At 33.2% G+C, this 57,671-nt stretch carries 53 protein-coding genes (2 of these 53 only partly in view); 13 read left to right on the top strand and 40 right to left on the bottom strand.

Annotation, left to right across the window (positions count from 1 at the left end):
* On the top strand, positions 1 to 737 hold the 3' portion of the coding sequence (locus ACM55M_RS12230; RefSeq protein ID WP_416857955.1) for an EamA family transporter. It extends 184 nt beyond the left edge of the window; 737 of the gene's 921 nt are visible here — the last part of the coding sequence; its start codon lies beyond the left edge, outside the window; its stop codon occupies positions 735 to 737.
* An 18-nt stretch (positions 738 to 755) separates the two neighbouring features.
* Positions 756 to 1,880 carry a cysteine desulfurase family protein gene (locus ACM55M_RS12235; protein WP_416857956.1) on the top strand — a complete coding sequence of 375 codons (1,125 nt, stop codon included), beginning with the start codon at positions 756 to 758 and terminating at the stop codon, positions 1,878 to 1,880.
* Between the two features lie 269 nt (positions 1,881 to 2,149).
* Here ACM55M_RS12235 and ACM55M_RS12240 read toward each other — a convergent pair whose 3' ends face one another.
* The 19 genes from ACM55M_RS12240 to ppsA form a co-directional block, all read right to left on the bottom strand.
* Positions 2,150 to 4,366 carry a glycosyltransferase gene (locus ACM55M_RS12240; protein WP_416857957.1) on the bottom strand — a complete coding sequence of 739 codons (2,217 nt, stop codon included), beginning with the start codon at positions 4,364 to 4,366 and terminating at the stop codon, positions 2,150 to 2,152.
* 10 nt (positions 4,367 to 4,376) lie between these two features.
* A complete protein-coding gene (locus ACM55M_RS12245; RefSeq protein WP_416857958.1) occupies positions 4,377 to 5,414 on the bottom strand; it encodes a glycoside hydrolase family 130 protein in 1,038 nt (345 codons plus the stop codon).
* A gap of 45 nt (positions 5,415 to 5,459) precedes the next feature.
* The gene (locus ACM55M_RS12250) at positions 5,460 to 6,437 is read right to left on the bottom strand and encodes an MlaD family protein (protein ID WP_416857959.1); all 978 of its coding nucleotides are present in this window, start codon (positions 6,435 to 6,437) and stop codon (positions 5,460 to 5,462) included.
* A gap of 8 nt (positions 6,438 to 6,445) precedes the next feature.
* On the bottom strand, positions 6,446 to 7,198 hold the full coding sequence (locus ACM55M_RS12255) for an ABC transporter ATP-binding protein (protein ID WP_416857960.1): 753 nt from the start codon (positions 7,196 to 7,198) through the stop codon (positions 6,446 to 6,448).
* 6 nt (positions 7,199 to 7,204) lie between these two features.
* Entirely contained in the window at positions 7,205 to 7,987 is a 783-nt protein-coding gene (locus ACM55M_RS12260; protein ID WP_416850443.1) for an MlaE family ABC transporter permease, read from the bottom strand.
* Between the two features lie 388 nt (positions 7,988 to 8,375).
* Positions 8,376 to 8,669, bottom strand: coding sequence for a chaperone modulator CbpM (locus tag ACM55M_RS12265; RefSeq protein WP_416850444.1), 294 nt, complete (start codon positions 8,667 to 8,669; stop codon positions 8,376 to 8,378).
* Positions 8,666 to 9,568 (bottom strand): DnaJ C-terminal domain-containing protein, encoded by a 903-nt coding sequence (locus tag ACM55M_RS12270; RefSeq protein ID WP_416857961.1) that lies wholly within the window; start codon positions 9,566 to 9,568, stop codon positions 8,666 to 8,668. Before ACM55M_RS12270 ends, ACM55M_RS12265 begins: the two co-directional genes overlap by 4 nt.
* Positions 9,569 to 9,684: 116 nt before the next feature.
* Complete coding sequence (locus tag ACM55M_RS12275; RefSeq protein WP_416857962.1) at positions 9,685 to 9,909, bottom strand: universal stress protein; 225 nt, start codon at positions 9,907 to 9,909, stop codon at positions 9,685 to 9,687.
* A 464-nt stretch (positions 9,910 to 10,373) separates the two neighbouring features.
* Entirely contained in the window at positions 10,374 to 10,952 is a 579-nt protein-coding gene (locus tag ACM55M_RS12280) for a YceI family protein (protein ID WP_416857963.1), read from the bottom strand.
* An 81-nt stretch (positions 10,953 to 11,033) separates the two neighbouring features.
* Positions 11,034 to 12,095 (bottom strand): reverse transcriptase domain-containing protein, encoded by a 1,062-nt coding sequence (locus tag ACM55M_RS12285; RefSeq protein WP_416857964.1) that lies wholly within the window; start codon positions 12,093 to 12,095, stop codon positions 11,034 to 11,036.
* Between the two features lie 186 nt (positions 12,096 to 12,281).
* Complete coding sequence (locus tag ACM55M_RS12290) at positions 12,282 to 12,407, bottom strand: hypothetical protein (protein WP_416850452.1); 126 nt, start codon at positions 12,405 to 12,407, stop codon at positions 12,282 to 12,284.
* A gap of 191 nt (positions 12,408 to 12,598) precedes the next feature.
* Complete coding sequence (locus ACM55M_RS12295) at positions 12,599 to 13,756, bottom strand: phospholipase D-like domain-containing protein (protein ID WP_416857965.1); 1,158 nt, start codon at positions 13,754 to 13,756, stop codon at positions 12,599 to 12,601.
* The gene (locus ACM55M_RS12300; RefSeq protein ID WP_416857966.1) at positions 13,743 to 14,846 is read right to left on the bottom strand and encodes a site-2 protease family protein; all 1,104 of its coding nucleotides are present in this window, start codon (positions 14,844 to 14,846) and stop codon (positions 13,743 to 13,745) included. The genes ACM55M_RS12295 and ACM55M_RS12300 overlap by 14 nt, the downstream gene beginning before the upstream one ends.
* 106 nt (positions 14,847 to 14,952) lie before the next feature.
* Positions 14,953 to 15,942 carry an NAD(P)-dependent oxidoreductase gene (locus ACM55M_RS12305; protein WP_416857967.1) on the bottom strand — a complete coding sequence of 330 codons (990 nt, stop codon included), beginning with the start codon at positions 15,940 to 15,942 and terminating at the stop codon, positions 14,953 to 14,955.
* 238 nt (positions 15,943 to 16,180) lie between these two features.
* Positions 16,181 to 17,335, bottom strand: a complete 1,155-nt coding sequence (locus ACM55M_RS12310) for a dihydrolipoamide acetyltransferase family protein (RefSeq protein ID WP_416857968.1) — start codon at positions 17,333 to 17,335, stop codon at positions 16,181 to 16,183.
* Complete coding sequence (locus ACM55M_RS12315) at positions 17,328 to 17,492, bottom strand: hypothetical protein (protein ID WP_416857969.1); 165 nt, start codon at positions 17,490 to 17,492, stop codon at positions 17,328 to 17,330. Before ACM55M_RS12315 ends, ACM55M_RS12310 begins: the two co-directional genes overlap by 8 nt.
* Before the next feature lie 221 nt (positions 17,493 to 17,713).
* Positions 17,714 to 17,905, bottom strand: a complete 192-nt coding sequence (locus ACM55M_RS12320) for a zinc ribbon domain-containing protein (RefSeq protein WP_416857970.1) — start codon at positions 17,903 to 17,905, stop codon at positions 17,714 to 17,716.
* Positions 17,906 to 18,353: 448 nt separating this feature from the next.
* Positions 18,354 to 19,109 (bottom strand): SDR family oxidoreductase, encoded by a 756-nt coding sequence (locus tag ACM55M_RS12325; RefSeq protein WP_416850458.1) that lies wholly within the window; start codon positions 19,107 to 19,109, stop codon positions 18,354 to 18,356.
* Between the two features lie 10 nt (positions 19,110 to 19,119).
* Positions 19,120 to 21,540, bottom strand: coding sequence for a phosphoenolpyruvate synthase (ppsA, locus tag ACM55M_RS12330; protein WP_416857971.1), 2,421 nt, complete (start codon positions 21,538 to 21,540; stop codon positions 19,120 to 19,122).
* 561 nt (positions 21,541 to 22,101) lie between these two features.
* On the opposite strand from ppsA, the gene ACM55M_RS12335 reads away from it, so the two are divergent.
* The 6 genes from ACM55M_RS12335 to ACM55M_RS12360 all read left to right on the top strand — a co-directional run bounded on the left by ACM55M_RS12335 (position 22,102) and on the right by ACM55M_RS12360 (position 28,972).
* A complete protein-coding gene (locus ACM55M_RS12335; protein ID WP_416857972.1) occupies positions 22,102 to 24,423 on the top strand; it encodes a PAS domain S-box protein in 2,322 nt (773 codons plus the stop codon).
* Positions 24,424 to 24,429: 6 nt separating this feature from the next.
* Positions 24,430 to 25,143: a sensor histidine kinase gene (locus tag ACM55M_RS12340; RefSeq protein ID WP_416857973.1), complete on the top strand. Its 714-nt coding sequence runs from the start codon at positions 24,430 to 24,432 to the stop codon at positions 25,141 to 25,143.
* Positions 25,144 to 25,161: 18 nt separating this feature from the next.
* Positions 25,162 to 25,572 (top strand): response regulator, encoded by a 411-nt coding sequence (locus tag ACM55M_RS12345; RefSeq protein ID WP_416850462.1) that lies wholly within the window; start codon positions 25,162 to 25,164, stop codon positions 25,570 to 25,572.
* Positions 25,573 to 25,594: 22 nt separating this feature from the next.
* A complete protein-coding gene (locus ACM55M_RS12350) occupies positions 25,595 to 26,020 on the top strand; it encodes a response regulator (protein WP_416857974.1) in 426 nt (141 codons plus the stop codon).
* A 5-nt stretch (positions 26,021 to 26,025) separates the two neighbouring features.
* A complete protein-coding gene (locus ACM55M_RS12355) occupies positions 26,026 to 28,380 on the top strand; it encodes a response regulator (RefSeq protein WP_416857975.1) in 2,355 nt (784 codons plus the stop codon).
* A gap of 232 nt (positions 28,381 to 28,612) precedes the next feature.
* The gene (locus ACM55M_RS12360; RefSeq protein ID WP_416857976.1) at positions 28,613 to 28,972 is read left to right on the top strand and encodes a response regulator transcription factor; all 360 of its coding nucleotides are present in this window, start codon (positions 28,613 to 28,615) and stop codon (positions 28,970 to 28,972) included.
* A gap of 104 nt (positions 28,973 to 29,076) precedes the next feature.
* Here the strand turns inward: ACM55M_RS12360 and ACM55M_RS12365 are convergent, their stop codons facing one another.
* Entirely contained in the window at positions 29,077 to 29,523 is a 447-nt protein-coding gene (locus tag ACM55M_RS12365) for an endo-arabinase (RefSeq protein WP_416857977.1), read from the bottom strand.
* Between the two features lie 469 nt (positions 29,524 to 29,992).
* On the opposite strand from ACM55M_RS12365, the gene ACM55M_RS12370 reads away from it, so the two are divergent.
* On the top strand, positions 29,993 to 30,607 hold the full coding sequence (locus ACM55M_RS12370; RefSeq protein WP_416857978.1) for a hypothetical protein: 615 nt from the start codon (positions 29,993 to 29,995) through the stop codon (positions 30,605 to 30,607).
* A gap of 108 nt (positions 30,608 to 30,715) precedes the next feature.
* Here ACM55M_RS12370 and ACM55M_RS12375 read toward each other — a convergent pair whose 3' ends face one another.
* The 10 genes from ACM55M_RS12375 to truA form a co-directional block, all read right to left on the bottom strand.
* Complete coding sequence (locus ACM55M_RS12375) at positions 30,716 to 31,000, bottom strand: hypothetical protein (protein ID WP_416857979.1); 285 nt, start codon at positions 30,998 to 31,000, stop codon at positions 30,716 to 30,718.
* A 13-nt stretch (positions 31,001 to 31,013) separates the two neighbouring features.
* Positions 31,014 to 31,181, bottom strand: a complete 168-nt coding sequence (locus ACM55M_RS12380; protein WP_416857980.1) for a hypothetical protein — start codon at positions 31,179 to 31,181, stop codon at positions 31,014 to 31,016.
* Positions 31,182 to 31,275: 94 nt separating this feature from the next.
* Entirely contained in the window at positions 31,276 to 31,710 is a 435-nt protein-coding gene (locus ACM55M_RS12385) for a DUF1801 domain-containing protein (RefSeq protein WP_416857981.1), read from the bottom strand.
* Between the two features lie 169 nt (positions 31,711 to 31,879).
* Entirely contained in the window at positions 31,880 to 32,617 is a 738-nt protein-coding gene (locus ACM55M_RS12390; RefSeq protein WP_416857982.1) for a hypothetical protein, read from the bottom strand.
* Positions 32,618 to 33,044: 427 nt separating this feature from the next.
* Positions 33,045 to 33,464 carry a cupin domain-containing protein gene (locus ACM55M_RS12395; RefSeq protein WP_416857983.1) on the bottom strand — a complete coding sequence of 140 codons (420 nt, stop codon included), beginning with the start codon at positions 33,462 to 33,464 and terminating at the stop codon, positions 33,045 to 33,047.
* 623 nt (positions 33,465 to 34,087) lie between these two features.
* The gene (locus tag ACM55M_RS12400; RefSeq protein WP_416857984.1) at positions 34,088 to 34,576 is read right to left on the bottom strand and encodes a hypothetical protein; all 489 of its coding nucleotides are present in this window, start codon (positions 34,574 to 34,576) and stop codon (positions 34,088 to 34,090) included.
* 264 nt (positions 34,577 to 34,840) lie between these two features.
* Positions 34,841 to 35,626: a hypothetical protein gene (locus ACM55M_RS12405; protein ID WP_416857985.1), complete on the bottom strand. Its 786-nt coding sequence runs from the start codon at positions 35,624 to 35,626 to the stop codon at positions 34,841 to 34,843.
* Between the two features lie 402 nt (positions 35,627 to 36,028).
* Positions 36,029 to 37,417, bottom strand: a complete 1,389-nt coding sequence (gene lpdA, locus ACM55M_RS12410) for a dihydrolipoyl dehydrogenase (RefSeq protein ID WP_416857986.1) — start codon at positions 37,415 to 37,417, stop codon at positions 36,029 to 36,031.
* Between the two features lie 370 nt (positions 37,418 to 37,787).
* Positions 37,788 to 39,542: an ABC transporter ATP-binding protein gene (locus ACM55M_RS12415; protein ID WP_416857987.1), complete on the bottom strand. Its 1,755-nt coding sequence runs from the start codon at positions 39,540 to 39,542 to the stop codon at positions 37,788 to 37,790.
* 134 nt (positions 39,543 to 39,676) lie between these two features.
* On the bottom strand, positions 39,677 to 40,417 hold the full coding sequence (truA, locus tag ACM55M_RS12420; RefSeq protein ID WP_416857988.1) for a tRNA pseudouridine(38-40) synthase TruA: 741 nt from the start codon (positions 40,415 to 40,417) through the stop codon (positions 39,677 to 39,679).
* 382 nt (positions 40,418 to 40,799) lie between these two features.
* Between truA and ACM55M_RS12425 the strand changes: the two genes are divergently transcribed.
* Positions 40,800 to 41,297, top strand: a complete 498-nt coding sequence (locus ACM55M_RS12425; RefSeq protein ID WP_416857989.1) for a metallophosphoesterase family protein — start codon at positions 40,800 to 40,802, stop codon at positions 41,295 to 41,297.
* A 3-nt stretch (positions 41,298 to 41,300) separates the two neighbouring features.
* Here ACM55M_RS12425 and ACM55M_RS12430 read toward each other — a convergent pair whose 3' ends face one another.
* The 3 genes from ACM55M_RS12430 to ACM55M_RS12440 all read right to left on the bottom strand — a co-directional run bounded on the left by ACM55M_RS12430 (position 41,301) and on the right by ACM55M_RS12440 (position 44,234).
* The gene (locus ACM55M_RS12430) at positions 41,301 to 42,995 is read right to left on the bottom strand and encodes a tetratricopeptide repeat-containing sensor histidine kinase (protein ID WP_416857990.1); all 1,695 of its coding nucleotides are present in this window, start codon (positions 42,993 to 42,995) and stop codon (positions 41,301 to 41,303) included.
* Between the two features lie 23 nt (positions 42,996 to 43,018).
* Complete coding sequence (locus ACM55M_RS12435) at positions 43,019 to 43,678, bottom strand: response regulator (RefSeq protein WP_416857991.1); 660 nt, start codon at positions 43,676 to 43,678, stop codon at positions 43,019 to 43,021.
* Positions 43,679 to 43,820: 142 nt separating this feature from the next.
* Positions 43,821 to 44,234, bottom strand: coding sequence for a DUF4293 domain-containing protein (locus ACM55M_RS12440; RefSeq protein ID WP_416857992.1), 414 nt, complete (start codon positions 44,232 to 44,234; stop codon positions 43,821 to 43,823).
* Between the two features lie 181 nt (positions 44,235 to 44,415).
* Here ACM55M_RS12440 and rho point away from each other — a divergent pair, with 181 nt between their 5' ends.
* Positions 44,416 to 46,212 (top strand): transcription termination factor Rho, encoded by a 1,797-nt coding sequence (gene rho, locus ACM55M_RS12445; RefSeq protein ID WP_416857993.1) that lies wholly within the window; start codon positions 44,416 to 44,418, stop codon positions 46,210 to 46,212.
* Between the two features lie 164 nt (positions 46,213 to 46,376).
* On the opposite strand, the gene ACM55M_RS12450 is transcribed toward rho, so the two are convergent.
* The 3 genes from ACM55M_RS12450 to ACM55M_RS12460 all read right to left on the bottom strand — a co-directional run bounded on the left by ACM55M_RS12450 (position 46,377) and on the right by ACM55M_RS12460 (position 51,348).
* Positions 46,377 to 47,615: an RsmB/NOP family class I SAM-dependent RNA methyltransferase gene (locus ACM55M_RS12450; protein WP_416857994.1), complete on the bottom strand. Its 1,239-nt coding sequence runs from the start codon at positions 47,613 to 47,615 to the stop codon at positions 46,377 to 46,379.
* A 141-nt stretch (positions 47,616 to 47,756) separates the two neighbouring features.
* Complete coding sequence (locus tag ACM55M_RS12455) at positions 47,757 to 49,718, bottom strand: KUP/HAK/KT family potassium transporter (protein ID WP_416857995.1); 1,962 nt, start codon at positions 49,716 to 49,718, stop codon at positions 47,757 to 47,759.
* A 124-nt stretch (positions 49,719 to 49,842) separates the two neighbouring features.
* Positions 49,843 to 51,348 carry a hypothetical protein gene (locus ACM55M_RS12460; protein WP_416857996.1) on the bottom strand — a complete coding sequence of 502 codons (1,506 nt, stop codon included), beginning with the start codon at positions 51,346 to 51,348 and terminating at the stop codon, positions 49,843 to 49,845.
* A 116-nt stretch (positions 51,349 to 51,464) separates the two neighbouring features.
* Here ACM55M_RS12460 and ACM55M_RS12465 point away from each other — a divergent pair, with 116 nt between their 5' ends.
* Positions 51,465 to 52,529: a sialidase family protein gene (locus ACM55M_RS12465; protein WP_416857997.1), complete on the top strand. Its 1,065-nt coding sequence runs from the start codon at positions 51,465 to 51,467 to the stop codon at positions 52,527 to 52,529.
* 68 nt (positions 52,530 to 52,597) lie between these two features.
* Here ACM55M_RS12465 and ACM55M_RS12470 read toward each other — a convergent pair whose 3' ends face one another.
* From ACM55M_RS12470 to ACM55M_RS12485, 4 genes are all read right to left on the bottom strand, one after another.
* Positions 52,598 to 53,056: a sensor of ECF-type sigma factor gene (locus ACM55M_RS12470; protein WP_416857998.1), complete on the bottom strand. Its 459-nt coding sequence runs from the start codon at positions 53,054 to 53,056 to the stop codon at positions 52,598 to 52,600.
* A 41-nt stretch (positions 53,057 to 53,097) separates the two neighbouring features.
* Positions 53,098 to 53,511 carry a hypothetical protein gene (locus tag ACM55M_RS12475; RefSeq protein ID WP_416857999.1) on the bottom strand — a complete coding sequence of 138 codons (414 nt, stop codon included), beginning with the start codon at positions 53,509 to 53,511 and terminating at the stop codon, positions 53,098 to 53,100.
* A gap of 33 nt (positions 53,512 to 53,544) precedes the next feature.
* The gene (locus tag ACM55M_RS12480) at positions 53,545 to 54,087 is read right to left on the bottom strand and encodes an RNA polymerase sigma factor (RefSeq protein ID WP_416858000.1); all 543 of its coding nucleotides are present in this window, start codon (positions 54,085 to 54,087) and stop codon (positions 53,545 to 53,547) included.
* A gap of 62 nt (positions 54,088 to 54,149) precedes the next feature.
* Positions 54,150 to 55,376, bottom strand: a complete 1,227-nt coding sequence (locus ACM55M_RS12485) for an SRPBCC family protein (protein ID WP_416858001.1) — start codon at positions 55,374 to 55,376, stop codon at positions 54,150 to 54,152.
* Between the two features lie 290 nt (positions 55,377 to 55,666).
* Here ACM55M_RS12485 and ACM55M_RS12490 point away from each other — a divergent pair, with 290 nt between their 5' ends.
* Positions 55,667 to 57,671 carry the 5' portion of a dipeptidyl-peptidase 3 family protein gene (locus ACM55M_RS12490; protein WP_416858002.1) on the top strand. The gene runs 32 nt beyond the window's last position, so only the first 2,005 of its 2,037 coding nucleotides appear in the window; its start codon is at positions 55,667 to 55,669; the stop codon falls past the right edge of the window.

Genomic DNA, 57,671 nt, shown 5'->3' on the forward strand with positions numbered 1-57,671 from the left:
ATTGGAATCAGTTTAAAAGTATGACTGTTAAACAGAAACGAAGTGTTATTGTGTTGACGCTGGGAGGCGGGACGTTTTTATCTTCAAACTGGTTTGTTTTTATCTACGTGATGAATCATGTTAGTGTGAAAGCAGCTTCGTTAGCCTATTTAATATGTCCCATTTTAACCACGATATTAGCTTTTTTTATATTGAAAGAAAAGCTGAGCAAATGGCAGTGGTTTGCAGTCATGATAAGTGCTTTTAGTTGTATTTTATTGTCTTTAAATCATTTTGAGGATATTTTCTACAGCCTTATCACAGCAGCAACTTATGCGATGTATTTAGTGAGCCAACGAAAGAATAGTGAATTGGATAAATTCCTGGTTTTGACTATTCAATTGGTTTTTACAGCCCTAATTCTCTTGCCTTTTTATCCCAATTATAGTGGAACTTTGCCTACAGAATCATTGTTTTATAGTTGTTTGATTGTAATTGTAGTCTTTTTTACGATTATTCCTCTATTTTTAAATTTGTATGCGCTAAAAGGAATTAATTCATCAGCAGTAGGGATTATGATCTATATAAATCCAATAATTGGATTTTTATTGGCCATATTCTATTACCACGAACAGGTAACTACTCTTCAATTGTTTTCCTATTTTCTGATTTTGGTTTCGATAGTTGTTTTTAATAAAAAATTAATTTTTTTCAGAAAATTGAAAGCCATACCATCAGAACTGGAAGCTTCAAAATAATTTTTATAATTTCAAAAAATGAAAAAAGTATATCTCGATAATGCTTCTACAACAGCAATTCGTCCGGAAGTTATTCAAGAAATGACCAAAGTTATGACCGAAGATTATGGAAATCCATCGTCAACGCATAGTTTTGGCCGTAATGCCAAAAGTATTTTAGAGCTTTCCAGAAAATCAATTGCAAAACAGTTGAATGGTACCGCGCAAGAAATAATTTTTGCTTCCTGTGGTACTGAAGCCAATAATTGGATTCTTCGTTCTGCCGTTAAAGATTTGAAAGTAGAGCGAATCATTACCAGCAAAATCGAGCATCACGCCGTTTTATATACAATTTTAGTTTTGCAAAGCGAATACGGTATTCAGGTTGATTACGTGGCTGTCAAGCCAAATGGCGAAATTGATATCACTGATTTAGTAGAACTGCTTTCTCAGGAAAAGAAAACGTTGGTAAGCTTGATGCATGTGAATAATGAAACTGGAACTGTTTTAGACTTGGATAGAGTAGGACTTATTTGCCAAGAACACAATGTCTTGTTTCATTCCGATACGGTACAGTCCGTTGGAAAAATAGCAATTGATTTACAAGCACTACCCATTAATTTTATTGTGGCAAGCGCTCATAAATTTCACGGTCCCAAAGGCGTTGGGTTTGCATTTATTCGAAAAAACTCCGGTTTACAACCCTTGTTTTTTGGTGGCGACCAGGAAAAAGGATTACGGGCAGGAACGGAAGCTTTGCATCAAATTGCGGGAATGGCAAAAGCACTGGAGCTTTCCTATACTAATTTAGAAACAGAAAGGAATCATATCTCTGAATTAAAAAATTACTTGATTGCCCAACTCGAAATTGAATTTCCAGCTTTTGTAATCAATGGAAGCGTTGATGGATTTTATAATATATTGAATGTTTTATTGCCTTTTTCAGAAGATAAAACAGCTATGATTTTATTCCATTTAGACATGAAAGGAATTGCAGTTTCCCGCGGAAGCGCCTGCCAAAGCGGAAGTATAAAACCCTCACATGTATTAGCGGAAATGCTTTCGAATGAAGATTTGAAGAAACCAAGTTTACGCATTTCTTTAAGTCATTATAACTCAAAAGAAGATATTCATTTGCTAATCGAAGCATTGAAAAGTATTTAAAAAGCATTTATAAATAGACAAATTACATACGTGCTGAATTTGTTTATTTGGAAGGCTTAATGTTATAATTTACCGTTTTTTTGCGTGAGTGATGGTAGAGGAGCTCTTTTTCTAGAGGCTTTTTTGCCTCTAGAAAAAAGCGGGAACGCACAGCACGACCCGAAGTTTTTACGCAGGGGCACGCCCAAATTAAGATGCTGTTGAATAGAAATAAGTCTTTTATAATTGTTGTTTTCAAAACAGAAATCCTAGAATAAAATTTGTTTATTCTAGGAATATTTTTCCATAATTAATCTCGCTTTAAAATAGCATAAGGTAGACTCCGCACCTTGATTGATGTTGATGTGTTTATCCTCCAATCCATCATAGGAAGCACCATTTTCAGGATTATACATGATTTGTTTCAGATGGTTATTCCCTAAAAACCAGATAAAAGCCAGTTTTAATTGGTCTTTGTACTTTTTATTTTTAGTTACTTCATAGAATAAATCCAAGGCAATAATTGTAGTGGCTACTTCAATAGGCTGCTCTCCGTAGAAAATCCTTTCATTTTCTTTCTTGAACCAACCTCTGTTTGAGATTACTTTTAACTGTCCTTTCATGAAATATTGAGAAAGGAGAAAATCAAATGTGATGGCTGCAATTTTTTTATATTTCAGTTTTCCAGTAACTAAATAACTGTACATCATGGCTTCCGGCAAAACGTTATTCGCATAGGTCATATAATCTTCATACCAGCACCAATTTTCTGCTGAATTAATGTTGTAATGACGCAAAAGTTCATCGGCAAATTTTTCTATATTCTGCTTTATAGGATCTTCTTTATAAGCTGAATAATAATGGTACAGTCCTTTCAAAGCATAGGCTATGGCTCTTGGGGATTTAATGTCGTCAATTCTTTTGATTGCTTTATTCCAACATTTTTCTGCCCGTAAAATCATTTCCGCAGGTACCGATTCTCTATGTGCAATTACGGTTCCTAAACTCCATAAAGCTCTCCCGTTTGCATCTTCAAGATTTACTTCTCCATTTTGTTTTGTTAATTGATGGTCGAAGTCTTTGTAATTATCAAACCAGCCATTGTTTCGTTGAATGCCTTCTATAAAGTTTAAATAGATATTTGCAAGCTTCAAGACATGTTTGTCAGGGAACACTTTGTTATATAGCACCATATTGATTAAAGCTCTGGCATTATCATCCAAAGTATAACCAGATTCAGGATCAGGCTGACTGAATTTTGAAAATTGAAGGATTCCAAAATCGGTGGTGAGTTTCTTAATATGGTCTAATTTTATTGGAGGAAAATTAAACTTTAAATCTTCTTCCCGATTCGTCAATTGGTCAAATAATAGCCGATATTGAATAGCAATATTCTCCCATGTTGTGGCATGTGCCAATGAAAATGCATTTTTGCCCATAGTAACCCGTTGCTCTTTGTTTTCGATAAGATACAAAATTGCTTTTTCGAATTCTTCTGGTTTATCAAATCCATTCAATAATATTCCGTTTCCATTTACAAGAGTTTCTACGGCATGTGGAATAGGCGTGGAAATAACGGCACAACCACAGCTCATTGCATAAGCAAAAGTGCCACTTACGGCCTGATTGGGGTCTTTAGAAGAAAACAAATAGATGTCTGATACCGTTAAATATTCCAGTAATTGCCACAATTGAAGATATTCATTGATAAAAATAACATTGTTTTCCAAACGGAGTTCATGGACAATACCAGTAAGGATATCCCGATATTTTTCCCCTTCGCAACAAATTATTTCAGGATGCGTTTTGCCAATTACTAAATAAATCACTTCAGGATGTTTCTTGACAATTTCCGGCAAAGCGTGTAATACGGTTTCGATGCCTTTGTTTTTACTGATTAAACCAAATGTTGACATTACTATTTTATTGGAGAAATCATATTTTTTTTTCAATTCCTCTTTTTGTTCCCATAATACAGTATGATTGCCATGCGGAATTACGATTGTTTTCATTTTAGGCAATTCGTAATCTCTAGTCAAAATAGCTTCTGAATTTTTGGTAAGCACAATAATTCTATCGGATAAATCAGCTATGGCATGAACAATTTTCTTTCTTTTTTCATCTGGGTTTGGGAGCACAGTATGAAAAACGGTGACAATTGGTTTGTTTAGCGCTAATATAAAAGAGAGAATATAATCGCCATAATCTCCTCTAAAAAGGCCAAATTCATGTTGAATACAAACTAAACCAATGTCATTTCGTTCGTTTATTTTCTCTGCAACGAGCCTATAATGCTCTAATGAATCAACAGGCAATATATAGGTTACTTCAGCATTATAGGAGAAGTTTTGGTCACTATTTTGCAAAGCACAAACCTCGACAGGAAGTGTTTCCCCAAAAACAATTTCCACAGCATTTACAATGTCATTAGAAAAAGTCGCTATGCCGCATTCTCTTGGCGAATAAGAACTTACAATTAGCATTTTTATTACTTTTTCAAATTTCATAGCGCTTTTTTTAAGGTTGCTTTCTTAATTCAAGTAGCAATTCGTTGATATTCATTTTAGCAACGGCAATATGTTTGTCAGCTGCACCATAGTATATATAAAGCTCATTCCCGAACACGGCATGACCGGTTGGGAATACGACATCGTTGTCTTCGCCTTCTATTTCCCATTGTTTGGTAGGAGAGAAGAGCGGATAGGGGAGTCTGGATATCTCCATTTCAGGTTTTTCTAAATGCAACAAGGCAGCCTTAGCATGATAGATTTTGCCCGTTGTTGTTTCGTGTACCCCATGATAAATTAGCAACCATCCATCAGGAGTTTCTATTGGTGGAACTCCAGCTCCAATGTAACTCATTTCGTAAGCATCTTTTGGATCTAAAACAATATGATCGGTTAAGTTCTTCAGATATTTTTCCCAAAAAGATAAAGTTAAATCTTTCCAGTTGTCAAATTTTACAATTTGAATACCCGGCCAAATTCTATGCAAAAGGACAAATCGTCCATTTATTTTCCTTGGAAACAATACCACATCTTTATCGCGTAGTATTCGGGTTTTATCGCTTTCGAGTCCTATTTGTGCAAAAAGATTAAAATATTCATGGTATTTTGGGTTTAGCTTACTCGCATTACACAAATTTACATGACTTTCATATTCTTGATAGTTAATTTGCGGCGTTATTATTCCCTGTTTTTCAAAATGAATCAAATCTTTTGAAGTAGCAAGGGCTCCTATAGCGTTGACACCGTCATAAGCAGTGTAAGTTATGTAATATGTACCTTCAATTTTTACAATTCTTGGGTCTTCAACTCCTTGTTTCTCATAATCAAAGTCCTTCGTAATGACAGGTTTTTCTGCTCTTTCAACTATTTTTATCGGGCCTTCTGTTCTGGCGTATCCAATGGTAGATAAATTTCCTTTCTGTACCGCTCTGTATAAAATATGTACTGTGTTTCCATCTTGATAAATACCAGGATTTAAAACTCCTGTATTTTCAAAAGTCATTTCAGTTGGGCTTAGTATAATACCAAGTTTTTCTATAGTAACCATGAGTTCATTTTTTGTAATTTCTTTATCCGATACGGATAAAATCTCCTATTTTTTCTGCTCTTTCAATTTTGCTTTTTCCTGTTTTTTAAAATAACCCCTAAATAAGAAATTGTGTCTCAAAGCTTTCATGTTTTCATTTAGCAGTGAACTGGCTTGGCTAATATTACTCATTGTAGAATCTATTTTTTGTACTAGTTTTGGATCATTCGAAAGGTAATTTAGGGCACCTTTTCCGTCTTTTATATTTGCAATTGTCGCGTTAAGATTGGTTACCATTTTATTTATATCTGTACTTGATTTATCTAAATTTTGGACTACAGTTTTAATATTATTAGCTACGGCCGTGTCTTTCAAAACACCTATTACATTCTCTTTATTGTCCAATGAAGAAATGAGTCTGTTTAATTTTGTTACGGACTCTGAAGTCCCTTTCCCTGTGATTTTTAAATAATGCACGGTTTCTTTCAGGTCTGTTGCCAAGATGGAATCTTTAATTAATAAACCTATAGTTCCTTTTCCTTCAGTGATTTCCTTTGTGATTTTAAGTAAATCAGCCGTAAGAAGTGCTGCGTTTTTATTGGTTACTCCAAGTGTATTGAGTAGGTCATCTGTGCGAATACGACTTAAGGATTGAATTTTATCTCCCGGTGCTACAGAAGCTTCTGTCCCTTTCCCCGGAATAATATTTATGATCATGTTTCCTACTAAACCATCTGAGCCTATAGTGGCAACAGCATTTTTTCTAATGTGACGAAAAATGGCATTATCAATGAGCATGTCTACTTTTATTGTAGAATCATTAATCATTTCTATTGCACGAACTGTCCCGACATTTATTCCGGAATAACGTACATTATTGCCTAACTGTAAACCACTCACGTTATTGAAAATTGCATTTAAATGATTGGTTTTTCCAAACATTTTTTGTTTGTCGCCAATGAAATAAACGGCAAGTATAAAAATTATTATCCCGATTATTACAAAAATTCCAAGGCGTATTTTTTGTGATGTCGTTTTTTCCATTTTTATTCTTATTTAAAAAAAGCTTGTACTTTAGGATCAGTTGAGATTGATAATTCCTCAAAACTGCCTTCGATATAATTGATACCATCGACCAATAAAATCATCCTGTTCGAAATCATTCGGGCGCAATCCACATCATGTGTGATGATAATTGCCGAAGTGTTGTATTTTTTTTGGATAGACATCATTAACAACAAAATTTCTTTGGCAGTTATAGGGTCTAACCCAGTAGTTGGTTCGTCATAAAGAATAATTTTAGGTTGGAGAATTAAAGTTCGTGCCAAGGCAATTCTTCGTTTCATTCCTCCCGAAAGTTCTTCAGGCATTAAATTAAGAGTATGAGCTAAACCTACGTTTTCCAAAGCCTCCATCACTAATGGTGTGGTGTCTTTTATTTTTCCAAATTTTTTTTTGTGACGGCGCAATGGGAATTCCAGATTTTCCCTAACAGTCATGGAATCATAAAGTGCACTTCCTTGAAAAAGAAAGCCAACTTCTGTTCGAAGTTCATCTAATTCTTCATGGTCTAGTTCACTAATCTCTTTTCCCATCACTACAATAGAGCCGCTGTCATGCTCTTCTAGTCCAATTAAGCATTTTATCATTACTGATTTTCCAGAACCGGATTTACCCATGATAACCAGATTTTCACCCTCGTACAAAACCATATGAAAACCATCCAAAACATGATTATCACCATAGCTTTTTTGTAAGTCTTTGATTTCTATAATAGGGTTTTTATTTTGTATTGTCGTACTCATAATCAGTTATAGATCATAAAAAATATCAGTAACAAAAACAGCAATAAAGTCAATAATAAAGAGTAACATAGAGGTGAAAACCACCGCAGAATTGGCCGCTAAGCCCACACCAGCAGTCCCTTTTTTACAATAATATCCCTTAAAACAGCCCACTAATCCTATGGCAAATCCAAAAAAGAAAGTTTTAATCGTTGCAGGTATTAAATCGCCAAATTCTAACGCATCAAAAACTTGATTGTAATACAATAAAAAAGACACATTTCCTTTGATGTTTTCCACCAAAAAGGAACCAAAAATTGCGATAGCATCTCCAAAAAAAACCAAAACAGGAAGCATAAAAGTGGTTGCTAATATGCGAGTAACCACTAAATATTTAAAAGGATTCGTTCCTGAAACTTCCATAGCATCAATTTGTTCCGTAACCCTCATCGAGCCTAATTCTGCACCAATACCGGAACCGATACGTCCGGCACAAATCAAAGCGGTAATTATAGGCCCAATTTCTCTAATAAGCGAAATACTCACCATAGATGGCATCCAGGAAACGGCACCAAATTCTTGTAAAGTAGGACGTGATTGCAATGTAAAAACCAGACCGATGATGAATCCCGTAACAGCAACAAGAAGCAAGGAACGGTTTCCCATATAATAGCATTGGCGAATAAATTCCCTGAATTCTGAAGGGTGCTTAAAAACTTCTTTAAAAAAACGACCTGCAAAATAGGAGAGTTCACCAATTTCAAGTAAAAAACCTTTGAATATTTCGATTATTTTAGAAAAATTATCCATAAGCGGATGAATTAATTTTTAACAGAAAAATGGCTACCCAAATATACGATTATTTCACTGATTTACAGTGCTTTTAGTTGTTGTTCGTCTGTTTTTTTGATGGTTTTATCGGGAAAAATAAATTTTAAGAAAAGGAAGGTGAAATTAGCCATTTATGGAGTGGTTCTTTCATTTATAAATTGGAATTTTATAAAAGGAAATACAGTGGGGAATTGAAATGGGAGGCAGGCGTGAATAGTACTAAATCCAGAAAAAATTGATTTTAGAAATATTCTTATATAATGAAATAGATGTTGGAAATATAGTATTTATAAAGTATTGAAAATCAAACTTATAGTTGTGATGAAAGTAGAATAGTATTCTAAGTAAGCTCCTTTATTTATACAAATCAACTTTCGTACAACCGCAATCTGTTTTTAATGGTGATTAATTCATTTTGCAAGTCTTCTATTTTTTGTAAAAGATTAAATACAACATCAATTCCTTCGATATTAACGTCTAATTCCTGATGCATCCGAATTATTTTTTCAATTTCGAAGATAGCGTCTGGATGAATATATTGTGTCTCTTCGATTGTTTTAATTTCGAGTAAACCCATCTCGCTGAGATTGTTAAAAAATGCCATTTCAACTTTGTAATGGGTACTTAATGTAGGTAAGGGGATGAGGTTTTCTATGTTCATGTCGTTCTTAACTTAGCAAGTTCCGTAAATAATTCTTTTTCTTTTTCAGTAAGGTTTCTGGGGATTTGTACCTGATAGGTAATGTATAAATCACCAAATTCTCCTTCTTTTTTATAAATAGGAAATCCTTTTCCTTTCAGTTTTATTTTAGTTCCGTTTTGGGTTCCTGGTTTTACCGTAAGCTTTACTTTTCCGTCAAATGTATCTGCGGTGATTTCTCCACCTAATATGGCGGTGTATAAATCTAAATCCACTGTGGAATATAAATTGTGTTTATCCAGTTTAAAATTAGTGTGGTTTTCAACAGTGAAGGTGATATACAAATCTCCTTTTGGTCCACCACCGGCGCCTTCTCCTCCAAGTCCGCTAATTTTTATTTGCTGACCATTCTCCACTCCGGCAGGAATAGTAATTCGGATGTTTTTGCCATTGATAGTTAAGGTTCGTTTGTGGGTGGTGTAAACTTCTTTTAGGTCTAGGTGCAATTCAGTACTGAAATCTTGTCCTTTATATTGGGCACTACGACCGCGACCGCCACCTCCTGATGCACGACCACCAAACATAGATTCAAAAAAATCTGAAAAATCACCACCGCCACTAAATCCTCCAAAACCATCTTGTTGTCCGCCTCTCGAATAGTGTCCTTGCTGTTTTGCTTGCTCATATTGCTCAGCATGTTGCCAGTTTTCACCATACTCATCATATTTTTTACGATTCTCAGCATGGCTCAAAACCTCATTGGCCTCATTTATTTCTTTGAATTTTCTTTCGGCTTCCTTATCGTTTGGATTTAAGTCGGGATGGTATTTTCGGGCCATTTTTCGATACGCCTTTTTAATATCGGCTTCCGTTGCTTTTTTATCCACTTCAAGGATTTTGTAATAGTCTATAAATGCCATTCTGGATTATTTTTATAATTATCATTGTTGTAATTATCAAATCTGTAACTAACAGTTTACAATTGATCTGTGAATTGTTTCTTCCGCATACGTTCTGTTAGGATGAATTTTTTCTATCAGGACCTAATTGGTATTATGAATATCGGTATTTCTGAATGCCGGATTACTTTTTCAGCGACACTGCCCATAATTAAATGTGAAAATCCTGTTCTGCCATGTGTGCCCAAAACAATTATATCTGCATCCCATTGTTTTGCCACATTCAAAATTACTTCATATGGGATTCCTTCTGCTACAAAAGTCCTAACTTTATAATCCTTAAATATGGTGTCAACAAGCATTTGTTGGTTTTTTTTGGTAGTCGTTTATTGAGATATCTGCAAATTCCTTAGGAGTGACAGCGCCTTCGGTTATAAGCATTGTTAAGTCAACAACGCTTAATATTGCAATTTCAGCATTTAGTTGAAGAGCAAGTTGAAAACCATTCATAGCAATTTTTTCTGAAGTGGGATCATTGACAACTGCGATTTTTTTTTTTTTTCATGTTCTCCATATCATTTTGATTAGGTTTTTACTTTAATCTAAATATCCAGAAGCGCAAAAAAACATCCTGTTAATGGATTATTTATACTATCAAATTTAATCAATTTTTTGTTGTTAAATAAGAATTAAGTATTTTATTATGAATGAAGTAGTCCTGAAAAAGTTACCGTTTTTCAGGACTGTTTGTCAGAAGGGAATTGTTTTTCTATAATTATTTTAACCTAAAGTATTGGCAAATTTTTTCACAATTGATTATAAAAAATTATTCCTTGATGAATTCACTATCAGCTTTAATTGTTACTTCATCACTAATCATCGGTGCAGGAAATTTTGGACCAATACCAAAATCAGAACGTTTTAGAATTCCGCTAAACTGAAATCCGGCTGTGATCGCTTTTGATTGCGGATTTACTATAGTTCCTCTATACGACATATTGAGAGTAACCGGCTTGGTAATTCCGTGTAGCGTGAGGTTGCCTATTAGTTTGTATTTACCTTTTTCTTTTCCGAATTTTTTTATGGAGGTACTTTTAAAAATCATTTTTGGATATTTTTCTACTTCAAAGAATTCAGCACTTCGTAAATGATTATCCCGTATTTCCACTTCGGTATTGATGGAGGCTACTTCAGTTGAAAGTTCAAAAGTGCCATCACTAAAATCAGTTTTGTTAGCTGTAGCGGTTATCTCAAATATTTTGAATAATCCGGCAATATCAGAAATGCCATGATGCACTGTGCTAAACGTTAGTTTTGAATGCATTGGATCTGCTTTCCATGTTGTTTGTGCCAATAGAAAAGTAGAAAAAAACAAGGTTACGATAATCACGGTTATTTTTTTCATGCCATATAAATTTTAAAGTTAATTTATTTAAAAAGCTCCCTTTGGAGCTTTTTTTAATTTTCAGGAGAAGTATGATTCCTTTCATATTGGTAATAATTCGTCTTCCATTGTTTTTAAATCTTGTTTCTTTTTTAAGTTAATCAGTATGGATTTGTAGCCTATAAATTCCGCGTCTTTTGGGTTTATTTGCAGTACAAAATTTATTTTTCCTAATAGATGTTCCAGATAATTCTTTTGATCAATCTCTTTGTATTCTCGGTGTTCCTCGAAACCAAATTTATTGATGTAATACATTACCTGTCTCAAATCATTACGTTTATGAAATGCGACTTGCGGTTTTTCATTAACCACAATTCCCGTAACAGTTTGGCGGCCGTTGGGCGTCATGAGTCTGGTTTTGGTTTTATTGATATGAAAATTTAATTTTTCGACGGTTTCAATTACTTTATGGAGTAGTTTTTTCTCGTCAAAGTCTCCGGAAAAACTCAAATCGTCTGCATAACGGGTGTATCTTATTTTGTGTTGGATGCAATAATCAGAAATCACCGCATCGGCTTCTTTGAAAATCAAATTCGAAAGACACGGACTCGTTGGCGCACCTTGTGGCAAACTTCCGTCACGGAGACATAATTTTGAAAGCAGTTTTGAAACCATTTTGGAATACCCCAATTCAAGAAATTCTTTTTCAACGGCATCAAAGCCAATGGATGGAAAGAAATGTTCTAAATCCAGCGTGAAAACTTTGGGTTGGTTTTTATGGAATCTAAGGTTTTCTAGGATAGTTACATTGGGTTTATACGCTTTCGCAAAAGGGCTAACAGGCACTTTATAAAGGATGTTTCTGAGAATCCAAATTTGGATTTCTTTCAAACTTGGAAGTGGCTCAGAAATAAGCCGTTTGCTGCCATTTTTTTTGGAAATCTCAAAATCCCGATAATAACGTTTTGGATAAAGAGCCGCTTTTTTTAAAAATTCTTTTTTGTATCCGACCAGAAGTGATAAATGGGTTGGATTATAAATTACAGGAATATCATGTGCAAATAAAACTTCAGCATAATCCAGACAGCGTTTAATATTCTGTTCTAAATAGCCTTTTTTATGGGCATCATGTGTAAAGGTCTCTTTGTATTGAATAAAATCCATAGGGTTTAAATCGTTAATGGAGTAGGGACTCTTTTGTCCCTAACTCCAATTAAGAATACCGGTTTAAAAGTTCGGAGCTCTGCGGAGAATCTTTTAAACCTGGTGCTTGAAAGAGCATTCAATTACAGAACAGTGACTCACGGCTCCGTCGCTAACCTAGGCTAACAAATTTATTTGAGAAATAATCTAGAAGAATAATTCATCCTGACTAGGAAGAAATAGTGTTTTTCGGTTTAATTTCGGGATTTTACTCTCGAAATCCTTTTGAATCCATTCCTCTTTTTTTTTAGTTTTTATTCGATGTGGTTCCATTTTTTTTAAATTCTAAATTTGTATTTTAAAAATTTATAAAATGCTTGTTTTTAATACTTTAAAGATGTTTAAAGTATACATAAAGTTACAAAAAATATTTAATTAACAGTACTGATACTGCTAATTTTTTTAACAGTATTTTATAGTACTAAAATATTTTTTTTATATTTTGAGTACAATTGCTATAGTATTTATGAATTATAGAAACGTTTATAGGGCGTATAAGTGACAATGAGTTCTATTATTCGGGTAATACCATACGATAGTAGGTTGATGAATTTCGTAAATATATTGGTTTTCATTTTCAGAGATTCCGGAGTTATTCTTTGGCACTGCTCAATAATTTCCTCGAGGTGCGTTTGATACATTTTAGAAAATTTAGCTGAATTTATTTCAACATTCATTTCGAGACTTCCGTACGAACTTAAATTATTCAGGTTAAAAGAACCTATAGTAGTCCAATATCCGTCAATAACCGCTGTTTTTCCGTGTAAAATAGATTTATCCCATTCGTACAATTCAATGTTATAATTAAGCAGTTTGCCATAAAGAAAACAAGTTGCGCGTCTGGTCAATGGAAGATCTGAAATTCCGGATAGAATTAATTTGATTTTCACCTTGTTTTTGGAAGCTTTTTTCAAGGCCTGAATGATTCGTATGCCAGGAAGGAAATAACTTCCTACTATAATTATTTCTTTTTTTGCATTCCGAATGGATTTAATATATGCATCACAAATTTCATTTTTTCTTTTTAACCAGTCATTCTGAATGATGCGTACCAAAGCATCTTCCTGAACATGAAATGGTGATTTTATTTCTTTGTTTTGAAAACGTCTTTTCTTATAATAAATAGCAATGCATTGTTTCTGAAGCGGTTCGGCAATTGTACCATTTAGTTGAACGGCATAGTCAAGCCAAGGCGCTTCCATTGGTGTGCCACAGTATTTATCAGCTATGTTAATCCCGCCAATTATAGCAATTTTTGCATCAGCAACAACTACTTTTCGGTGTAATCTTCGACCAAGATAAAAGGTATATGCTGAAAATAAAGGCGCAAAAAAGCGAATGTTAATCCCGCTTTGTCTCATTTCGGTTATAGTTTCAGAAGGAAATGACAAAGAGCCCAATCCATCCAAAAGGATATAAATTTTAACATGGCGCGAAGCTGCTTCTTTTAATACAGTAATAATTCTTCGTCCAGTTGTATCATCTTCAAAAAGATACATTTGGATGTGGATTTCAAATTGAGAATTACGGATAATAGATTCTAATCGAGAAAAATAATCTTCGCCACTGTAAACAAGCGCAAGGCTTTTAGGAGCAGTAAAGGCATTATTAATTTTCGTCATGGGCTTTATTTATTTTGACTTCATTGATTAAAATGAATTCCATAAGATTTTCTATATCCAAAGTTCCTGCTAGTTTATTATTTTCCATAACCAGTATTAATGTTGATTTATTCTGTTGTATCAGCTCAAAAACGTTTTCTAAAAGAGAATTACTGTCTAGAAAAATCAAATTTCGGTCCATGATATTATAAATGAATTCGTCATCTCCTTTTTTTGATAGTGCCATTATAATTTGGTCACGATTAAGTGTGCCAACAGCAATATCATTTTCAGTGATCAAAAAATTCTTGTTTTGGCTGTCAAGCAGAAGTTCGACTGCTTTTTTTACTTTTTCATTGGCATCAATCTTTTGATAATCTTTCATTAGGACATCATGAACTTTAAAACCTTTCAGTATGAATTTCGATTCGGTATAATCAGCTTCAATTTGAGCTCCTATAATAACAAATATACCTATAAAAATCAAAAAAGGGGAGGTAAAAAATCCCAAAAGAATAAAAACCAATGCTACTATTTGACCAATTCGCGCTGAGATTCTTGTGGCAACATGACGTTGTAATTTAAAAGATAATAGAGCCCGTAGAACTCTGCCGCCATCCATAGGAAAAGCTGGAATTAAATTGAAAACTGCCAGCCAAAAATTGACTAAAAAGAAATTGAGTAAAAAATTATGTGCATTTACGCCGTTGGCTAATTCAGCCATCAATTTTTCGGAAGTATCAGGAATAGTAATGAAAAATCCTGTTATAAATGCCAAGGTGATATTTACCAAAGGGCCAGCTAAAGCAACTATTAATTCTTCCAATGATTTTTCTGGTATTCGCTCTAATCGGGCTAAACCCCCAATGGGCAAAAGCGTGATGTCTTTGGTTACTATATTATAGTTTTTTGCCGCCAAAGCATGTCCCAGTTCGTGTAATAAAACAGTAACAAAAATGCATAAAATAAAGGCAACGGACCATATTATTTGGACCGTATTCTGACCTGCTTTGTAGTTAATGAAAATGATAAACAGAATAAGTAAACAGAAAGTCCAATGGATAAATATTCCGATACCTGCTACTTTTCCGAGTTTAAAGGATCCTTTCATTTTTTGAATTTTTACTACTATCAATCATAGTATGATTAGAAAAAAAATAGGCAAATAATAAAAATAAATAGTTCGTATTAGTTTAGCAATCAGTGCTAAACTGCAATCAGTTTATTTCATTTTCAGAAATACCAGTATATGCCCAGGCGTTTAAATTGGCAATTGTGGTATGGGCAATTCCCTCTAAAACCTCATTAGTTAAAAACCCCTGATGTCCGGTAATCATCACATTTGGAAAGGAGCGAAGTTTTAGAAACAAAGGATCATTTACTGGAGAATCAGTATGATCCTGAAAAAATATAGACTGGTCCTTTTCATAGACGTCTAAACCAACTGCTGCCAGCGTTTTGTTTTCTATAGCTTCTACTAAATCTTCGGTATTTACAATACTTCCATGAGCTGTATTAATAAAAATAATTCCTTTTTTCATTTGTGAAAAAATGTTTTTATTAAACAAATATTTCGTTGTTTCATCTAATTGAGAATGCACGGAAATTATATCTGAATTTTTACAAACCTCTTCCAGTGAAGTATAAGTGATTGGGATTTCATCCATCAGCTCCTTATTTTCTTGCCTGTCAAAGGCCAAAAGGCTACACCCAAAACCATGCATAATTCTCGCAAAAGCAGCGCCAATTTCCCCGGTTCCTATGATGCCAATTGTTTTTCCATGTAAATCAAAACCAACTAAATGATCCAAGCGATAATCACCAATTTGCATTAACGTCTGACCTAAAACAAGTTTCCTATTCAACGCCAATAATAGAGATACAGCAAGTTCGGCAACGGAATAAGGCGAATAAGTGGGGACGTTTGCCACTTTTATTGCTAAGGATTTAGCTCTTGCCAAATTAACATTATCGGAACCTGTGGTACGCAAGGCAATATACTTAACACCATGGATGTATAATTTTTCCAATACTGTTTCAGAAGCATCATCAGAGGTAAAAAGTGAGACAGCATCAAATCCTTTGGCGAAGTTTACCGTGTTTTTACTCAAAGATTTGCCCGTGAAAACCAATTCGTGATTTCCATGGGCTGCTTTTTTTAGGAAAGGTTTATCAAAACTAAATATGCTATATACTAATACTTTCATTTTCATTTTTTTATAATGTAAAATACTAATTTTGTTAAAATGGTGGTTTTTCCATAGTCTTGTTCCGGAATTTTTATTTCTAATTTTTTATTTAGAGCAACGATGAATTATAGCGTACCAAAGGAATCGATATTAAGTGTTTCCCGAATATTTTCATCAGGTTTCAGTTCCGGTAATTCCGTGTCAGGAGTAATACTTTTTAGCTATTGAAAAATAATAGTTCTAATTTCTTCTTCGGTTATAACAATTCTGGATTTTGTAAATGTTTGTTTAAAGAAACTAAAAACCTGCTACCGGTCAATCCGTCTGTAGCACGGTGATCACCAGCCAACGTTACAGAAACACAGGACCTGATACCTATCATTTCGTTTTCGGCAAATGGCTGTTCCGAAATACTACCAAAACCGATAATGGCTACTTGCGGAGGATAAATTACACCAAAAACGGTATCAGCTCCACCATCGACTATACTCGTTAGGGTTATGGTAGAATCACTCAATTCTGAACTTTGTAATCTCAATGCTCGAGCTCTTGGAATAATATCATTTAAGGCATCCATGATTTCATCAATACTTTTTATATTGACATGATGAAGGGCTGGAACGATAATACCACCAGTGCGTAACGATACTACAAAACCAATATTAATATCTTTTTTAAGCTGTAAACCATTATCCCAAATAGCATTTAGATCAGGAAATTCAAGGAGCGATTTTGCTGTTGCTTTTATCAATAACGCAATAGGAAGCAACCGTTGTTTCTGACTGCGTTTACTATTCGCTACCTGCAACCATGCCAGTACATTTGTCATATCAATTCTTTTCTCCAGATAATAATGTGGAATTTCCCTGTTGGACTGACTCATAGCAGCCACAACTTCAGAACGAATTGCTTCAGCAATACTGCTCTGTTTTTCTGTTTCAATTGGTATTTCCTGAGTGTTTTCAATTTCATCTTTGGTAATGGTTTCATCAGGTTCAGTTCCTGTTATTTTCGAAAGGTCATTATCCTCTGAAATTTTTTCGACTAATGGAGCTGTTTTGATAGAAAGGTCTTCAACTTTCGGAGCATCAATTGATTCTATTATTTTTTCTTCTATCGATTGTAATGGTATCGATTCTATTATTTTTTCTTCTTTTTTTGTTTCCGATGTAACTTCGCGAGGATTTATTAATGCCATTACAGTTCCCACGGGGATTTTAGTACCTTCTTTAATAAGCAATTCTCCAATGGTTCCTTCTTCAAATATTTCAATTTCAATCAGTTCTTTCTGTGTTTCAACTTCGGCAATAATATCCCCATGCTTCACTGTATCTCCTGGTTTTTTTTTCCATTCGATCAATGTAGCGTCTTCCATATCCGCGCCCAAACTGGGCATTAAAAATTCAATCATGGCGTATCATTTTTTTAACTGTATTAACAATATTTTTTTTCTGAGGAATAGCAGCTTCTTCTGTGTGGGCACAGTAGGGAATAGGCACTTCAACACCGCACAATCGCTGTGCCGGAGCATCCAAATCATAAAATCCTTTTCTCCACGCATTTTCCACACTAATTACCTGATGCGTTTAAGCAGCCCAAGCCGAGAACGTTTTATCATCCAATGCTTTACGAAGACCTTGTTTCAATACCTCACGATAGGTGATTTTTATTTTACCGTTACCGTTTTCCACAGATTGAATAGATTGTTTTAGACGATAAATTGTTTGTTTTTCCAACGCTTAAGTGCAGGTAAAACATTTAAAGCCTTTTGAATCATGTAATTAGGGAGTTACTTTTTTTCCATATGAGCTTTTACGGCTTTTTCCATTTCTTCTAAATTCATTTGTGGATTTTTAAATTGGCTATCCTCATAACAATACTTGCAATAATCATTATTTTTAAGGCCGTTATTTTCCGTCCCTTTTGCTTCTTCTGTTGTCAATGGCATTCCGCAACTTTGACAAAAATGAGTATTTTCCATCTTGGTAATTTTAAATAGTTAGTTTTTTTTCATTTTGTTATTTCTAATTTATTTTTTCGATTAATCTAATGTTTTTAGGATTTTTGCTTTCTTAAAATGGACTGTGATCCGATTTTTATTTCAATTTTGCTTTTAAAGGCGGCAAATAAAGTTTCCGTTCCTTGGATGAATTATTTTCTAGGAGTACGGTTAACTACTTTTCTAAAGTTTTAACATTGGCAAAATATTTAAGGTTTTTTGAATCGAAGCTTCTTCTATAAATTTTAAAAAAGACAATACTTTCTCTGAAATATACTCGGTTGTATTGCTCGGTAAGACCATTTAATTCTCGGGCAATAGTGTCCCATGAAAAAGAAATTTTTACTTTTTACCATCTAAAAGTTGGCGCTCTATTTTATTTTTGATAGGAATCATAAAGCAAGAATTACTATTACTATTATAATTAATTTTATTGCGCTACAAAACCACCATCAACTGCCATGGCAAGTCCTGTTACAAAAGAGGCTTCATCAGAGCACATCCATATTACCGCGTTAGCTATTTCTTCTGGAAGACCAAAACGACCAATTGGTTCCAAGCCTGTGAACTGTTCTACAGCTTCTTTACTATTTCCGGTAAGCCGGTCAATCATTGGTGTTTGAATTACTCCGGGACAAACTGCATTTACTCGGATTCCGAGTTTAGAACATTCTAATGCCGCAGTTTTTGTTAATCCTACAACACCATGTTTGGATGCTACATAGGCAGGTAAACCTGAGAATCCAACGAGACCGGCTACAGATGAGCAATTGACAATCACACCTTTTCCTTGTTTCAGTATTTCAGGAATTTCGTATTTCATGCAGAGCCAAATTCCTTTTAGGTTTATTCCGATGGTTTTATCCCAGTTTTCCTCTGTACAATCCTGTGTCGGAGCAGACGTTCCTTCGATACCAGCGTTGTTATAGGCATAATCCAATCGGCCAAAAGTGGTAATGGTTTTCTCTACCATCGCTTTTACATCAGTGGATTTTGATACATCACATTTGATAAAAATAGCTTCTTCTCCCATTTCTTTGATGAGGTTCACCGTTTCATTGTTTTCTACCCAATCCACAACAGCTACTTTAGCTCCTTTTTTTGCGAAAGCAAGCGCAGTCGCTTTACCAATTCCTGATGAACCGCCAGTTACAATTGCTACCTTATTTTTGAATGTTGTTTCCATGCAAGAAGTATTACATTAGAATTTGTCTCTTTGTTTTCTTTTCGGCTTCCAAAATATTTTCAATTCCTTTTATCAAAGCATCAGGATTAAATGAAATGCTGTCGATACCTTCATTTACTAAAAATTTAGCAAATTGGGGGATGTCACTCGGTGCCTGTCCACATAATCCCACTTTTATTTCAAATCGTTTAGCGACCCGAATCGTTTCTTTAATCAAATATTTTATGGCTGGATTTTCTTCATCAAACAAATAACTTACTAATGCGGAATCACGGTCCAAACCTAATGTGAGTTGGGTTAAATCATTCGAACCAATAGAAAATCCGTCAAATAGTTTTGCAAATTCATCTGCCATTAATACATTACTTGGAATTTCAATCATTACATATACTTCCAGTCCGTTGATACCTTGCATTAATCCATTTTTAGCCATTTCATTAAGTACATTTTCTCCTTCCTCAACCGTTCTGCAAAAAGGAATCATCAGTTTTATATTATGGAGTCCCATTTTATTGCGTACTTTTTTCATGGCTTCACATTCCAAAGCAAAACCTTTTCGATAAAAATCACTGTAATAACGGGAAGCACCACGAAATCCTATCATAGGATTTTCTTCCTGAGGCTCATAATATTTTCCGCCAATGAGGTTGGCATATTCATTACTTTTAAAATCACTCATTCGTACAATTACGTCTTTTGGATAAAAAGCGGCGGCAACAATTGCTACAGCTTCGGCTAGTTTATCAATGAAATAATTTTTAGGGTCTTTATAGCCTTTGGTTAATGCGGCTATTTCTGCAACAATGTTAGCATCAGTTATTTTTTCGGGTTTACACAACGCCAAAGGATGGATTTTTATGGTATTTGAAATAGCAAATTCCATTCGCATTAAACCTACACCTTGGTTGGGATAATGACTTAATTCAAAAGCTCTTTCCGGGTCGGCGAGAATAAGCATAGGGTCTGTTTTTGGCATTCCAAGTTTGCTGAAATCCTGCTCCGTTATTTCCCATTTCAGCAATCCTTTGTATATATATCCTTCTTTACCTTCGGCACAGGAAACGGTAATTTCCTGACCATTTTTTAGTGCGGCTGTAGCATTGCCACAACCCACTACAGCGACCGTTCCCAATTCTCGTGCGACTATGGCGGCATGACTGGTGCGTCCGCCTTTGTTGGTAATAATCGCCGAAGCTCTTTTCATGATGGGATCCCAATCGGGATTAGTCAAATCAGTGACTATAATTTCCCCATCTTGCAATAAATGACCTTCTTGCGGACTATTTAAAATACGGACTTTTCCCGAAGCAATATTATCGCCAAGAGCAATTCCTTGAGTTAAAATTATGCCTTTTTCTTTGAGTTTATAGATTTCCCGAACTTGTTTATTTGCTTTTCCATGAACGGTTTCCGGTCGCGCCTGAACAATATAAAGTTGGTTGTTCAGTCCGTCTTTGGCCCATTCTATATCCATTGGTTTTCTATAATGTTTTTCAATTTTATAAGACCATTGGGCAAGCTGAATAACTTCTTTGTCGTTTAACGAAAACTGGTTTTGCTTTTCTAAGGAAGTGTCTTTATTAATAATTGTGTTTTCTGCGGATGAGCTGTTGGATTTATCCGCATAAATCATCGTAAATTCTTTTCTGCCACAGTGTCTTTTTAGAATAGGATCTAAATCTGTATTTTCTAAAGTAGGTTTAAAGACAATCCATTCATCCGGCGTAACAGTGCCTTGAACAATGTTTTCTCCTAATCCCCAAACGCTATTTATGATGATGGTGTTTTCGAATCCGCTATCGGGATCAATGGTAAAAGCCACGCCTGAAGCTGCTTTATCGCTTCGAACCATTTGCTGTATACCAACGGAAATGACAATGTCAAGTTTTGCAAAGCCCATATCGTGACGGTATTTTATGGCGCGGTCTGTGAATAAGGATACATAGCAACGGTGTACAGCATCTATTAACTGTGCTGTACCATTGATATTTAAAAACGATTGCATTTGTCCCGCAAAACTGGCTGTAGGTAAATCCTCTGAAGTTGCACTGCTTCGTACTGCCACATCAAGATTATTGATGCCGCATTGTTCACTAAGGGATTGGTAAGCAGCTTGTATTTCATCCCGAATTTCCTCTGGAATTGTTGCTGATAAAATAATATTTCTGGCTTTTTCTCCAATGGAAGAAAGATTAGAATACTGTTTTGTATCCAATGAAAATAATAAATCTCCAAGAGGCTTTTCCAGATTATTTGCTTTACGGAAGAGGCGATAGGCTGCTGCAGTAATTGCAAATCCATTAGGGATGTTGATACCTTTTGGATTAAGCTGATTGTACATTTCGCCAAGAGAGGCATTTTTACCGCCAACTTTACCAATGGCTTCAATACCAATTTGGTTAAAAAAAAGGATGTGTTTGTACTTTGCCATTTCGTATGTTTTTTGAATAGAAACTGACCATTAGTCTGTTAAAATAGTAACAATGGAAAAAATAGCTGAGGCGCACTTTTTTGGTTAATCAGATAGTAAATTTTTTAATTCAAAAGTAGGTTTGAAATTTACATAACTTTTTGAGGTTAAAAAAGAGGAAAGTAGGTATTCCTTCTTGTTGAAACCCATACTGTAAATTTAATCAATTAATTATTTTATTGGTGTAAAAAAAGATATTATTTTATTGGTATTTTAAATTAAGTAATTAAAATACAGTAGTTTGTGTTTTTATTTTGTTAAAAAATGGGAATAGAAACAAATTATTTTTTTAATAAAATAAAAAAATAATAACAGTAGTAAATGATAAATAATATATGAGAAAAACAGTTGTAATTATTTGGTAATATTAAGTTTTTGATAAATATTGATACTATAAAAATAAAATATTTTTGTAGTTATGACTATTAAATAAGTTAGAGGAGTAAGTAAGTAAAGCTATAAAATAGTTAGTTTAGAACTAAAAATTCTGTAATATTGTTATTAAAGAAAAAGCTCCCATTGATGAAAAAAAATCCGATACCGGAAAATGAAATAAAAAGACTAAAAGCACTGAAAGAGTATTCAATTATGGATTCTTTGCCGGAAAAGGAATATGATTCAATAACCCAGCTTGCCTCTTATATTTGTGAAACTCCCATAGCCTTAGTAAGTTTATTAGATGAAGACAGACAATGGTTTAAATCTACTGTTGGATTAGAGGTTACTGAAACCCCAAGAAGTGTCTCTTTTTGCCAATATGCAATTATGAGTGATGAAGTATATGAGGTCAATGATACAACTGAAAATGAGATATTTGCTGACAATCCTTTAGTGACAGGGGATACTAATTTTAGATTTTATGCCGGAGTACCACTTAAAGATGAAAATGGCTTTAATTTAGGCTCCCTTTGTGTTATCGATACAAAGCCTGGGGTATTGACTAATGAACAAAAAAATGCTTTAAAATTACTTGCCGATCAAGTAGTTTTATTATTGGATTTACGAAAAAAGAATGCGAATTTTATTAAATCTCAAAGGGAATTTCAGAATTTTATTGAACTTTCAAAGGATTTGGTTTGTATTGCTAACGTGGATGGTTTCTTTTATAAAGTTAATCCTGCTTTTACAGCTGTATTGGGGTTTTCTAAAGAAGAATTAGAAGGAAAACCATTTATTGATTTCATTCATCCGGAGGATTTAGATAAAACTTTTAAGGAAGTTGAAAAATTATCAAATGGACATAAGACTATCAGTTTTGAAAACAGGTACCGTTGTAGTAATGACGAATATGTTTTATTGACTTGGAATACTTCTCCGGATCCTGATACAGGAAACTTATATTGTATTGCACGGGATATAACAAAGGAGAAAGAAGCCGAGTTAAATTTAATAAATAGCAATAAATTATTAGATGAATCGCAAAGTATCGCTAAAATAGGAAGTTGGAAATTTGATTTAATGACCAATGATCTTATTTGGTCTAAAGGACATTATCAAATTTTTGATTTAGAGGAATTGCCTTCTGATGAACTATTTTTAGCGTACCGAAGCAAAATTCATCCCGATGATTTATCGGGTCTTGACAAAGCACTTGAAAAAATATTAACAACTGGAGCCGACTTACATTATAATCATAGACTCTTATTTTCTAACGGAAATTTAAAATATGTTGTAGCTATAGGGAAACCTTATAAAAATGAAAAAGGAGAGGTAGTTGGGGTTCAAGGTACTATTCAGGATATTACGGACAAAACATTAGCGGAACAAAAAATAGAAGAAAAAGCTAAAGAAATAAACGATATTAAATCTGCATTGGATGAAGCAGCAATCGTAGCCATTACGGACCAAAAAGGTGTTTTTTCTTATGTTAATGAAAATTTTTGCGCGGTTTCTAAATACTCTAAAGAAGAACTAATAGGACAAGATCAACAAATTATTAGTACTGGTTATCATACCATAGAATTTAGAAGAGACGTATTTGGGACAATTGCTAATGGAAATATTTGGAAAGGAGAAGTAATGAATAGAGCAAAAGATGGCTCTTTTTATTGGGAAAACACCACTATTGTTCCTTTTTTAAACGAAAAAGGAAAGCCTTATCAATATATAGCAATTAGCACTGATATCACTCAAGAAAAATTAGCAAAAGAGAATTTAAATAATGCCTTAGTTGATCTCGGAAAAAAGAATAAAGAACTTGATCAGTATGCATATATTGTCTCTCATGATCTTAAAGCACCGTTAAGAGCTATTAATAATCTTTCGGAGTGGATTGTTGAAGATATGCCTGAAATGCCCGATGAAGTTAGCGCTAATTTTGAATTATTACGGGGTCGTATACAGCGGATGGAAAACCTGATTAATGGCGTTTTGGAATATTCCCGTATTGGACGAACCGAAATCGAAAAAGAAACAACTGATTTAAAAAAGATGTTGGATCAGATTATTGATTCTGTTGTCCCTATTGAAGGATTCGAAGTTTCCATGGTGGATACTATCCCTGTTATTGAAACAGAAAGGATACTTTTACAACAGGTTTTTAGCAATTTGATTAGCAATTCAGTCAAATATAATGATAAACCCATTGGTAAAATAGAATGTTTATATGAAATATTGCCTGATTTTCATCAGTTCACCATAAAAGATAATGGTCCCGGTATTGCAGAAGAATATCATAAAAAAGTATTTGAAGTTTTTCAAACCATTGAAGCGCGTGATAAAAAAGAAAGTACAGGTATTGGTTTGTCTATTGTTAAAAAAATAATTGAAGAAAAAGGAGGCTCTATTTATATAGAATCTGAAAATGATAATGGAACAAGTTTTATTTTTACACTTCCTAAATAAATGAATATGACAGTATCAGAAAAAAAATGTCAAGAGGAATTAGTCGCCCTTAAAAAGGAATTTGAAGAGTTTGTTTATATTGTCTCGCACGATATAAAAACGCCAATGCGAGCCATTTCAAATTTGACAACTTGGATTGAAGAAGATTTAGGAACTAATGTAGACAATGCTATTTTAGACAACTTTAGATTACTGAAAAATAGGGTGGAGCGTCTTGAAAAAATGATGAATGCTTTACTTGAACTTTCTCGTATTAATAGTAGTGAAATGGAGTTGTATGAAGTAAATATTCCTAAATTAGTCAATGATTGTATTAAAATGTTAGCCGATAAATCAAATGTCGAATTTCATTTTACGTATCATTTAAAAAACGAAAACACGGTCACTTTGGGTAAGAAATTGCAAAAAGTACTGTTCAATTTACTCGATAATGCTGTTCGATTTCATGATAAAGAGAAAAAGAATGTTTTTATTGAAATAATCGAAAATAAAACAGATTATGAAATAAAAGTAAGCGATGATGGTCCAGGAATACCGGAAGAAGTAAGAGATAAAATTTTCTCAATTTTTTATACGGTAAATTCGAAAGATATCGTAGATTCGACCGGTGCAGGATTAGCAATTACCAATAAAATAATTAAATTAGCAGGAGGCGTCTTCCAATATACTCCAGCTGTAAATAACGGTTCGGTTTTTAAATTTAATTGGCCTAAACAATAAGAATAAAAAATTAAAATTATGACACAAAGATTGGTAAACATTTTATTAGTTGAGGACGATGAGGTTGATGTGATGAATGTTAAAAGAGCATTCTCTAAAAATAATATTAAAAATCCGCTTTTTGTGGCAGGAAATGGGGTTGAAGCTTTAGAAATGCTTAATGATAAGATTATTCCTTTACCCAAAATTATTATTTTGGATATTAACATGCCTAAGATGAACGGAATAGAATTTTTGAAGGCTTTAAGGGAAAATGAAAGGCTTAAAAATATTTCTGTCTTTGTCATGACTACGTCAAATGAAGACAGTGACAAAATTAAAGCCTATAATTTGAATGTAGCCGGATATATTTTAAAACCATTATCTTTTGAAAAATTTGTTGTTTCAGTTTCTACACTTAATAATTTCTGGCAATTGTGTGAATTGTAAGCTTTTTTCTTAAATTTACTTTATGACGAGTTCAAATATCTTATTAGTAGACAATTGTAGTGCTGATGTTGAAAATGTAAAAAATGCATTTTCTGAAATTGGTATTAAATCTACGTTGCATTTGGCTCAAAACGATGCCGAAGCTTGGTTAATGTTGCAGGGAGAAAATAAAATATCGCCCATTCCAAAAATTATATTAATAGATATTAATGAGGAAAGTGTAAACGGAATAAAGCTGTTAAGTAAGATACGAATTCATCCTGATTTAAAATCCATTTTAGTTTTTGTAATCACAAGAGCTGATAATGAAGTTAATAAAGCCGCAGCTTTAAATTTAAATATAGCTGGCTACATGCATAAACCATTTGAAAGTACAAATACCACCGATTTTTTTTCAATACTTAATGACTATTGGAATATCATTGAATTTTCAAGTGAAAAAAAATAAAACATATGGCTATTGCTTTAAAAATACTGATAATCGACGATGATAAGGTCGATTCAGTTACCATAATTCGTTCGATATCCCATTCTGGAATTATTGCCGATGTTGAAAGTGCTTTTTCAGCTAAAGAAGGTATTGAAAAGATCAAGTCATTTCAGTACGACCTGATTTTTTTAGACTACATGATGCCGGATAGTGATGGTATTTCTTTTTTAAAAAAATTACGAGACATTGGAATAGAAACACCGGTTATTTTTGTCACTTCACAAGGGGATGAGAAAATTGCCAGTCAGGCTATTTTAGGCGGAGCATCGGATTATATCCCAAAAACATTACTGACTCCTGATGGTATTTCGCAAAGTATCAGAAATGCAATTAAACTTCATGACAGCCTTGAACTGCGTAAGAAAACCGAATTGGCTTTAACTATTAATGCAAATAGACTCTACGAAGCTCAAAAATTGGCCAAGATTGGGAGTTGGGAAATAAATCTAAATGATGGAGGCGTTTTTTTCTCGGAAGAGATTTTTAATATTTTTGAAATTGATAAAAATAGTATTCCTTCCATAGCACTTATTAAATCCTGTTTAATTAATTCAGACGATATTGAACTTTTTGAAAGTAACCTCAATTATGTCAAAAATAGCACTTCCGAAGTACAGTTTAGCCATAGTATATTGTGTGAAAATGGAACGATTAAGTACATTAATGAGTTTATAAAATGTTTGAATGATGAGCATAATGTGCCGTTCAGAATTTTAGGGACCATTCAGGATATTAGTGAGCAAAAACGTATCGAAAAGGAATTAATACAAGCTAAAGATATCGCGGAACAATCCGTTAAAGTTAAAGAACAGTTTCTGACGAATATGAGCCATGAAATTCGTACTCCAATGAATGGAATTATAGGATTTGCAAGAATTCTAGAAGGTACAAATTTAGACAGCGATCAGAAACAAAGTGTGGACGCCATAAAAAGAGCCAGTAAAAATTTATTGGTTATCATTAATGACATCTTAGATTTTTCTAAAATAGATGCTGATAAAATGACATTTGAAGATGTTAATTTCTCCTTGTCAAGAAATATAAATTCAGTAATTGAATTGCTTTCTCCGATTTCAAAAGAGAAAAAAATAAAGTTATTGTGTGAAATTGATCCCGGAATAAATGATTTTTTGATAGGAGATCCAACACGGTTATCACAAATATTAATTAATCTGGTTGGAAATGCTTTGAAATTCACGGAGAAAGGATATGTTGAGTTAGTTGTTTCCCAGGAGAACGAATCTGAATTTGATACTTTTATCCGATTTACTATTATAGATACAGGCATTGGTATTCCTGAAAATAAGATTGATTCCATTTTTGAAAGTTTTAATCAGGCCTCCAATGAAACGACGAGAAAATTTGGAGGAACCGGTTTAGGTCTGACGATTACTCGTAAACTCATTGAATTGCAAGGCGGTATGTTGACTGTAGAAAGTGAAGTTGCTAAAGGGAGTGAATTTTCATTTTTTTTACAATATAAAAAGGCTCAAAAAGGAATTGTTGAACCAATAAAAGTAAAAAAAGAGCCGTTCTCCTCTAATTTCTTGAAAGACATAAAAATACTTTTGGTAGAGGATAATGAACTAAATCAACTTCTAGCAATTAAAGTATTTGAAAAATGGGAAAAAGAAATTGACATAGCGGGCAATGGAAAAATAGCCATCGATAAAATAGAAAAGAATGACTATGATATTATTCTGATGGACATTCAAATGCCTGAAATGGATGGAAATGAGGTTACAAAATATATACGAGCCAATATGGGGTCTAAATCGAATATCCCAATAATAGCGTTAACTGCGCATGCTACATTAGTTGAAGAAAAGAGAAGTATAGAAAGCGGTATGAATGATTATCTGTCTAAACCTTTTGATTTTAATGTATTGCTTGAAAAATTACATCACAATTTAATGAATGTAGATAGAATCAAATCTTGTGATTTATCAGAAGAAGAAGTAATGACCGAAAAATTAATCAATTTTAATTATTTAAACGAATTTGCTGACGGAGATACTTCCTTTATTGAAAAAATGGTATCCTTGTTTTTACATAATGCCCCACTAGCTTTAGAAGCTATAATTGAGGCAAATGAGATTGATAATATAATAGTTTTAAAAGCTGAAGTGCATAAAATAAAATCTGCAATTAGTTTGTTAGGTATAACAAAAGCATCGAAATGTATTGAAATTATTGAAAACGAAATGGAAATAAATCCTTTGGGAGAAAAGCGTAAAGAAGAAGTTGGAAATTTTTATGAAATCTGTCAGCTTGTTTTCAACGAATTGGAAACAATTCATGGTTTTTCTAAAATATAAGAAGTCAGTAAAACCAAAGGGGAATAAAAAACGTAAATAGTATTATAAATACGAATAGTTTTTTTATAAAATATGGTTTGTTTTTCCTCGTAATTTCACAACAAATTTCTAATATATTGAAACTATTAATTATTTAAAAAGTTTATTTTTGAAAAAAGAGAATGTATTTTTAAGAACTACAAACGTAATTTTTTTGAAGATTTAATTTCCATAATGATTAATTAAACATTAAATGAAAATACTAATAGCCGAAGATGATCAGATGATGCTAAAAACTATTGAATTTAAACTTACTCGTGAAGGGTATGAAGTTATTGCATGTCCGGACGGTAATGTTGCATTAGATAAAATAGTCTCAGAGAATCCGGACCTTATATTGTCAGATATAGAAATGCCTTTTGCTTCTGGATTAGATATCGTTAATAAAGTAAAAATAGAGTTAAAACTAAATATCCCAATAATTATATTATCAGCTGTAGGTTTAGAAAAAACTGTGTTAAAGGCTTTTGAATTGGGTGCTGATGATTTTATTACAAAACCCTTTAGCCCTAATGAGTTAATAGTTAGAATCAAACGATTTTTATTAACATGATACTATTTAAAAACTCCTTCTTGGTTTAAAGAACAAGAAGGAGTTTTTAAATAGTATCATGTTGGTTTAGAACTTACTTTGTCCAATTGCCCATGAGCAACATTTTATTTTGGTTTATAAATATGTATGGACTGTCCCACTAATTTCCACTGACCCTTTATTTTTTCTAATAACCTGATCTCATAAGAGAATGTTTTTTGACCATCTTTTGCAGTTGATTCTTCATTATGACTTACCCAGGCATTATTCTTATGGATACTCATTTTGTAGTTAGTGTTCACTGAAAATCCGCCATTACCCATTGCACTTGGATTTGTATTGATCATCGCAGTTGGAGGTACATCTATTGTAATACCTTCTGCGGTCGAAACTAAAATCCTGCTGTACGGCTGAATGTACCAGCATTCCGTATGACCTTTACTATCAGCAGCTCTCCATGTGGCTGATTCTTTTTCCAGTAGTCTTTTTATTGATTCAGATTCAACATTTTTTTGACTGTAACCTAATATGCTTATACTTAAAATTAAGAAAAATGATAATTTCCATTTCATATAAATTGTATTTTGTAGTTATATTAATTTATTTACTCAATAAAGATAATGTAATTCTCATTTAATGAAAATTTTAGTACTGAAATTTTAATTTGAAAGCTAAAGTGGCAGTTGGTTTCTGTTAGTTTCATGAGAAATTCCCGATTTAAATATACAGAAAAGTATGGGTCAAAGGTAGTCTTTTGCCAATCGGCCAGTTGAAAAATGTTTTCATAACAAAGATAAAAAAGCATTTTAAAGTTAAGCCCTTCTTTAATTTTCGTAGATTAGTTTTTACGTGTTCTCTCCAATCACTTATTGGCAAAAAATAGCAGAATCCTTTCGACTAAAAGAAAGATTTTTTAAATGAGAAATGTCTGACTACATAGATTACATTACTTTGATTTGGCGTAAGTTAAGCGGTATTAAAAATTAAAAATATAGCTGTATTAAATAATTTAAAGTTACATTAGCTTAACCTTAAAAATCAATGATGAATTATTTCGAAGAAACTAAAAAATTACTGAATAACTCCGTTTTATTTTATTTAATAACTACTGGAATGGATGGTAAATATTCTTATATAAACGGACACTATGCTAAGGAATTTTCACATATCAATAATAATTTTGTTGGACAGCCATATCATATTACAATGCATCCTGATGATATGAATACTTGTGTAGAAGTTTCTATGAAATGCTTCGAGAATCCGGATAAATTATTTCCAGCAACAATAAGGAAACATGATGGGAGTGGTGGTTATGTTTATACCCAGTGGGAATATAAAGCAATGTTTGATGATCAAAAAAATCCGACGGGAATATTCTGTTTGGGATACAATATTACGAAATATGTTGCTGAAGAATTAGAACTGCAAATTGCGCAAGAAGAGATTGAGAAAAACTCGGTTACTATGGAAAAAATTATTTTTCAGCAATCACATCTTATTCGGGCTCCGTTAAGTAATATAATTGGACTTACTGGTATTTTAGACAAAACATTATTAGATAGCAATACAAGTAATATTTGTGATATGATATTGGAAAGTTCAAACCAACTCGATGAAGTTATCAGAAGTATCGTAAATATTGCTAGGACCTAGTTTAAATCCTATTGTCATAATTGTATTACTACCAGATAATAGAAAAGCTATACCAAATAGCTAAATGATTATATGTGGTTTGACATTGCCTTTTATAGTTTGCTGTTTTTAAGATCCGGCGAATGGTGTTCCGAAGATTCCTACTGCAAGTTCAAGCCAAATAAGGACGAACAGGACTAGAAGAACTATACAGATGGCAATACGGTGCTCGATTTTGTTTACCTTCCTCATTACAAGTTCACACATGAGACCTGTGCCTAGCAATAGAACCGCTGCGACAATAAAATCGAACAGCGTCCAGTTTACTTCATCCGTGAACTGCATTGCGATTAATGGAATGAGCAGTAGAATCGATACAGTGAGCACAATACCAATAAGTCTTTTGTTTTTCATAGTCATAAATTTTCTATTTTTCACTAATAATATATTTGTCAATTTTGTCTAGAAATCGTTCGTCAGTCATACCAGTTCGATTGAACATAATCACACTGCCAATACCCAAGTCAGGATAAATTCTGATTCCACAATAATAACCGCCGCCGCCTGCGTGTGCATAATATTGTTTGCCGTTCAACTATAAGTAAGGCCAAAATGCCGTTATCAACACGCAAAAGCCCAAAGCATCGGGATAAAAAGCTCCATTTTAATTGATTCATCAAAAAGCCAAACTATTTATCTACTAAAGTGGCACCTACAACCCCAGGTTTTTTCTCAGCGAGCTTTAATACAATCTTAAGAGTTTCAAGGTTAATGTCCTCAATTTTCTTCAATCGAATGCAACCGATCCCTTTAGTAAGCTTGCCAAGCTCCAGTTTGTATTTTTCAGCCGCAATCTTATCCTCAATAACTACACATACATAAATACTGATATAATTCTTCTGATTTGCCAGAGCAATTATGGGCCAATCTTTTTTTTGCTTTTTCGAATCGAGGTAGTAAAACGAACTGTACCCAATCATATTAGAAGCAAAATGAGGTTTTAGGTCTGGAACTGCTTTTTGAATAAAATCATGGAGAAAATCAAAATCTTTCTTGCGATCTTCAGGTACGTTCAAAAGATATTCTTCTACAGATTTGGCCTCATTTTTTGCAAACATGTTCATAATTGTATTGTTTATATTAATTTTCCTTGGTTAACGTTCCCTTGCTGCAAGAGGTTTGGGGTTAAATTAAGCCTTGTTTGCCGATTTGCCAAATTATCCCAAATATAAACCCATTTTCAAATTGAGCCAATTGCTCAAATCAATTGTAGCAAGGTGTTAGCAGTTGTCTTTAATTCAGATTTATCATTTTTCCTAATAATTCTACTGGAGGCATGCAAACAGTAGTTGTAAATCTTATTCCTTCATCATTGTTTTTATGATGTATGATTGTTGGGAATTTTCCCCATATATTTTCAACCAACAAAATAACCAAGTCTGTATTAAAACTTGAATTTGTTTCAAAAATTTGTTCTTTATCTTTTTTAGTAAATATCCCTAAAATTACATCAGCTCCAATATATTTTAACTTTTTCAAATGTTCATTATCTACAATGAATTTAGGATTTAAACTTTCACATTTACCAACTAATAATATACTGAAAGAGTTCAGTGAAGTTACATCATAAAGAATATCTTGTTTTGGGTCGCAGGTTACATTTTCCTTAAATCTCTTTTCTAAAAATCTAGGTTCAGAAACATTAATACTTTCAACAAAAAAAGGAAGATAATTAGCTCTTTCCAAATTGAAAACATTTAGACCAGGATTTAACGTGTTGAAATAAATCTTCTTTTTTTTGCCGTCTCTTGCTTTCGAATGAATATTTCCATCAGTATGAAATGAAATATGATCAGGAAGATAACCGTCGTCAATTATTCCTGTACCAAGAATTTCCACTTCACTTTCAACATTACTCCCATAAGGATAATGGAAAAACAACTCAGCTTTTTCATGACTAGCTCTAATGCTACCGCCATACAAAACTTGTTCTTTAATCTTGAAAAAAATTCTGTATTCTGTGTTTTTCATAAGATAATTGCTAACTCGTATATAGGTCTGACGATGCCCGACTTATCATCCCTAAATTGGGTCGTTTTGTCTGATAAGCGTCAATATTTATTTACTCTCAAATATATTAAAATTTTCTTACAAATCATCAATGGGCTGTTTATCAGTTGGATGCTTTTTGAATTTACATGGTGATAATTTTAGTTGTCGTCACCGTTGATTCGCATGAAGAATGGCAGTGGAAATCCTCCCGATTTTTCTTCGGGAGATTGAAGCGTACAGTCTGGCCGTGTTGCATAAAAAACAATGTCTTTTATGCTATAGTTCTGCAACAGGGACATGCCTATAAAAAAAACCGCCTTGTTGAAACGAGACGGATTTTGGTATTTTTAAATCGTATTCAAAAAATGAAATCAAATGAATTGTTTTGCCAAAAACGGATGGTCCATTATTTTTTCTTGGCCGCTGGCATCATGGAATTCATCTTTTTTTGCATCATTGGTTTCATCTCAGTCACAATTAATTTGATTGTGGTGATCCCAACGTTTTTGCCCATGTGAGTTACCGCAGGCATATAAATGGCTGTACCTGCTTTGATTTCCATAGTAGTTGCTGTTTTGCCTTTTTCAGTGATTTCTATTTTTCCGCTTGTTAAAGCATAGATGACATGGTTTGGATGACTGTGCCATGCAACTGCCATTCCCGGCTTGAACTCAACTTCCATTACTCTTGTCTTGTCGTTTTCAAGCAGTACTTTTTTATACACATTTGGTGATGCTTTCATGGGGTCTTGCGCATACAAACTTGCTCCTTGTAATAGGAATAGTCCAAAGAGTAGCGTCATTAAAATTAACTTGATTGTTTTCATCTTTTTTAAATTTAAATTTTTAATTGTTTTAATTTAATTTTTCTACTTATTTGGCTTTTTGGTTTCGCCGGTTTTTTAAGTAGCCGATGGTTTTTGTACTTCATCTTTGTTGTGAGACGGCATTGACAAGAAGTATTTAGCTGAATTATCAGTATTCTCGTTTGTCCGTAAGGGCTAATAGTTTTTTAAACCAACTTATTGGTTTAAATTCACTATAAGCTTTGGCGTCGAATTCATTCGTTTTTTTGAATAGTGAGACACAATGTAAGTGCCATTTTTTTTGAGGCTACTAATTTACAAAAAAATTGAACTGAATGTTAAAATAAAGTTTATTTTTTAAAATTTAATGTATTGATTTTAAGTGTTTTGATAGTTTATTTTAAAAAAATGATCAGACTAAAAAACCGTTTTACCTTGTTCCAAAGAATAAGGTAAAACGGATTTAGTATTTCAATCTGGAATAATTAACTGCACTCAAAAAGTGTCAGAGTGATGTTGTTATTTATCAGAATTAAAGTTGAAAATGTATTTGTTGAACATTCAAATGTTGTTTAAAAGTTAAAAAAATCATTTTTGAAAACATTTATTTACCGTAGTATTTATTTTTGTAGTTCACCAAGTTTCTAATTTTTGCTGAATGCTAAAAAATCGGTTCCACCATTGCTACCGACAACGTCTTTTAATTTAATATAACTGGAGGAGTTATCAATAATTTCCCAATCATCAATTATTTCAACAAAATTTATCGGAGGTGTAAAAGTAATATCGAATTTTAAATCGGATAAATTATCGATATAACCATTCGTGTCTGTAATTGACCAAGTTCCGGTGTAAGTATTTGTTCCGTCAGTGGCAGTTAATAGATTATTTGTTCCAAAGCTAAAATTGAATCCATTGAAATTAATTATTTCATTGCCGTCAGTGTCCCAATAAAAATTTATTTTTAAAGTTCCATCAGTAACAATAATAGTAACACCATTTTGGTTATCTATTGGAGTTACACCCTTTAAACGATTGCCAGTATTCAAATCATTCATGCTTGGATTGCAAGTAGAATTAATTTTAATAATTATCAATACCGGCTTTAAACTGAATTGTCTTAGTGTTTTCATAGCAAATAAATTAAATGATTAAATTTTAACATTTTACTACATAAATAATATACAATACAATCAAATTTACGAATTTATATTAGTTTATTTGTTAAAACATTAAAAATAATTTCAATGATGTAAATGTTTTTTTGTTGCTTTAAAAGCATGAAAAAATACGATTTGTAAAGCAGATCTGATTTTTAAACCTGAAATAAAAAATAGACTATCTCGATTATTGAAAGGGTAAAACAGTGGTAACATTAATTCAAGTTTTTCTATATATTACTTGATTATAATCCTGTTTTTTGAAATAATAACTTTATTATAAATTCCTTCAAAGACATAATGTTTAATAAAACTAGCCATCTTTTTTAATTCATTAATTTGATTTAAAGCCGAACGTTTAATTGCACGAGACATTTTAATCAGATTATCAGTATTGTCATCAATCTCCATAGTTACTATTGATTGTATTATTTCTTTTTTCATTATAAGTCCAATCATTCCTTGTTCCGTAATTGCATTAAATTGAATAAATTTTTCTGCAATTTTTAAATTTTGAATACCTTGATAGCTATAATTTGGTTGTTTATTTAAAAAAGTATGTTTCAATCTTGAAATTATAGAATCATTTATTGTATTCGCTGAATCCTCAGTCTCAACTTTTATAAGAGAAAAGGCAACGGGTGTGTTCTTTTTGAAATGTAGTATGGTATTTACACTTCGGGTACTGGTTACTACTCCTGAATAGTGTTTTCTAAGGGTTGATTTGTGTCCAGATACGCCAAAGCTATGTTTAATATATCCCTCAGTACAATAGGCAAACAAAATAGACGATTTACTAAATGATTCAATACTCAGCATTATATCATCAGAAAATGTAATGTTAGCTTGAATGGAAGTAATGCCATTTATAAATGGTATTGCATCAATATTTCCCTTGATTAAATCTGAATCTAAGGTTAAATTAAATTCGTTATTGTTTGAATTTAAAACCCCTTTAAAGGAGATTTCAAGTTCATCAAAAACTTGATTTATTGTGCCAGCTGTAAGATAAATATTTTTCATAAGACGCACTTTTTAAATAATTATAAAAAGAAAATTGTTTCCGTTTATTTTAACTATTTTTTGATCTACTCAAAGTACGGGATTAAGTGTAAATTTTTTGTTGTATAATTATTAAAAAAGGTTTCATAATTAATTGATAATAGGTGCTTTATAGTTAGGGCTATAGGGGAAATAAAAATCTGATTTTTTTTAAGAAATATTACAGTATTAGGCACATACTGCTGTTTATTTATTTTACTTTGGCAAGTAAGTGGAAGTAAAAATCTAATGTTAACATTGTTGCGTTATATATTTAAAGTAAAGTTTTAACAATAGGACAACCAAAAAAAAAAAATCCGATTTGCTTTCACAAATCGGATTCATAAATGGGATATCAAAAATCGTTAAGCTACGATCTAAAATCTATAAATGTATTACTTCACCGTATGCATCAGCCACGGCTTCCATAACAGCTTCACTCATTGTTGGATGTGGGTGAATTGATTTTAAGATTTCGTGTCCTGTTGTTTCCAGTTTACGTGCCACAACTGCCTCAGCAATCATATCTGTAACTCCTGCTCCAATCATGTGACAACCCAACCATTCGCCATACTTGGCATCAAAAATAACTTTTACAAAACCATCCGGAGTTCCGGCTGCTTTCGCTTTTCCTGAAGCTGAGAATGGGAATTTACCAATTTTCAATTCGTATCCTTTTTCTTTAGCTTGTTTTTCAGTCAAACCTACTGAAGCAATTTCAGGAGTTGCATACGTACAACCCGGTACGTTTCCGTAATCGATAGGTTCTACGTGAAGTCCTGCGATTTTCTCTACACAATTGATTCCTTCAGCAGAAGCTACGTGAGCTAATGCTTGCCCCGGTGTAACATCACCAATAGCATAATATCCAGGAATGTTGGTTTGATTGTATGCGTTTACTAAGATTTTATCTCTGTCAGTAGCAATGCCAACTTCTTCTAATCCTATGTTTTCAATATTGGTTTTGATTCCAACAGCTGAAAGCAAGATTTCTGCTTCCAGAACTTCTTCTCCTTTTGCTGTTTTCACAAATGCTTTAACACCTGCTCCGGTAGTATCAATTCGTTCAACTGAAGAGCTGGTCATGATTTTGATTCCTGCTTTTTTCAAAGAACGCTCCATTTGTTTCGAAATATCTTCGTCTTCAACTGGAACTACATTTGGCATGAATTCTACAATGGTAACATCGGTTCCCATAGAGTTGTAGAAATGTGCAAATTCTACTCCAATCGCTCCAGAACCTACAATAATCATAGATTTAGGTTGTGTAGGCAAAGTCATTGCTTGTCTGTAACCAATTACTTTTACACCGTCTTGTGGCAAGTTTGGTAATTCACGAGAACGTGCTCCAGTTGCAACAATGATATGGTCAGCAGCGTATTCAGTAACTTTATTGTCTTTGTCAGTAACGTCAACTTTTTTTCCTGGTTTTAGTTTTCCAAAACCAGAAATCACGTCGATTTTATTTTTTTTCATCAAGAATTGAACACCTTTGCTCATTCCGTCAGCAACACTACGACTGCGTTGTACAACAGCAGGGAAGTCTTTGTCAAATGATGAAACAGTCAATCCATAATCAGAAGCGTGTTTTAGATAATCGAAAACCTGAGCTGATTTCAATAATGCTTTGGTTGGGATACAACCCCAGTTCAAGCATACTCCGCCTAAGTTTTCTTTTTCGATTACGGCTACTTTAAAGCCTAATTGTGATGCTCTAATAGCTGTAACATATCCTCCAGGACCACTTCCTAAAACTATAATATCGTATTTCATTTTTTTCTTTTTATTTAAATTTTTGTAAAAATGAATTCGTAAAAACTCATTTCATTTTTTAAGTATTTATTTTTTTAGTTATAAAAATGGAATCTGCAAAAAGCTCATTTCATTTTAGGTACGTTTTTACTAAAATTATTTGATTGGGCGAATTTAAGGATTTATTCTGTTTTGAGAAAATTTCAATGAAATAAAGTAATAAACTAACAAAATTTCAAAAAAGCACTATTTTTTTTAAAACGCTTACAGTATTATGAATATAGGGATCTAATTTTTAACCATCTATTCACAAATTTTTAATTGTATTTTAAAAACTTAGCGCCTTTGTGTCTTAGCGGCAATAAAATTTTATAGTCTTAGCGGTAAAAAACTAATTAGCTACCGAAAATTGCGAATCATACAAGTTCTTGTAATACCCACTTTCACGGTTGATTAACTCTTGATGCGTGCCTTGCTCGACAATTAATCCTTTATCCATTACCACAATCTTATCAGCATTGACGATGGTTGCAAGTCGGTGTGCAATCACGATGGAAGTACGGCCTTTGGTAATCGTTTCTGTGGCACGTTGAATCAATTCTTCGGAATAGGTGTCTATCGATGACGTGGCTTCGTCCAAAATTAAAATACTCGGATTACTCACATACGCTCTCAAAAAAGCAATTAACTGGCGCTGTCCTGACGAAAGCATTACCCCACGTTCTTTGACATCAAAATCATAATTATCAGGTAAACTCATAATAAAATCGTGAACGCCAATTTTTTTGGCTGCAGCCAAAACCTGTTCCCTGCTTATCGCTGGATTATTCAAGGTGATGTTATTGAAAATAGTATCGGCAAAAAGGAAAACATCCTGCAATACCACCGCGATTTGGGTACGCAATGAACTTAAAGTGTAATGTTCAATGTTGTGATTGTCAATATAAATGGAGCCACTGTTGATTTCGTAAAAACGGTTTAACAAGTTAATAATTGTTGATTTACCCGCTCCCGTAGAGCCTACAATAGCAATCGTTTGTCCGGCATTTACTTCAAGGTCAATTCCTTTAATCACATCTTCTTCAGGGATATAGCCAAAACGAACGTTTTCGAATTTTATATCCCCCTTGAAAATTGGCGCTTCAATCGTCCCGGTATCTTGTATTTGATCTTGGGTATCCAAAATATCAAAAACACGATTCGCCGCAATCATTCCCAACTGCATTTCGTTGAATTTATCCGCAATTTGACGCAATGGATTAAATAACATTCCGATGAACATAGTGTAAGAAAACAAATCTCCAAAAGTGGTAAAATGATCGCCATTTAATATTTTAATTCCACCGTACAACACGATAAATCCTAATGTTAATGATGAAATAATATCTGCAATAGGGAAGAAGATGGAGTTATAAAGAATGGTTTTTATCCAGGCTTTATTGTGCTTGTCATTGATGCTTTTAAATTTTTCAAATTCAATGTCTTCTCTGTTGAAAAGTTGAACAATCTTCATTCCCGTCACACGTTCTTGAACAAAAGAGTTCATATTGGCAATTTGCGTACGCACTTCCTCAAAAGCAACTTGCATTTTCTTTTGGAAAATTCGGGTGAAGAAAACCAGAATAGGCATAGCCACAATTACAATCCAGGTGAGCTTCCAGTTCATGTAGAACATAAAAAGAAGTACAACAACCATTTTCATCAAGTCGCTGATAATCATAAACAATCCCTGACTGAAAATTCGGGCAATTGCCTCAATATCCGATACGGAACGCGTTACGAGTTGCCCCACGGGAACAAGATCAAAATACTTCATTCTAAAACTCAACAAGTGTTTGAATAGTTTTGTTCGAATGTCTTTCACAATATCCTGACCCAGCCAGTTTGCCCAATATACAAAGTAAAATTGCGAAAATACCTCCATTAAAAGCACAACTCCCATCAAGATTACATACATCAATAATCCTTGTTGATCATGGGTTTTTAAGTAACCATCAACCGTTTGCTTCAATAAATATGGGCGTAATGCAGCAAATATGGATAACGAAATGGCAAAAATAATCACACCATTAAAACGCCATTGGTACGGTTTTGTATATTGTAATATTCGTTTGAATAATCGGGTATCAAATGCTTTTGCTTTCATGTTTTTTGGATTTATCCTGATTGTTTTCAGGAGGTATTTACTCCGTCAGTTCGCTTCGCTCGTGTCCAGCTATTCGTTTCAATCTTTTATGTTTTTAAAGAAAAAACATAAAAGGATTTTCACTGCTGTCTGGGCTATTGTGTAATGTAATCGTATTCTATTTTGGTTAAATATAAACCATGTGCCGGAACCGAAAAACCAGCTTTATCCCGGTTTTTGCTTTCCATAATGGCAGTAAAATCATCCAGTGTAATCTTGTGCAATCCTATGTTTACTAATGTTCCCACAATAGCGCGTACCATGTTTCGTAAAAAACGATTAGCCGAAATCGTGAAAATAAGGCTACCGTTTTGTTGTTTCCAATACGCTTCAAAAATTGTACAGTCAAATGTATTCACATCCGTATTCACTTTAGAGAAACATTGAAAATTATTAAAATTAAACAATAATTTGGCCGCTTCGTTCATTGAATCCACATCTAAATTTTGATGGAAATACCAACTTTGCTCTTGCGAAAAAACATCTTTAAAGGTGTTGATACGGTATTCATATGTTCTTTTAGTCGCGTCAAAACGCGTGTGCGCTTCGTCGTGAACGGGAATAATGCCATAAACAACAATGTCTTTGGGCAAGTAGGAGTTGAGTTTGTGAATTAAATTTGGAATGTCAAATGGTTTTTCAAAATCAAAATGAGCGAACATTTCTTTAGCGTGAACACCCGTATCCGTGCGTCCTGCTCCCATAAGACTAATCTCGGTATTCAATAGTACCGAAAACGCTTTGTTCATCGTTTCCTGAACTGATGCAGCATTGGGTTGGTATTGCCAGCCGTGATAATAGGTTCCGTTGTATGCTAATTTTATGAAATACCTCAAGTGATTTTTTTTGAAGTGACAAAGATACTTATTAATTTTTGTGTCACGAAGTCGCTATGGCGTAAATAGGGCAAACGCTTAAAAAAATAATTTATTTAAATAGATCAGATTTTATAAAATCTGCTGAATCTGCTGAATCCGCGTGCCAATATTTGCACGCGGATCTAAGAGATTTACGCAGATTCTAAATAAAAAGTATGATTTTTATTCCCTTTGGTGCAAAAGTTTGTTAAGTTTTAAATGGATTTTTTATTTGGAATTTGATTGTCTAATTTTACCACAAAATCCTAGCCCAGATAGAAGCGGTATCCTTTTTATTCGCCTTTTCGGTGGATATAAAGATACAAGCAAATAGCTGGAAATAGCTCCTAATAAACCTGTTTTGAAAAAAATATTACTCTTTTCTGATACGCACAGCCACATTGACGATACCATTTTAAAATACGTCTCTCAGGCGGATGAAGTCTGGCATGCGGGTGATATTGGGGATTTGGCCGTGACCGATACCATAAAAAAACTAAAACCGTTGCGTTGTGTTTATGGCAATATTGATGACACAAAAGCCCGATTGGAATTTCCGTTGCACAACCGTTTTATGTGTGAGGGAGTCGATGTTTGGATTACGCATATTGGTGGTTATCCGGGGAAATACAATCCTAGTATTAAAGCAGAGATGGATGCGAATCCTCCCAAATTATTTATTTGTGGGCATTCGCACATTTTAAAAGTAATATTCGATAAAAAGCATAATTTATTGCACATGAATCCCGGAGCAGCCGGAAAAAGCGGTTTTCATCAGGTGCGCACGATGTTGCGTTTTGTGATTGACGGCGATAAAATCAAGGATTTGGAAATTATAGAAATGGAGAAAAAGGGCTAACTATTATTTTTCCACAACTGGTACAACGATATAAATTGATGTTCCATGATTTTGTTTGGAATCGATAGAAATACTGCCTTTTAAATTGTTTATTCTCGCCTGAATTTGATTGAGCCCAAAACCTTCAAGGCTATGAAAATGTGCGGTATCAAAGCCTTTTCCGTTATCATAGACATGGATTTGTAGTGATTTATTGTTTTCCTGAACAGTAACCTTTGCATTTTTTGCGTTACTGTGTTTGGTAATATTATTCAATAATTCGCTGATGATAAAATAAATTTTCATTTCAAATCCTTCATTATAACGCGTTTTTGTAGGTACCAGACTTGAATATTTAAATTCAATCACAGAGTTTGAGTTTTTTTCACATAAATCCTCCAGTGCATAAAACAATCCAAAACGGGCTAAAAGTGTTGGCATCAATTCATGTGACAAATCACGAACTTTATCATGCGCTTCCACTAAAATAGCTTTAGTCTTTAGTATTTCTTGCGGAGGAGATTGATTTTGCGAAGTAAAAACATTTAAATGCAATCCTGCCGATGACAGTAAAGCGCTAATGTTATCGTGTAAAAAAGAAGCTATTTTTTTTCTTTCTAATTCCTGTCCGTTTATCGATGCGTTGATTATGTTTTCCTGGATTTTACTTTGTAAATCTTTAAGTTTATTGTTCTGTTTTAGTTTTGTATTCTGAAATAAAATGTAAAAAAGAATAATGATTAAAAGTAATAGCGAAATCACAATAATGCTGATTTTTTTGTTTTTAGATTGTGTTTCTAGCAGTAATTCCTGTTTCGTTTTATATTTGGTTTCTATTTTGTCAATCTCCCTTTTGTATTCGTCTATTTCGAGATTAATGCCCGCAACATTGATTTTTTTGAGTTTCTCTTCCGTATTCAGTTGAGCTGTAATGGTATTGTAAAGTGCCAAATTTTGATATGCTTTTTGAAATTCACCATTTTTCAATAAAAATTTAGAATATTCTTGGTGTGAAAAGGATAAATCTGATTTTTCATCTCCCGCATTTCCAAATTTTATAGCATTTTGAAAAAATAAGTTTGCTTTTTTAGTGTCATTTTTATAACCATAATACATACCGTTAAGCATATTTAGCGCAACTATTGTGGATTCATCACCGTATTTTTGGTGGTGTTTATTTATATATTCTAAATAAGGGTAGCCCGCATCAAAATGACCAATGTCAAAATAAGCCCAAGTTATATTGAGTTTTGTAAAAACTATTTGGCTAAAATCATTTGTTTTTTTACTGTGTTCTAATGATTTTTTGTAATAGACAATTCCTTTAACATATTGTTTTTTATCAAAGCAATAGATATTTCCTAAATTGTTATAGAGCCAGTTTTTTAATTCATTATTATTGGTTCTTCTGGCATAAAATAAGCCTTTATTATAGTAGAAAAAGGCTTTGTCAAATTCAGCCAATTCATCAAAATTAGCAGCAATCGTATTGTAAATAGTGGCTATAAGATTGTCGTCTTTTATAGTGATGGCATAATGCAAAGCGATACGAGCTTTTACCAGCGATTTTTCAAAATTGCCTTCTTTCATACATTTACTAGCTTCTTTTGCTAATAGATTAATTTCTTTTTTGGAACGCGTTTTTTCTTGACTAAAAGAAGGAGCACTAAAAAAAAATAGGAGTAAAAAGAACATTATGTTAATTCGGAATAGAGACATAAAAAGTACTTTTATCGCTTAATTTACGACTTTATCAAATTATTTTTAATCGCATATTTGACTAAGCTGATCGTGTTTTTGGCATCCAGTTTTTTCATTATGTTTTTTCGATGTGTTTCAACAGTATTCATGCTGATAAAGAGTTGTTCGCTAATTTGCTTTCCACTGAATTCTAATGAAATCAAAGTGATGATTTCTAATTCGCGTCCTGTCAAAATGGAATTTGGATCCAGCTCGTTTTTGTTTAGTTTTGGAGTGCTTGTTAAAGAATTAAAGATTTTTTCTCTAACTGGTTTGCTGAAATATTCTTCTCCTCTTGAAATTGCTTCAATGGCTTCGACGATATTTTCACCGGCACATTGTTTTGTTAAATAACCACTCGCGCCAAGTTTCATTATTTCTTTTATCAGTTTCAGATCATCATAACTGGAAAGAATAATAATCTTGCAAGGAAAGCCTTTTTCGGCAAATTCTTTAATGACCTCAATTCCATCTTTTTCCGGCATATTAATGTCCAAAACAAGAATATCAGATTTGTTGTTCGTAACATCATCATAAATTGTGGTTCCATTTAGAGAAAATCCCACCACTTCATAATTAGGAATGGTTTGCAGTAAAGTACTAATTCCATCAATAAGTATTTGATGATCGTCTGCTAAATGGATTCTAATTTTTGTTTTCATAATGGGATTATTATGAACCAAATTTATAAAAATTTAACGAATTAATTAGTAAGATTTTTATTATTTTATAATATTGTAGGAACAAAAAAACCCGAACTGTTACATCCGGGTTTTCTTCGCACTAATAATTAAGTTTATAGGTTTACCTCAATCTGTCCACAGATTTTACAAGATCTTCATCCTTTTTGATGGCCTTATTAGCCAAGACTAATAATACGATAGCAACTACAGGTAGAAACATCCCAATACCTTTCTCCGAAACAGCTAGTGTTTCTCCAGATAAGTTTAGTGAACGATATACAAACAATCCTAATAAAATTAAATTTAATATTATGTTCAATCTGCCAATAACAAATTGATTTTGTCTTTTTTTATACGATACCATACTCAATAAAGTAAGCGTTGTACTTAAACCAAATAAGATTACATACACTTGGTCTTGCATGAATAAAAAATCAGTTTCATTGTTCATTGTCCATAAAGGAATGAAAAATGGTAAAATTCCTGTCACTACAAAAGCAAGAAATAAATAAATGGTTTGAATTCTTTGTATCATGGTTTTGATTTGTTCTACAAAAATATATTTTCTTTTTTAAAAATGCTATTGTATGATAAAATTTTATTCGTATTATTGCATGACAATACCGTAAGCACTTCATACTGCGGTTGATTCAAAATAAAAAAGTTTACTACCTATCTTTGCAATTTTCCAAAATAATTAAACTCATAGAACATTCATGTTTGATATTTCTGCATTAAAAGAAATGAAGCTATCTGAGCTTCAAGAAATAGCTAAATCAGCTAAAACCATAAAGTTTAACGGTGTAAAAAAAGATACTTTAATAAGTCAGATTTTAGAGCATCAAGTGGCTTCTAACGTTAATTCAGTAGAGGAAGCTAACGTTGAAGACGATAAACCCAAAAGAGCGCGAATTGTCCCTGTTAAAAAAGTAGCTATTCAAAAAGCGGTGAAAAATTCTCTTTTTGAAAAAGAAGAAACTGCAACAGAAATAAGTACTCCAGTTGAAGAAATTCTTCCGGTTGAACCAATGCTAAAAGAAGAGGAGATTATTCCAGTAGCAGAAGAACAACTAGATGCGGAGAAAAAAGTGGGTAAAATTATTAAATTTAATAAATCAGCCTACGAAAAGAAAATTGCCTTAAAAAAGGATAAGGAAGAAGTAAAAGAAGCAACCAAAGAGAATATCGAGGTTGTAGATGTAACAACTGAAGAGGAAACCGAAGTTCCTACCACACCGGTAAAAAAGATAAATCCAAATCAATTACATAAGCAGAATCCAAATCAGAATCCTAACCAAAACCCAAATCAAAACGGTAATGGAAACGGTAATGGAAACGGGAATCCAAATCCAAATTTCAAAAATAAGAAAAGCAATTTTGCAGCATCTGATTTTGAATTTGATGGAATTATTGAAAGTGAAGGGGTGCTTGAAATGATGCCGGATGGTTATGGTTTTTTACGTTCTTCGGATTACAACTATTTGGCTTCGCCAGATGATATTTATTTATCGACTTCTCAAATCAGATTGTTCGGTCTCAAAACCGGGGATACTGTAAAAGGTGTGGTTCGTCCACCAAAAGAAGGGGAGAAATTTTTCCCATTAGTACGCGTTTTAAAAATAAACGGACACGATCCTCAAGTGGTTCGTGACAGAGTTTCATTCGAACATTTAACGCCTGTTTTTCCTTCAGAAAAGTTCAAATTGGCGGAGAAGCAAAGTACCATTTCAACACGAATTATCGATTTGTTTTCACCAATAGGAAAAGGACAACGTGGAATGATTGTGGCGCAGCCTAAAACAGGTAAAACCATGTTGCTTAAGGAAATTGCCAATGCAATTGCGGCGAATCATCCTGAAGTATATTTGATTGTTTTATTAATCGATGAACGTCCGGAAGAGGTTACCGATATGCAACGTAGTGTGCGTGGTGAAGTAATTGCTTCTACTTTTGACAGGGAACCACAAGAGCATGTTAAAATTGCGAATATCGTTCTTGAAAAAGCAAAGCGATTGGTAGAATGTGGTCACGATGTAGTGATTCTATTGGATTCTATTACGCGTTTAGCCAGAGCTTATAATACGGTTCAACCTGCTTCAGGTAAAGTATTAAGTGGTGGTGTGGATGCTAATGCATTGCAAAAACCAAAACGTTTCTTCGGAGCTGCCCGTAATGTAGAAAATGGTGGTTCATTAAGTATAATAGCTACTGCATTGACTGAAACTGGTTCGAAAATGGACGAAGTTATTTTTGAAGAATTTAAAGGTACCGGTAATATGGAATTGCAATTGGATAGAAAAATTGCCAACAAACGTATTTTTCCGGCTATCGATTTGACTTCTTCAAGTACAAGACGTGACGATATGCTATTGGACCAAAAAACATTACAACGCATGTGGATTATGCGAAAATACCTTTCGGATATGAACCCAGTAGAAGCAATGGATTTCATCAATGACCGTTTCAAGAAAACGAAGAATAATGAGGAGTTTTTGATCTCAATGAACGATTAATTAAAAATTGTAGAGTTTTTTTAGTTTAAGGTTTAAAGTTAGAAAAAGATTAAGCTAGAAAATAATCACATAAAAAAAGTCCTCGAATTTCGAGGACTTTTTTGTGAATGATATTCAATGTTTAAAACTTTAAACTTAATTTATTAGTTGCTCAACTTTAAACCTTAAACTTTTGCAGGTTTTTCTATAGCTTCTTTACGTTCTAATAAAGCCATATAGAATCCGTCAAAACCAGATTCTGAAGCCAAGATTTTTTGGTCTTTAACAAAGTTGAATTGTTTTCCAATATCAGTAGTCAAGAAACGAGCAATTTGCTCTTGATTTTCTGATGGTAATATAGAACAAGTAGCGTATACCAGTTTTCCACCCGGTTTTACAATTTTAGAATAACTTTCTAAAACTTCCGATTGTACTTTACGGATGTTATCAATAAATTCCGGTTTTAATTTCCATTTCGCGTCCGGATTTCTTTTTAGAACTCCTAAACCACTACAAGGTGCGTCAATTAAAACTCGGTCTGCTTTTTCGTATAATTTTTTGATGATTTTTGTGGAGTCAATGATGCGGTATTCAATATTGAAAGCACCGTCTCTTTTGGCTCTTATTTTTAATTGCTTTAATTTGCTTTCGTACAAATCCATAGCGATTAACTGTCCTTTGTTTTCCATCAAAGAAGCAATGTGTAATGTTTTACCACCAGCACCAGCACAGGTATCAACAACACGCATTCCAGGTTTTACATCAAGGAATGCGGCCACTAGTTGGGAGTTGGCATCCTGAACTTCAAAGAAACCTTGTTTGAAAGCATCAGTCAAGAAAACATTAGCTCTTTCTTTTAGAACCAAAGCATCAGGTTGATTTTTCAGCGTCTCTGTTTCAATATTTAAATCCATCAAAATAGCACGTAGTGTCTCTCTTGTTGTCTTAAGTGTATTTACCCTTAGAATAACTTTAGCAGGTTGATTTTGAGCTGTAATTTCAGTTGCCCAAACTTTTTCGCCTAATTCTTTAACTCCTAATTCATCCATCCAGTCCGGAATAGATTCTTTTAAGGCTCTCACTTTTGAAAGTTCGTCAAAACGACCTTTTATTTTTCGTTCCGGAGTTCCTTCCAGTTGGCGCCAATCCGGAATAGGAAAGCCTCTTAAAACCGCCCATACAGAAAACATTCTCCAAAGATTGTCTCTGTCAAAAGGTTCTTTTACTTCGGCTATTTCTGCGTATAATCTTTTCCAGCGTACGATTTCGTAGATGGTTTCGGCAACAAATTTTCTGTCAGAGCTTCCCCAACGTTTGTCTTTTTTTAAGGATCGTGCTACCACTTTATCAGCATATTCGCCTTCATTAAATATGGCGTTCAAAGCATCAATGGTAGTATAAACTAAATTTCTGTGTAATCTCATTTTTAATAATTGAGGTGCAAAGGTACTATTAATTGATTGAATGTTATATTTTTAATAATGAATGTTGTTTTTTAATTTTTTGGCATAAAAAAACACTGTTTTTGCACAGTGTTTTTGTGAATTATTAGGGTTTAAAAATCCTTATTTAACTCTTGTTAAACCAATATTTTCGGGAGCATGAAGCACCATTGGGAATTTCTCTATTTTAACGGAGCTACTGTCCAAACCAAAGGCTCTTTCTTCGGATAAACTTAATTTTTTAATAAAGAAATACGAATTCATAATTATTTTTTCATGCCAAATTAAATCACTGTCATTAGAAAGGAACTTTTCGGATAATACAAATTTGAAATCACCTATAATATTATTTTTATTCAAAGATTCATATCTACTGGTAATATCTACTTCTCCTTTTTGAACCATGTCTTTAATTACTTCTTTAAACATCAAGTTTATTTTTGTAGGTTCTCTAAAACCAAGATTAAAGTCAACACGATATAAATCATCTTTAACAATTTCAGTTACTTTATATTCTGTTTTATAAGGTTCCGTTAATATGTTTACGTGTACAAACCAATAAATATCAGCTCTTTTAGGTCTTTTTTGTAAAATAGAATACATTACTTTTTCTTCTATCTCATCAATTCGGCCTGCGTTAGTCATGTAAACTAAATGCGTCGCATATTTAGGAATAGATAAATCCTTACTTAATTCGACAAGCACCTTTTTGTAATCTTCAATCTTAACAATTTTAGTGTAGCTTTTGTTGATTTTCTTGGCTAAATACCAAATAGTCATTACAGCTATTAAAAGTATTGCTATAAAAAGGGTTACATAGCCACCTTCTGCAAATTTCGTGATATTGGCTGCTAAAAAGCTAAATTCAATAATGAGATAAATGGTAATTAACGGCATGATAAAATACAATTTTACCCTTTTCATTATCAAATAAAAATTCAGTAAAATAGTGGTCATTATCATGCACAAAATAATGGCTAATCCATAGGCATGTTCCATATTGCTTGATTCTTCAAAGTGAAGTACAATTCCAACACAGCCAATAAATAATAACCAGTTTATAGATGGGATATACAATTGTCCCTTTAGTTCTGTAGGGTATTTTATTTTTACTTTGGGCCAAAAGTTCAATCTCATGGCTTCATTTATTAATGTAAATGAGCCACTGATTAATGCTTGGGAAGCAATTACAGCTGCAAGTGTGGCAATAATAATCCCTATAGGTTGAAACCAATCGGGCATGATCAAATAGAATGGGTTTCCGTTTTTACCGCCTAAACTTTGTAATGTTTCCCCTTCGTGATGTATTAAATAAGCTGCTTGTCCAAAATAATTAAGCACTAAAGCTATTTTTACAAAAATCCAGCTAATTCTAATATTTTTACGCCCACAGTGTCCCATGTCCGAATATAATGCTTCAGCACCCGTAGTACAAAGAAATACAAAACCAAGAACGAAAAAACCTTCCGGATGAATGGATAATAAATGATAGGCATAATATGGATTCAGTGCCTTGAAAACTTCAGTATGCTGTGCGATTTGGATCGAGCCCAAAACGGCAAGCATACCAAACCAAACAAGCATCATTGGAGCGAAAAATTTTCCGACTAATTTCGTTCCAAACTGTTGAATTGCAAATAATACAAATAAAATGCCTATTACAATTGGGATCGTATTTATTTGAGGATAGTAGGTTCTAATCCCTTCAACAGCAGATGATACGGATATGGGGGGAGTTATAATTCCATCGGCCAGTAAAGCGCTTCCGCCAATAATAGCGGGGACTATTAACCATTGAATTTTTGTTTTTTTGACTAAGGCATATAGAGCAAAAATCCCACCTTCACCATGATTGTCAGCACTTAGGGTAATCAGGACATATTTTATGGTGGTTTGTAGGGTAAGTGTCCAAAATACAGCTGAAATCCCTCCCAAAACGACATCTGCATTGATAATATGATCACCAAGTATGGCTTTCATTACATATAAAGGTGACGTTCCAATATCACCGTAAATTATTCCTAATGAAACTAGTAACCCGCCTAATGTTAATTTAGTATGCAAGTCTTTGTGCGATGCGCTCATGTAATATTTTTAAAAAACTCATCAAATTTACTCTTTTTAAATAAATTAGAGCTGTTTATTTAATAAAATGACAAAAAAAAGCACGGTTGTTATAACCGTGCTTTTTTATTTAGTAGAGTGTGTTTTAAGATCTTCTGTTATCGTTTCTTGATGAAGAATTTCCTCTCTGTTGTTCTGCTCTTTGTGGCGCGGCTTGTCCGGCTGAATTTCCTCTTTGTTGTTCTGCTCTTTGTGGAGCCGCTTGCCCAGCTGAATTTCCTCTGTTTTGAGAATAATCCCTTTGTTGCTCTGCTCTTTGTGGAGCTGATTGTCCAGCTGAATTACCTCTGTTTTGAGAATAATCTCTTTGTTGTTGCGCTCTTTGTGGCGTAGCTTCTCCAGCTGAATTTCCTCTGTTTTGAGAATAATCTCTTTGTTGTTGCGCTCTTTGTGGCGCAGCTTCTCCAGCTGAATTACCTCTGTTTTGAGAATAATCTCTTTGTTGTTGCGCTCTTTGTGGCGCAGCTTCTCCAGCTGAATTACCTCTGTTTTGAGAATAATCTCTTTGTTGTTGCGCTCTTTGTGGCGCAGCTTCTCCAGCTGAATTTCCTCTGTTTTGAGAATAATCTCTTTGTTGTTGCGCTCTTTGTGGCGCAGCTTCTCCAGCTGAATTTCCTCTGTTTTGAGAATAATCCCTTTGTTGTTGTGCTCTTTGTCCCACTGAATTCCCTCTATTTTGAGAATAATCCCTTTGTTGTTGCGCTCTTTGTGGAGCTGCTTCTCTAGAAGAATTTGTTCTGTTTTGAGAATAATCTCTTTGATTTCCATTTCTTTGTGAAGATGCATCCCTAGAAGAATTGGTTCTGTTTTGATAACCATTTTCATTTCTAGAACCAACATTTCTCGATCCTCTTCTTTGGTCTAATTCATAACGATTTGTTACTTGAGAATTTCTTCTTGAAAAAGCGTAGTTTGGGTGTTGTCTTTCATATCCATTGGAACGTCTTGTACTGTATAATCCAATGGCAATACTACTTCTTCTTGAAGTTACATAATTGTAATTGTTGTTTATATTCAAGCTAATATTGATGTTGTTTCTATATCTAAAAATAGGGAAAGGATTCCAAGCATAATAGTAAGAAGGATAATAACCCCAATTCCAAGTTGAATAATACGGACGGTAATTAGAAGCCCAAAAAGAAGCATAAATAAGTGGTGTATTATAATACACAGGCTCGTAAATGTAATTTTGACCATACATGTACACATCTCCTACAACTTGTACATGGATATTGTTGTATCTGTCTTTCTCAACATCGATTGTAGCTACATCTTGATATACATCCTGATCAATAACTGCTTGGATGATAATCACGTGAGTTCTATTTTCTACGGATTCAATTACTCTTAAGTAATCAACTTCGTTATCATTATTCAAATCTAAATTTGATATTTGAAGTTGTGGGTCGTTTAACCGTCTTTCAAAATCCTGAAGATCTCTTGAATCTCCAAAAATTGATGCAACTGCGCGTAAATCTAAATTATCACTAATTTCGTTATTCATTGCATTTACTGTAGTCCTATCTTGCGCTTGTATTTGTGTGGCGAAAACAGAAGTCAAAAGACTTAACAGAAGTATTTTAGTTTTCATAATTAATGTTATTAAGTTTAATATTTTTTCAATATCCAATTACTATGCCAATAAATTTAGGGGCCATTAGTATTAACATTTTTAATTGTAGATTAGCCTTGAAAAAAACATATAAAATGAAGCAAATTATTTTGATTGTATTGGTTTTTAATATTTTTATATCTTGTAAAACAAGTAGTTGTGTTGTTAGTGAATCTAATAACACGGGCTTTAAGTCTGTTCAAATTGACACCTTATTTCAAGATAAAATGAGTATTAGAGCCCTTCTAATTGATGCAAATAAAATTTGGTATGCTGCGGATAATTCCAGATTTGGTTTTTATGATTTAGAAAAAAATAAAAAAAATGAAAGCCATATTGGGAATGATAGTTTGAAATTTGAATTCAGAAGCATTGCACAAACAGCTTCCGCAATTTTTATACTTAACGTTTCAAATCCAGCTTTATTATATAAAATTGCTAAAGATGGCTCAGGAACAATTTTGGTTTATCAAGAAAACCATGAAAAAGTATTTTACGATAGTATGCAATTTTGGAATGATAAAGAAGGAATCGCTATTGGAGATCCAATAAGCAATTGTCTTAGCATAATAACAACGCGTGATGGTGGTGCTTCATGGAATAAAATCTCTTGCGATAAATTACCAAAAATAATAGAGGGTGAAGCGGCTTTTGCGGCAAGCAACACTAATATTGTTGTCAAAGGAAATAAGAGTTGGATTGTTACAGGCGGAAAAAGAGCAAGAGTTTTTTACTCACCCAATAAAGGAAAGACTTGGGAAGTGTATGATACACCCATAGTTCAAGGGAAAACCATGACCGGAATTTTCACGGTGGATTTTTATGATTCCAAAAATGGATTTATAGCCGGAGGGAATTATGAAGTATTGAACCAAAATTTCTCAAACAAAGCCTCAACGCGTAACGGAGGGAAAACGTGGGAACTAAAAGCTGAAAATCAAGGGTATGGTTATGCGTCCTGCGTACAATATGTTCCAAAGAGTAATGGAACTCAATTAGTTTCGGTGGGTGCATCCGGATTGTATTATTCATCGGATAGCGGTAATTCATGGAAACAATTATCCACTGATTCCAGTCTTTTTACGATTCGGTTTTTAGATAAGCAAACCGCTATAGCAGCCGGTAAAAACAAAATGGTTCGCTTAAATTTTAAAAAATAAAAAACGCCCTATTTAATAGAATGAACCATTAAATAGGGCGTTTTTATTGAATTAATAGCACCTTAGCATTATTTTTTAGGGCCTTTGTCTCGGTATTGCTGCAATAATTTTCTGTTGAAATCCTCTTCAGATTTTCTTAGTTTTATGATTTTAATTGCTGGAATGACTGTTTTGAGATTTGCAGTGAATTTTTTTCGTAATAAAAATAATTCTTCTTCATTACTTTCCATTTGAGCAAGAAAAGCACTGGCTTCTTTTTCGGTCATTTTATCTAAACCGCCATCATTTATTCTTTTCATCAAAGTTTTCATTTTTTGATGTCTCAGTTCAAATTGTTTGTCATCAAAAGTGTTATAGATTGGCCAAAACTTTTCTGCTTCATTAGTTGTTAAGTCTAATTCGGTGGTCAAGAAAGCTACTTTTAAAACTTTAATTTGTTCTTTTTTTTCTTTCATTTTTTCGCCTTGAGCATAAAAATTGAAAGAGAAAAGTAAGAGTAGTATCGGTAAAATTTTTTTAATGTTCATTGTCGTATTTTTAAATTCAATTTCAGTATTAAAGGGTATTTTTATTCTATCATAAGATTCTCAGCATTCGAATTTATAGATAATAAATCTTCAACGGTCTTGTCTTCAAGGACTACGGTAGTCTTTATTTTATTAATATCTTCTGTGTCCAGCTCACTTATTAAATCGTATTGATTCATATTAGATTGATAGGTCAGATAATTTTCTAATGTAGTGGAATCTAATTCTTTTGTTTTTGTTGTATACGTATTTACAATAGGTACCATCAATGCAATTACTAGAATTGCTGCTACCATCATTAGTATTGTCTTTCTTTTTTGAAAAATAGAAATTACTTTTGGTTCCTCTTTTGGCAATTGTTGTAAAACTTTTGCTGAAAAATTTTCAAAGTAATGATCTGGAGTTTTAAATCCGGATTCCGTTTTCGGGACGTTTTCTAATTTAAATGCTTTCATAATATTCATTAGACTTAATTAAATATAAAAGGTTTAATTTGCCGTTACAAAGGCTTCTATTTTTTTTACTGCATGATGATAAGATGCTTTCAAAGCACCGACTGATGTCCCTAATATTTCGGAGATCTGTTCATATTTTAATTCTTCAAAATACTTCATTTTGAAAACTAATTGTTGTTTTTCTGGTAAAATGGCAATGGCTTTTTGCAATTTTATTTGAATTTCATTTCCGTCAAAATACACATCCGCTTTTAGATTATCAATGGTTTTGTTTTGTAATGTTTCAGATGAGATTCCATTAATTTTTGCTTTGTGATTCAAAAAAGTCAGTGCCTCATTAGTTGCAATGCGATACATCCAAGAAAAAAGTTTACTGTCACCTTTAAAGTTTTTCAAATGTTGAAATACCTTTATAAAAGTATTTTGTAACACATCATCAGCATCATCATGACTCAAGACAATATTACGAATGTGATTGTACAACGGTTTTTGATAATCTTGTAAGAGTTGTTGAAACGCTTGGTTTTGCGTTTTAGGGTTCAATAGTTTTTGGATGAATTCCTTTTCCTCTTGCAAAGCTATTATTTATCAGTTAGAATGGAATTTATCAAATAGGTTTAATTAAGAATAGAAAAATATTAAAATTCAGATTGTTCTTCTTCCTTTTTTGGAGCGGTTGGGTTTTTTATAATTGGTTCCGTTTTTATAATTTGTTTCAGTTTTGCAGCGGCTTTCGGTTTTGCAATCGGTTCTGTTTTTATAGGTTCGGCAGTTTTAATAGCAGGTACACTTGTTAGGATTGGATTGGCTTTTATAACTGCCGGCTTATAGATTTTAACAGGTACTACGTTTGATTTTATGGGGTAATAAATTTCAGTAACCCATTTTGATGGATTTTTTATTTCAGTTTTACCCATCAAGTACGTTTCAAGATGTGAAAATGCCACATCTGAGGCTAAACGATTCGCATTAAGGTATTGCGTTGTTTTATCCAAAGCTTTGTCTCTATGGAAATAATCACCAGTTAAAGTAGTTTTTACTGCTTCAAATGCTTCTAGTTTTCCGGAATAAAGATCGCTTCCTTCACTTGTGAAAATTTGATTTTTAATTGGTACACAAATAGATATTTTAGCAAGTCCGTTTATTTGATCATAAGTATGATAGAGTATAAATGGTTTTCCAGTAATTACAAGATTGTTTTTTTTACAAAAAGTTATGATTTTTGGAGCAACAATTTTAAAATTCTTAGGAACATTAGAAATTTTACTGGTAAAAGTTTGATGTAAATAAAAAGTTTCCGGTTTCTTTACCAACCCGTCTACTTTTACTGAATAGGTATTTATTTCATAATCTAAGGTTTTGTATAAGTTAGCTAAGCTTTTTTCATACATACCACCTATGATTTTCTCAACACCGCCATTAAAAGCAGTATAAATTTTGAAAAGGAAACTCATTTTCCCTTTTGTTCTCCAAGTTACTTTAGTTCCTCCTATAGTGTCTTTGAAACTCCAAAAAACATCTGAAGAAGTTCCGTTGTAATTCATTTTTTGGGAGATACTGTCGTTTTCCTTCACGAAAATCGTTTTCATATCACCATTACCATCTTTTCCTTCCCAAGAATAGTAACCGCCTTTTCCAATTGTATGTTGAGGATAAATTATTTTTATTTCAGGATCTTCTGTAGCCCAAGAACCAAAATCTTCCCAATTTTTAAAATCATTCACATAATTAAATATAGCCGGTTTTGGGGAATTAATCACTTTACTTCTTTCTACAGTAAAATCTCCTTTTTGTGTTGCAATAAAAATCGATAATGCAATTAAGCTAAGTAATAATAAAAGAAATATATATTTTAAAATCCTCATGGTAATATACTGTTTTAACTTGTAAAGTTAGATATTTAATTAATACTGTAAGGTAACTATTAAAAAATTATAAAACTGGGCGTTTGAGTTCCTGCCATCGTAACAACTTTTTTTAAACTCAATTTCTATTTATTTAACTCAGAATCCAAAAAAATATTGGCTTGATATTGGAACTATTATTTTATTTGTTTCAAAACAGCGACAATATAAGGAGTTGTTTTTATTATTTATTCAAAGAATGTGTACATTTGTTAAATAATAATTTTTTTAACCTCTAAATTATATTAATAATGAAATTACTTAAAATTGCTGGATTTTTCACGACTCTTGCGGTTTCTGTTATTTGTAATGCACAAGTAACAAAAAACATAGCAGTAAAAAACAACGAGAAAGCTCCTTTCGATTATGTTGTAGAACAATTTGCCGATATCAAAGTCTTACGGTATCAAATTCCAGATTGGGAAAATCTAACACTAAAAGAACAAAAATTAGTTTATTATTTGACTCAGGCAGGAACTTCAGGTCGTGATATAATGTGGGACCAACATTATAAATACAATCTGAAAATCAGAAAAGCATTAGAGAATATTTATAAAAATTACAAAGGAGATAAAACTTCTGGAGACTGGAAAAATTTTGAAATATATCTTAAAAGAGTTTGGTTCTCCAATGGAATTCACCATCATTATTCGAGTGATAAAATTAAGCCAAGTTTCTCTGCAGCCTATTTTTCGAGCTTGATGAAAGCGACTAATACAGCTTTATCACCAACAATTGCTGCTATCATCTTTAATGATGTTGATACTAAAAGAGTTAATCTTGATGAATCGAAAGGCTTGTTGGAAGGTTCGGCCATTAACTTTTATGATAAAGGAATTTCATTAAAAGAAGCGGAAGATTTTTATGCTAAAAAAACAAGTCCGGATCCTAAGAAACCGTATTCGTATGGTTTGAATTCTAAATTAGTTCGCGATGCTAAAGGGCAATTAACAGAAAAAGTTTGGAAAAGTGGCGGTATGTACGGTATTGCAATTGATAAGATTGTTTATTGGTTGGAAAAAGCTAAAGCTGTTGCTGAAAATAAAAAGCAAGCGGATGCTTTGGGATTATTGATCAGTTATTACAAAACAGGAAGTCTAAAAACCTGGGATGACTATAATATAGCTTGGTTAGACGCAACCGAAGGTAATATTGACTATATCAATGGTTTTATTGAAGTCTACAATGATCCATTAGGGTATAGAGGTTCTTATGAAGGGATCGTTCAGATAAAAGATTTTGACATGTCGGCAAAAATGGAAGTAGTTTCCAAAAATGCCCAATGGTTTGAAGATAATTCCCCATTAATGCCCGAACATAAAAAGAAAAACGTGGTTGGTGTTTCTTATAAAACGGTTATTGTAGCGGGAGAATCAGGCGATGCTTCGCCAAGTACGCCTATTGGAGTAAACCTTCCAAATGCAGATTGGATTCGTGCGGAACATGGTTCTAAATCAGTTTCTCTAGGAAATATTATTGATTCGTACGCTAAAGCTGCCGGAAAGGGAAAATTAGAAGAATTTGCAAATGACGAACAAGAAATTGCTTTAGCAAAAAAATATGGTGAAATAGGGGATAAGATGCATACTGCTTTGCATGAAGTGGTGGGGCATGCTTCTGGACAAATCAATCCTGGCGTGGGAACTCCAAAGGAATCATTGAAAAGTTATGCTTCGACACTTGAAGAAGGAAGAGCAGATTTAGTCGGACTATACTATTTGTACAACCCTAAATTACAGGAATTAGGACTGGTTGATGATTGGAAAAAACTCGGAATGGAATCGTATGACAGTTACATCCGAAATGGATTAATGACTCAGTTAGTACGTTTAGAATTGGGTGCGAATATAGAGGAAGCGCACATGAGAAACCGTCAGTGGGTGAGTTCATGGGTTTTTGAAAAAGGACAAAAAGACAATATTATAGAGAAAATCACCCGTAACGGAAAAACCTATTTCAATATTACGGATTATGAAAAGTTACACGATTTATTCGGACAATTGTTAAGGGAAGTGCAACGAATCAAATCAGAAGGAGATTTTAATGCAGGTAAAGCATTAGTGGAAAATTATGGTGTGAAAGTAGATCAAAAACTACACGCCGAAGTTTTAGAACGCAACAAACAATTTGCTTCGGCTGCCTACAGCGGTTTTGTAAATCCGGTATTGGTTCCAAAATTAGACAAAACAGGTAAAATTATTTCGATTGAAATACAACAACCTAAAACATTTGCAGAACAAATGTTGCAATACTCTA

The organism is Flavobacterium galactosi, from assembly GCF_048158585.1.
GTDB lineage: Bacteria > Bacteroidota > Bacteroidia > Flavobacteriales > Flavobacteriaceae > Flavobacterium > Flavobacterium galactosi.

What these genes read in the sequence shown, in the direction of transcription:
- ACM55M_RS12235 (WP_416857956.1), top strand. Translation starts at nt 756, where the DNA reads ATGAAAAAAGTATATCTCGATAATGCTTCTACAACAGCAATTCGTCCG.
- ACM55M_RS12240 (WP_416857957.1), bottom strand. Translation starts at nt 4,366, where the DNA reads ATGAAATTTGAAAAAGTAATAAAAATGCTAATTGTAAGTTCTTATTCG.
- ACM55M_RS12245 (WP_416857958.1), bottom strand. Translation starts at nt 5,414, where the DNA reads ATGGTTACTATAGAAAAACTTGGTATTATACTAAGCCCAACTGAAATG.
- ACM55M_RS12250 (WP_416857959.1), bottom strand. Translation starts at nt 6,437, where the DNA reads ATGGAAAAAACGACATCACAAAAAATACGCCTTGGAATTTTTGTAATA.
- ACM55M_RS12255 (WP_416857960.1), bottom strand. Translation starts at nt 7,198, where the DNA reads ATGAGTACGACAATACAAAATAAAAACCCTATTATAGAAATCAAAGAC.
- ACM55M_RS12260 (WP_416850443.1), bottom strand. Translation starts at nt 7,987, where the DNA reads ATGGATAATTTTTCTAAAATAATCGAAATATTCAAAGGTTTTTTACTT.
- ACM55M_RS12265 (WP_416850444.1), bottom strand. Translation starts at nt 8,669, where the DNA reads ATGAACATAGAAAACCTCATCCCCTTACCTACATTAAGTACCCATTAC.
- ACM55M_RS12270 (WP_416857961.1), bottom strand. Translation starts at nt 9,568, where the DNA reads ATGGCATTTATAGACTATTACAAAATCCTTGAAGTGGATAAAAAAGCA.
- ACM55M_RS12275 (WP_416857962.1), bottom strand. Translation starts at nt 9,909, where the DNA reads ATGCTTGTTGACACCATATTTAAGGATTATAAAGTTAGGACTTTTGTA.
- ACM55M_RS12280 (WP_416857963.1), bottom strand. Translation starts at nt 10,952, where the DNA reads ATGAAAAAAATAACCGTGATTATCGTAACCTTGTTTTTTTCTACTTTT.
- ACM55M_RS12285 (WP_416857964.1), bottom strand. Translation starts at nt 12,095, where the DNA reads ATGGATTTTATTCAATACAAAGAGACCTTTACACATGATGCCCATAAA.
- ACM55M_RS12290 (WP_416850452.1), bottom strand. Translation starts at nt 12,407, where the DNA reads ATGGAACCACATCGAATAAAAACTAAAAAAAAAGAGGAATGGATTCAA.
- ACM55M_RS12295 (WP_416857965.1), bottom strand. Translation starts at nt 13,756, where the DNA reads ATGACGAAAATTAATAATGCCTTTACTGCTCCTAAAAGCCTTGCGCTT.
- ACM55M_RS12300 (WP_416857966.1), bottom strand. Translation starts at nt 14,846, where the DNA reads ATGAAAGGATCCTTTAAACTCGGAAAAGTAGCAGGTATCGGAATATTT.
- ACM55M_RS12305 (WP_416857967.1), bottom strand. Translation starts at nt 15,942, where the DNA reads ATGAAAGTATTAGTATATAGCATATTTAGTTTTGATAAACCTTTCCTA.
- ACM55M_RS12310 (WP_416857968.1), bottom strand. Translation starts at nt 17,335, where the DNA reads ATGATTGAATTTTTAATGCCCAGTTTGGGCGCGGATATGGAAGACGCT.
- ACM55M_RS12320 (WP_416857970.1), bottom strand. Translation starts at nt 17,905, where the DNA reads ATGGAAAATACTCATTTTTGTCAAAGTTGCGGAATGCCATTGACAACA.
- ACM55M_RS12325 (WP_416850458.1), bottom strand. Translation starts at nt 19,109, where the DNA reads ATGGAAACAACATTCAAAAATAAGGTAGCAATTGTAACTGGCGGTTCA.
- ppsA (WP_416857971.1), bottom strand. Translation starts at nt 21,540, where the DNA reads ATGGCAAAGTACAAACACATCCTTTTTTTTAACCAAATTGGTATTGAA.
- ACM55M_RS12335 (WP_416857972.1), top strand. Translation starts at nt 22,102, where the DNA reads ATGAAAAAAAATCCGATACCGGAAAATGAAATAAAAAGACTAAAAGCA.
- ACM55M_RS12340 (WP_416857973.1), top strand. Translation starts at nt 24,430, where the DNA reads ATGACAGTATCAGAAAAAAAATGTCAAGAGGAATTAGTCGCCCTTAAA.
- ACM55M_RS12345 (WP_416850462.1), top strand. Translation starts at nt 25,162, where the DNA reads ATGACACAAAGATTGGTAAACATTTTATTAGTTGAGGACGATGAGGTT.
- ACM55M_RS12350 (WP_416857974.1), top strand. Translation starts at nt 25,595, where the DNA reads ATGACGAGTTCAAATATCTTATTAGTAGACAATTGTAGTGCTGATGTT.
- ACM55M_RS12355 (WP_416857975.1), top strand. Translation starts at nt 26,026, where the DNA reads ATGGCTATTGCTTTAAAAATACTGATAATCGACGATGATAAGGTCGAT.
- ACM55M_RS12360 (WP_416857976.1), top strand. Translation starts at nt 28,613, where the DNA reads ATGAAAATACTAATAGCCGAAGATGATCAGATGATGCTAAAAACTATT.
- ACM55M_RS12365 (WP_416857977.1), bottom strand. Translation starts at nt 29,523, where the DNA reads ATGAAATGGAAATTATCATTTTTCTTAATTTTAAGTATAAGCATATTA.
- ACM55M_RS12370 (WP_416857978.1), top strand. Translation starts at nt 29,993, where the DNA reads ATGATGAATTATTTCGAAGAAACTAAAAAATTACTGAATAACTCCGTT.
- ACM55M_RS12375 (WP_416857979.1), bottom strand. Translation starts at nt 31,000, where the DNA reads ATGAAAAACAAAAGACTTATTGGTATTGTGCTCACTGTATCGATTCTA.
- ACM55M_RS12385 (WP_416857981.1), bottom strand. Translation starts at nt 31,710, where the DNA reads ATGAACATGTTTGCAAAAAATGAGGCCAAATCTGTAGAAGAATATCTT.
- ACM55M_RS12390 (WP_416857982.1), bottom strand. Translation starts at nt 32,617, where the DNA reads ATGAAAAACACAGAATACAGAATTTTTTTCAAGATTAAAGAACAAGTT.
- ACM55M_RS12395 (WP_416857983.1), bottom strand. Translation starts at nt 33,464, where the DNA reads ATGAAAACAATCAAGTTAATTTTAATGACGCTACTCTTTGGACTATTC.
- ACM55M_RS12400 (WP_416857984.1), bottom strand. Translation starts at nt 34,576, where the DNA reads ATGAAAACACTAAGACAATTCAGTTTAAAGCCGGTATTGATAATTATT.
- ACM55M_RS12405 (WP_416857985.1), bottom strand. Translation starts at nt 35,626, where the DNA reads ATGAAAAATATTTATCTTACAGCTGGCACAATAAATCAAGTTTTTGAT.
- lpdA (WP_416857986.1), bottom strand. Translation starts at nt 37,417, where the DNA reads ATGAAATACGATATTATAGTTTTAGGAAGTGGTCCTGGAGGATATGTT.
- ACM55M_RS12415 (WP_416857987.1), bottom strand. Translation starts at nt 39,542, where the DNA reads ATGAAAGCAAAAGCATTTGATACCCGATTATTCAAACGAATATTACAA.
- ACM55M_RS12430 (WP_416857990.1), bottom strand. Translation starts at nt 42,995, where the DNA reads ATGTCTCTATTCCGAATTAACATAATGTTCTTTTTACTCCTATTTTTT.
- ACM55M_RS12435 (WP_416857991.1), bottom strand. Translation starts at nt 43,678, where the DNA reads ATGAAAACAAAAATTAGAATCCATTTAGCAGACGATCATCAAATACTT.
- ACM55M_RS12440 (WP_416857992.1), bottom strand. Translation starts at nt 44,234, where the DNA reads ATGATACAAAGAATTCAAACCATTTATTTATTTCTTGCTTTTGTAGTG.
- rho (WP_416857993.1), top strand. Translation starts at nt 44,416, where the DNA reads ATGTTTGATATTTCTGCATTAAAAGAAATGAAGCTATCTGAGCTTCAA.
- ACM55M_RS12450 (WP_416857994.1), bottom strand. Translation starts at nt 47,615, where the DNA reads ATGAGATTACACAGAAATTTAGTTTATACTACCATTGATGCTTTGAAC.
- ACM55M_RS12455 (WP_416857995.1), bottom strand. Translation starts at nt 49,718, where the DNA reads ATGAGCGCATCGCACAAAGACTTGCATACTAAATTAACATTAGGCGGG.
- ACM55M_RS12460 (WP_416857996.1), bottom strand. Translation starts at nt 51,348, where the DNA reads ATGAAAACTAAAATACTTCTGTTAAGTCTTTTGACTTCTGTTTTCGCC.
- ACM55M_RS12465 (WP_416857997.1), top strand. Translation starts at nt 51,465, where the DNA reads ATGAAGCAAATTATTTTGATTGTATTGGTTTTTAATATTTTTATATCT.
- ACM55M_RS12470 (WP_416857998.1), bottom strand. Translation starts at nt 53,056, where the DNA reads ATGAACATTAAAAAAATTTTACCGATACTACTCTTACTTTTCTCTTTC.
- ACM55M_RS12475 (WP_416857999.1), bottom strand. Translation starts at nt 53,511, where the DNA reads ATGAAAGCATTTAAATTAGAAAACGTCCCGAAAACGGAATCCGGATTT.
- ACM55M_RS12485 (WP_416858001.1), bottom strand. Translation starts at nt 55,376, where the DNA reads ATGAGGATTTTAAAATATATATTTCTTTTATTATTACTTAGCTTAATT.